Annotated in this window: 57 protein-coding genes and 1 pseudogene (1 of these 58 running past the window's edge); 30 read left to right on the top strand and 28 right to left on the bottom strand. The window is 69.5% G+C overall.

All coding sequences use genetic code 11. The features are described 5' to 3' along the window. Positions 1-417: 417 nt before the first annotated feature. Complete coding sequence (locus OP79_RS52275) at positions 418-639, top strand: hypothetical protein (RefSeq protein ID WP_211270886.1); 222 nt, start codon at positions 418-420, stop codon at positions 637-639. Here OP79_RS52275 and OP79_RS52270 read toward each other — a convergent pair. Beyond that, positions 604-777, bottom strand: a pseudogene (locus tag OP79_RS52270) (transposase); the annotation flags it as partial. The gene OP79_RS52275 and the pseudogene OP79_RS52270 sit on opposite strands and share 36 nt — an antisense overlap. A 118-nt stretch (positions 778-895) precedes the next feature. Here OP79_RS52270 and OP79_RS56110 point away from each other — a divergent pair. Continuing rightward, positions 896-1,054: a hypothetical protein gene (locus OP79_RS56110; RefSeq protein WP_169786225.1), complete on the top strand. Its 159-nt coding sequence runs from the start codon at positions 896-898 to the stop codon at positions 1,052-1,054. Positions 1,055-1,415: 361 nt separating this feature from the next. Here the strand turns inward: OP79_RS56110 and OP79_RS29455 are convergent, their stop codons facing one another. Then, on the bottom strand, positions 1,416-2,825 hold the full coding sequence (locus OP79_RS29455; protein WP_033324430.1) for a hypothetical protein: 1,410 nt from the start codon (positions 2,823-2,825) through the stop codon (positions 1,416-1,418). 165 nt (positions 2,826-2,990) lie between these two features. Between OP79_RS29455 and OP79_RS29450 the strand changes: the two genes are divergently transcribed. Next, positions 2,991-3,194: a hypothetical protein gene (locus OP79_RS29450; protein WP_245685492.1), complete on the top strand. Its 204-nt coding sequence runs from the start codon at positions 2,991-2,993 to the stop codon at positions 3,192-3,194. A 463-nt stretch (positions 3,195-3,657) separates the two neighbouring features. On the opposite strand, the gene OP79_RS29445 is transcribed toward OP79_RS29450, so the two are convergent. Together OP79_RS29445 and OP79_RS29440 are read right to left on the bottom strand one after the other, a co-directional pair. Continuing rightward, positions 3,658-4,227, bottom strand: coding sequence for a maleylpyruvate isomerase N-terminal domain-containing protein (locus tag OP79_RS29445; RefSeq protein WP_033324428.1), 570 nt, complete (start codon positions 4,225-4,227; stop codon positions 3,658-3,660). Positions 4,228-4,282: 55 nt separating this feature from the next. Beyond that, positions 4,283-5,413, bottom strand: a complete 1,131-nt coding sequence (locus OP79_RS29440) for an IS630 family transposase (RefSeq protein WP_342669561.1) — start codon at positions 5,411-5,413, stop codon at positions 4,283-4,285. Between the two features lie 117 nt (positions 5,414-5,530). Here OP79_RS29440 and OP79_RS56105 point away from each other — a divergent pair, with 117 nt between their 5' ends. Then, positions 5,531-5,707, top strand: a complete 177-nt coding sequence (locus OP79_RS56105; RefSeq protein ID WP_169786223.1) for a nuclear transport factor 2 family protein — start codon at positions 5,531-5,533, stop codon at positions 5,705-5,707. Positions 5,708-5,929: 222 nt separating this feature from the next. On the opposite strand, the gene OP79_RS29430 is transcribed toward OP79_RS56105, so the two are convergent. Next, a complete protein-coding gene (locus tag OP79_RS29430) occupies positions 5,930-6,877 on the bottom strand; it encodes a LysR family transcriptional regulator (RefSeq protein WP_033324426.1) in 948 nt (315 codons plus the stop codon). A gap of 198 nt (positions 6,878-7,075) precedes the next feature. Here OP79_RS29430 and OP79_RS29425 point away from each other — a divergent pair, with 198 nt between their 5' ends. Continuing rightward, the gene (locus tag OP79_RS29425; RefSeq protein ID WP_033324425.1) at positions 7,076-7,822 is read left to right on the top strand and encodes an SDR family oxidoreductase; all 747 of its coding nucleotides are present in this window, start codon (positions 7,076-7,078) and stop codon (positions 7,820-7,822) included. A gap of 463 nt (positions 7,823-8,285) precedes the next feature. Here the strand turns inward: OP79_RS29425 and OP79_RS29420 are convergent, their stop codons facing one another. Further along, complete coding sequence (locus OP79_RS29420; RefSeq protein ID WP_051745004.1) at positions 8,286-9,377, bottom strand: sensor histidine kinase; 1,092 nt, start codon at positions 9,375-9,377, stop codon at positions 8,286-8,288. Positions 9,378-9,387: 10 nt separating this feature from the next. Continuing rightward, on the bottom strand, positions 9,388-10,083 hold the full coding sequence (locus OP79_RS29415) for a response regulator transcription factor (RefSeq protein WP_033324424.1): 696 nt from the start codon (positions 10,081-10,083) through the stop codon (positions 9,388-9,390). Between the two features lie 87 nt (positions 10,084-10,170). On the opposite strand from OP79_RS29415, the gene OP79_RS29410 reads away from it, so the two are divergent. Both OP79_RS29410 and OP79_RS29405 read left to right on the top strand, forming a co-directional pair. Then, entirely contained in the window at positions 10,171-10,854 is a 684-nt protein-coding gene (locus OP79_RS29410) for a M15 family metallopeptidase (protein WP_033324422.1), read from the top strand. A 23-nt stretch (positions 10,855-10,877) separates the two neighbouring features. Next, the gene (locus OP79_RS29405; RefSeq protein WP_078492077.1) at positions 10,878-11,966 is read left to right on the top strand and encodes an endonuclease/exonuclease/phosphatase family protein; all 1,089 of its coding nucleotides are present in this window, start codon (positions 10,878-10,880) and stop codon (positions 11,964-11,966) included. Between the two features lie 133 nt (positions 11,967-12,099). On the opposite strand, the gene OP79_RS29400 is transcribed toward OP79_RS29405, so the two are convergent. After that, positions 12,100-12,495 (bottom strand): RidA family protein, encoded by a 396-nt coding sequence (locus OP79_RS29400; protein ID WP_033324421.1) that lies wholly within the window; start codon positions 12,493-12,495, stop codon positions 12,100-12,102. A gap of 145 nt (positions 12,496-12,640) precedes the next feature. Between OP79_RS29400 and OP79_RS29395 the strand changes: the two genes are divergently transcribed. Further along, on the top strand, positions 12,641-13,612 hold the full coding sequence (locus OP79_RS29395; RefSeq protein WP_033324420.1) for a helix-turn-helix transcriptional regulator: 972 nt from the start codon (positions 12,641-12,643) through the stop codon (positions 13,610-13,612). On the opposite strand, the gene OP79_RS50605 is transcribed toward OP79_RS29395, so the two are convergent. Then, on the bottom strand, positions 13,604-14,338 hold the full coding sequence (locus tag OP79_RS50605) for a glycosyltransferase family 32 protein (RefSeq protein ID WP_051745003.1): 735 nt from the start codon (positions 14,336-14,338) through the stop codon (positions 13,604-13,606). The genes OP79_RS29395 and OP79_RS50605 overlap by 9 nt on opposite strands. 8 nt (positions 14,339-14,346) lie before the next feature. Further along, complete coding sequence (locus OP79_RS29385; protein WP_157857382.1) at positions 14,347-14,562, bottom strand: hypothetical protein; 216 nt, start codon at positions 14,560-14,562, stop codon at positions 14,347-14,349. Positions 14,563-14,881: 319 nt separating this feature from the next. On the opposite strand from OP79_RS29385, the gene OP79_RS29380 reads away from it, so the two are divergent. Next, the gene (locus OP79_RS29380) at positions 14,882-15,640 is read left to right on the top strand and encodes a VOC family protein (RefSeq protein WP_245685491.1); all 759 of its coding nucleotides are present in this window, start codon (positions 14,882-14,884) and stop codon (positions 15,638-15,640) included. A gap of 244 nt (positions 15,641-15,884) precedes the next feature. Here the strand turns inward: OP79_RS29380 and OP79_RS55440 are convergent, their stop codons facing one another. Continuing rightward, positions 15,885-16,022 carry a hypothetical protein gene (locus OP79_RS55440; RefSeq protein ID WP_157857381.1) on the bottom strand — a complete coding sequence of 46 codons (138 nt, stop codon included), beginning with the start codon at positions 16,020-16,022 and terminating at the stop codon, positions 15,885-15,887. Then, the gene (locus OP79_RS29370; protein ID WP_033324417.1) at positions 16,012-17,082 is read right to left on the bottom strand and encodes a YihY/virulence factor BrkB family protein; all 1,071 of its coding nucleotides are present in this window, start codon (positions 17,080-17,082) and stop codon (positions 16,012-16,014) included. The genes OP79_RS55440 and OP79_RS29370 overlap by 11 nt, the downstream gene beginning before the upstream one ends. A 175-nt stretch (positions 17,083-17,257) precedes the next feature. On the opposite strand from OP79_RS29370, the gene OP79_RS29365 reads away from it, so the two are divergent. The 10 genes from OP79_RS29365 to OP79_RS29320 all read left to right on the top strand — a co-directional run bounded on the left by OP79_RS29365 (position 17,258) and on the right by OP79_RS29320 (position 26,136). Further along, positions 17,258-18,913, top strand: coding sequence for an FAD-dependent oxidoreductase (locus OP79_RS29365; protein ID WP_033324460.1), 1,656 nt, complete (start codon positions 17,258-17,260; stop codon positions 18,911-18,913). A 133-nt stretch (positions 18,914-19,046) separates the two neighbouring features. Beyond that, positions 19,047-19,574: a hypothetical protein gene (locus tag OP79_RS29360; RefSeq protein WP_033324416.1), complete on the top strand. Its 528-nt coding sequence runs from the start codon at positions 19,047-19,049 to the stop codon at positions 19,572-19,574. Positions 19,575-19,982: 408 nt separating this feature from the next. After that, complete coding sequence (locus tag OP79_RS29355; protein WP_033324415.1) at positions 19,983-20,606, top strand: class F sortase; 624 nt, start codon at positions 19,983-19,985, stop codon at positions 20,604-20,606. Between the two features lie 181 nt (positions 20,607-20,787). Then, positions 20,788-21,945, top strand: a complete 1,158-nt coding sequence (locus tag OP79_RS29350; RefSeq protein ID WP_033324414.1) for a SchA/CurD-like domain-containing protein — start codon at positions 20,788-20,790, stop codon at positions 21,943-21,945. A gap of 105 nt (positions 21,946-22,050) precedes the next feature. Further along, positions 22,051-22,503 (top strand): cupin domain-containing protein, encoded by a 453-nt coding sequence (locus OP79_RS29345; RefSeq protein WP_033324413.1) that lies wholly within the window; start codon positions 22,051-22,053, stop codon positions 22,501-22,503. Further along, entirely contained in the window at positions 22,500-23,768 is a 1,269-nt protein-coding gene (locus OP79_RS29340; RefSeq protein WP_033324412.1) for a beta-ketoacyl-[acyl-carrier-protein] synthase family protein, read from the top strand. Before OP79_RS29345 ends, OP79_RS29340 begins: the two co-directional genes overlap by 4 nt. Further along, positions 23,765-25,012 carry a ketosynthase chain-length factor gene (locus OP79_RS29335; protein WP_033324411.1) on the top strand — a complete coding sequence of 416 codons (1,248 nt, stop codon included), beginning with the start codon at positions 23,765-23,767 and terminating at the stop codon, positions 25,010-25,012. Before OP79_RS29340 ends, OP79_RS29335 begins: the two co-directional genes overlap by 4 nt. A gap of 20 nt (positions 25,013-25,032) precedes the next feature. Next, on the top strand, positions 25,033-25,290 hold the full coding sequence (locus OP79_RS29330; protein WP_033324410.1) for an acyl carrier protein: 258 nt from the start codon (positions 25,033-25,035) through the stop codon (positions 25,288-25,290). A gap of 1 nt (position 25,291) precedes the next feature. Next, positions 25,292-25,774: an SRPBCC family protein gene (locus tag OP79_RS29325; RefSeq protein ID WP_033324408.1), complete on the top strand. Its 483-nt coding sequence runs from the start codon at positions 25,292-25,294 to the stop codon at positions 25,772-25,774. 29 nt (positions 25,775-25,803) lie between these two features. Continuing rightward, positions 25,804-26,136, top strand: a complete 333-nt coding sequence (locus OP79_RS29320; RefSeq protein ID WP_033324459.1) for a TcmI family type II polyketide cyclase — start codon at positions 25,804-25,806, stop codon at positions 26,134-26,136. 77 nt (positions 26,137-26,213) lie between these two features. Here OP79_RS29320 and OP79_RS29315 read toward each other — a convergent pair whose 3' ends face one another. Next, positions 26,214-27,248, bottom strand: a complete 1,035-nt coding sequence (locus tag OP79_RS29315) for a methyltransferase (RefSeq protein ID WP_033324407.1) — start codon at positions 27,246-27,248, stop codon at positions 26,214-26,216. 94 nt (positions 27,249-27,342) lie between these two features. After that, complete coding sequence (locus OP79_RS29310; RefSeq protein ID WP_033324405.1) at positions 27,343-28,401, bottom strand: right-handed parallel beta-helix repeat-containing protein; 1,059 nt, start codon at positions 28,399-28,401, stop codon at positions 27,343-27,345. Positions 28,402-28,588: 187 nt separating this feature from the next. On the opposite strand from OP79_RS29310, the gene OP79_RS29305 reads away from it, so the two are divergent. From OP79_RS29305 to OP79_RS29295, 3 genes are all read left to right on the top strand, one after another. Further along, complete coding sequence (locus OP79_RS29305; protein WP_245685490.1) at positions 28,589-29,332, top strand: hypothetical protein; 744 nt, start codon at positions 28,589-28,591, stop codon at positions 29,330-29,332. 84 nt (positions 29,333-29,416) lie between these two features. Beyond that, positions 29,417-30,022, top strand: coding sequence for a sigma-70 family RNA polymerase sigma factor (locus OP79_RS29300; RefSeq protein ID WP_051745002.1), 606 nt, complete (start codon positions 29,417-29,419; stop codon positions 30,020-30,022). A 131-nt stretch (positions 30,023-30,153) separates the two neighbouring features. Next, positions 30,154-30,918 carry a DUF1775 domain-containing protein gene (locus OP79_RS29295; protein ID WP_051745001.1) on the top strand — a complete coding sequence of 255 codons (765 nt, stop codon included), beginning with the start codon at positions 30,154-30,156 and terminating at the stop codon, positions 30,916-30,918. A gap of 109 nt (positions 30,919-31,027) precedes the next feature. Here the strand turns inward: OP79_RS29295 and OP79_RS29290 are convergent, their stop codons facing one another. Continuing rightward, positions 31,028-31,816, bottom strand: coding sequence for a carbonic anhydrase (locus OP79_RS29290; RefSeq protein ID WP_211270884.1), 789 nt, complete (start codon positions 31,814-31,816; stop codon positions 31,028-31,030). A 224-nt stretch (positions 31,817-32,040) separates the two neighbouring features. Continuing rightward, the gene (locus OP79_RS29285; protein WP_106972505.1) at positions 32,041-32,742 is read right to left on the bottom strand and encodes an RsiG family protein; all 702 of its coding nucleotides are present in this window, start codon (positions 32,740-32,742) and stop codon (positions 32,041-32,043) included. Between the two features lie 178 nt (positions 32,743-32,920). On the opposite strand from OP79_RS29285, the gene dtd reads away from it, so the two are divergent. Beyond that, the gene (gene dtd, locus OP79_RS29280) at positions 32,921-33,346 is read left to right on the top strand and encodes a D-aminoacyl-tRNA deacylase (protein ID WP_033324450.1); all 426 of its coding nucleotides are present in this window, start codon (positions 32,921-32,923) and stop codon (positions 33,344-33,346) included. Between the two features lie 41 nt (positions 33,347-33,387). On the opposite strand, the gene ygfZ is transcribed toward dtd, so the two are convergent. Genes ygfZ through OP79_RS29265 form a run of 3 tightly spaced genes read right to left on the bottom strand, consistent with a single transcriptional unit; the run spans position 33,388 to position 35,447 of the window. After that, positions 33,388-34,353: a CAF17-like 4Fe-4S cluster assembly/insertion protein YgfZ gene (gene ygfZ, locus OP79_RS29275; protein ID WP_033324448.1), complete on the bottom strand. Its 966-nt coding sequence runs from the start codon at positions 34,351-34,353 to the stop codon at positions 33,388-33,390. 34 nt (positions 34,354-34,387) lie between these two features. Further along, a complete protein-coding gene (locus OP79_RS29270) occupies positions 34,388-34,855 on the bottom strand; it encodes a Fur family transcriptional regulator (RefSeq protein ID WP_245685489.1) in 468 nt (155 codons plus the stop codon). 16 nt (positions 34,856-34,871) lie between these two features. Then, positions 34,872-35,447 (bottom strand): heme-binding beta-barrel domain-containing protein, encoded by a 576-nt coding sequence (locus OP79_RS29265; protein ID WP_033324402.1) that lies wholly within the window; start codon positions 35,445-35,447, stop codon positions 34,872-34,874. Between the two features lie 270 nt (positions 35,448-35,717). Here OP79_RS29265 and OP79_RS29255 point away from each other — a divergent pair, with 270 nt between their 5' ends. Continuing rightward, on the top strand, positions 35,718-36,080 hold the full coding sequence (locus OP79_RS29255) for a DsrE family protein (protein WP_033324398.1): 363 nt from the start codon (positions 35,718-35,720) through the stop codon (positions 36,078-36,080). 6 nt (positions 36,081-36,086) lie between these two features. Here OP79_RS29255 and OP79_RS29250 read toward each other — a convergent pair whose 3' ends face one another. The 9 genes from OP79_RS29250 to OP79_RS29215 all read right to left on the bottom strand — a co-directional run bounded on the left by OP79_RS29250 (position 36,087) and on the right by OP79_RS29215 (position 42,094). Further along, positions 36,087-36,470, bottom strand: a complete 384-nt coding sequence (locus OP79_RS29250) for a VOC family protein (RefSeq protein ID WP_033324396.1) — start codon at positions 36,468-36,470, stop codon at positions 36,087-36,089. Positions 36,471-36,495: 25 nt separating this feature from the next. Beyond that, a complete protein-coding gene (locus tag OP79_RS29245; RefSeq protein WP_033324394.1) occupies positions 36,496-36,762 on the bottom strand; it encodes a DUF3099 domain-containing protein in 267 nt (88 codons plus the stop codon). A 135-nt stretch (positions 36,763-36,897) separates the two neighbouring features. Further along, positions 36,898-37,185, bottom strand: coding sequence for a DUF1416 domain-containing protein (locus OP79_RS29240; protein ID WP_033324392.1), 288 nt, complete (start codon positions 37,183-37,185; stop codon positions 36,898-36,900). Positions 37,186-37,222: 37 nt separating this feature from the next. Beyond that, positions 37,223-38,068 carry a sulfurtransferase gene (locus OP79_RS29235; RefSeq protein ID WP_033324390.1) on the bottom strand — a complete coding sequence of 282 codons (846 nt, stop codon included), beginning with the start codon at positions 38,066-38,068 and terminating at the stop codon, positions 37,223-37,225. Between the two features lie 155 nt (positions 38,069-38,223). After that, positions 38,224-38,307 carry a putative leader peptide gene (locus tag OP79_RS58620; protein ID WP_352376456.1) on the bottom strand — a complete coding sequence of 28 codons (84 nt, stop codon included), beginning with the start codon at positions 38,305-38,307 and terminating at the stop codon, positions 38,224-38,226. Positions 38,308-38,537: 230 nt separating this feature from the next. Next, positions 38,538-39,287 carry an LmeA family phospholipid-binding protein gene (locus OP79_RS29230; RefSeq protein WP_033324389.1) on the bottom strand — a complete coding sequence of 250 codons (750 nt, stop codon included), beginning with the start codon at positions 39,285-39,287 and terminating at the stop codon, positions 38,538-38,540. Positions 39,288-39,457: 170 nt separating this feature from the next. Beyond that, positions 39,458-40,714, bottom strand: a complete 1,257-nt coding sequence (locus OP79_RS50600; RefSeq protein ID WP_425428623.1) for a hypothetical protein — start codon at positions 40,712-40,714, stop codon at positions 39,458-39,460. A 188-nt stretch (positions 40,715-40,902) separates the two neighbouring features. Beyond that, positions 40,903-41,157 (bottom strand): MoaD/ThiS family protein, encoded by a 255-nt coding sequence (locus OP79_RS29220; RefSeq protein ID WP_033324387.1) that lies wholly within the window; start codon positions 41,155-41,157, stop codon positions 40,903-40,905. A 61-nt stretch (positions 41,158-41,218) separates the two neighbouring features. Beyond that, the gene (locus OP79_RS29215) at positions 41,219-42,094 is read right to left on the bottom strand and encodes an alpha/beta hydrolase (protein ID WP_033324386.1); all 876 of its coding nucleotides are present in this window, start codon (positions 42,092-42,094) and stop codon (positions 41,219-41,221) included. Between the two features lie 245 nt (positions 42,095-42,339). Between OP79_RS29215 and OP79_RS29210 the strand changes: the two genes are divergently transcribed. The 6 genes from OP79_RS29210 to OP79_RS29185 all read left to right on the top strand — a co-directional run. Next, the gene (locus tag OP79_RS29210; protein WP_033324384.1) at positions 42,340-43,158 is read left to right on the top strand and encodes a winged helix-turn-helix transcriptional regulator; all 819 of its coding nucleotides are present in this window, start codon (positions 42,340-42,342) and stop codon (positions 43,156-43,158) included. 23 nt (positions 43,159-43,181) lie between these two features. Further along, the gene (locus OP79_RS29205; RefSeq protein ID WP_078492074.1) at positions 43,182-44,201 is read left to right on the top strand and encodes a LacI family DNA-binding transcriptional regulator; all 1,020 of its coding nucleotides are present in this window, start codon (positions 43,182-43,184) and stop codon (positions 44,199-44,201) included. A 141-nt stretch (positions 44,202-44,342) separates the two neighbouring features. Next, positions 44,343-45,506 (top strand): S1C family serine protease, encoded by a 1,164-nt coding sequence (locus OP79_RS29200; protein WP_033324380.1) that lies wholly within the window; start codon positions 44,343-44,345, stop codon positions 45,504-45,506. A gap of 27 nt (positions 45,507-45,533) precedes the next feature. Next, positions 45,534-45,740, top strand: a complete 207-nt coding sequence (locus OP79_RS29195; RefSeq protein WP_033324378.1) for a hypothetical protein — start codon at positions 45,534-45,536, stop codon at positions 45,738-45,740. A 126-nt stretch (positions 45,741-45,866) separates the two neighbouring features. Continuing rightward, entirely contained in the window at positions 45,867-46,601 is a 735-nt protein-coding gene (locus OP79_RS29190; RefSeq protein ID WP_033324377.1) for a response regulator transcription factor, read from the top strand. Then, positions 46,598-46,683 carry the start of a sensor histidine kinase gene (locus tag OP79_RS29185; protein ID WP_033324375.1) on the top strand. It continues 1,384 nt past the right edge of the window, so the window shows 86 of its 1,470 coding nt (coding positions 1-86); its start codon is at positions 46,598-46,600; the stop codon falls past the right edge of the window. The genes OP79_RS29190 and OP79_RS29185 overlap by 4 nt, the downstream gene beginning before the upstream one ends.

The raw sequence follows: 46,683 nt of genomic DNA, 5'->3' as shown, positions 1-46,683 counted from the left end.
TTGGCCCGTCAGGGGCTGTCAGGAGGCGGTGTGGTGTGGCCCTGAAATGTTCGACATAGCGAACACGGGTCGAAATGTCGAGCAATTGGATAATAGGGTCCCGGTGATCAGCGTCAATACCTCGCGCAAAACTCGCGGGCAGAAACGTTCGCAGGCTGAAACCAGGCGGCTTCAAGTCCCGTGGTTGTACGGGTCTTTGGCGTGAGGGGCAGGTAGCGGTGCGGGCGGGCTTGGTGATCATTACGGACCCCGACCAGGTCGCTCACCTGAGCCTCTGGTTCGGCTCGGTGCCCAACCCGCGCTCGCGGCGGGGCCGGTGGCACTCACTGACGCCGGTCCGGTCTACGTGTGCCTGCGGCGGTCGTCTGCGGTGCGGGGAGCGTCGAGAACTCGCCGAGCGGGGTTCGAGGGCCTCGGGTGGGCCGTTCACGGGCCCTCGCTGTGGGCCGTCACCTGCTCGGGTGGCGGCGTACACCGTCGCCGGCGGCGATCGGGCGTGCGCCGGGGGCTGTTGACGGCGACGCCCCGGACCGGGCGGTGGCTGCCTACCTCGCCGACCGGCACCACGCCACCGACCAGCACCACGGGGGGATCGTCGGCGTCCGCACCCGCAGTGCTGGGCAGGTCGCGCCAGGGTGAGCAGGTGCGGTACTTCCACGCAATAGCCTTAAGGGTCCGGCGGTGGTCAGCCCACCGTCGCCCACGGGCCGGATCGGCCGGCATCAGCGGCTCGATCCGGTCCCACATCGCACCGGTGATCACTAATCGGACAGACACATCCGATCAACTGACCAACCCATCAAAGAGACACGCTCTAGCTGATGCGCTCGGCTCGCTCCAGCTCCTTGGAGTATCCGGGAAGCTCACTGCCGTCGATCCATACGGGGATACGTTGATGAACGAGCAGGAGTCCGCCGCCGCACTCCGGGAGATCCACGGTCTCAGGCAAAGGTGCGGTGAGGAGCATCAGCTCGCCGCACTCGACGACCTCGCGTCCATGCTGGAACAGTGCGCGGCCACCCCAGGCAGTTACTTGTGGTTCGCGGGCGACTGAAGCTCCCGCCACGCCTGCCGTGTGAGTGTCTAACTGCGTGACAACGCCTGCGCACACCGGCGGACAACCGCGCACACCTATGGACCATCGCAGCAGGTGAGAGGCACACCAGTCCAAGGTCGACCGCCCGCCCAAGTTGCTTCGGGACGAAGAGGTCGTGGGTTCAAATCCCGCCACCCCGACAGTGAAGTAACAGGTCAGAGCCAACCTGCTCTTGAGAGCAGGTTGGCTCTGACTCGTTTTGGGGCCTCTTTGGGAGAAATCTGGGAGAAGATCTTGGAATTCCTCTCCCAGACCGTCAGTGACCACCACTACTGTCGTTGAAGATCGTCACGGCAGGAAATGACGCGGACCGGCCCCCCTAGTCGTCCAGGGTGATGGTGGTCAGGGCGCGGAAGGCCGCGACGGGGAGGAGCAGGCCTGCCCGCTTGTCGGTGCTACGGGCCGCGACCAGGCCCGTCAGCGCGCCCGTGCTGGAGAACGCCGGGGCGCCGAACAGGCCGTCGACGAGTTCGCCGGAAACGCGCAGCCAGTCTCCCGAGCGGCCCTTGACGTCGAGGAGGCATGAGTACCGCCCCTGCATGGCATGCGCGCTCACCAAGCTCTGCCTCCCGGGCGTATGACGCCAGTCGAAGACCAGCACCTGGTCAGGGAAGGCGATGGGCTCGGCCAGGCGCAGCACCGCGAGGGACGGGCGAACCCCCAAACCATGTGATCCGAATCCGGGGAGGTCACAGATCTCGACCTGCTCGGCCCGGACCCTGCGCTCACCGATGACGACTTCCATCACGCGCCCCGATGCGCTCGTCCCCAGGGCATGCTCCAGCAGCATGCCCGTCGTAATCACCGTCTCGGCGTCGAAGAGCAGGCCGTTGCCCACGTGCTCGTCCCCCGCGCACAACCGGACGCTCACCGAGGCGACGAACTCCTCGTCCACCTGCCAGGTGTCGGTAACGACACTGACGTCGCCGTGGACGTGCCCGAACTGGTACACCGAGTTCAGAGGTGGTGCGCCGGGGGTGTTCACGACCTCGTTCCGTACGTCGGCAGCGGAGCGGAAGGCCGCACCGGACCCGTCGGGGACGGGCGGCAGAAGCTCCGGCAGCAGAGCGGCCTCGCCCTCCCGCTGTGCCGTCTCCTCCGCGCTGGCGAGCTGGCGCTCTAGCTGCTCGCAGCGCTCCTCCGCCTGCCGGTGGAGGGCCCGTACGCGTTCCAGCTCTGCCTGCAGTTCACGGATCTCCGCGCTCAGCCGGGCGTGTTCGTCGGCCGCATCACCGGACGGGGCACCGGTCACCGGCTCTGTCAGCGGGGACGCCGTCATCGCCTGCAGCTCGCGAAAGCGCATCTGAAGGTCACGGATGCGGTGTTCGCGATCCTGGAGGGTGTCCTCCAGCCAGCGTTCCCGCACGGTGGCCCGCCGTGCCTCCTGATCGGCTTCCGCGAGCTTCCGTTCCAGCAACTGCACCTTGTGGACCGGGCCGTTGCCGGCCTGCACCGCGGCGGTGTGCAGCGCGCGGAGCATGCCGATGGTTTCCTCGGTCGGTACGGTGCCCCGTTCCTCGGCGACGTCGTGCAGGAGGTTGAGGACGAACTCCCACGGCGGCAGGCGGCGTCCGCCGAGAAAGCGGGACACGGTGGAGGAGTCGTACGTGCGACGGGCCGCGTAGCGGCGGGTCGAGATACCCAGGCCCGCGAAGAGATCCCGCAACGCCTGGGCGAGAGCGACCACTTCCGGCGGCAGGCCGTCGTCGACCGGCTTCAGTTCGCTCATCGTGCTCGGCCGCCCCGTTCCCGAACTCGTATCTCGTGCCCGTACCCGTACCCGAGTGTGCTGCCGGTCGTCCGGCAGCACTGCTGCATCTGCCGCAGCGCCCCGCCCCTCCGTGAGGGTGGACGTCCATCGTCACAGATGCGATCCGCCGGACAGGCCCTCACCATGAACGGGGAATTACCCATGCCGCAGCGCACCAAGCGAATTCAGGATTTCGTCGTCTTCCTCGCTGTACTCGGCGTCGGCACGCTGCTCGTGCTGCGCGGCGTGCCAGCGGAGTCGCTGGCGACGATCGCCGTCGCCGTATCCGGCCTGTACGCCGCCTGGCGCGGCCACGGCGGCCCTCCGCAGCCGCCGGCCTCCCGGTGACATCCCCGACCCGACCCCGAGACGTCCCCATCTCTCCCCGAGTCTTCCAGACCATCGCCTCGACGCGCCCACACCAACTCGCTCACACCACGTCCAGACCGCTGCTGGACGCACCCCTCTGTCAGTGACCCCCACTACTGTCGTTGAAGATCGTCACGGCAGCGGGGCTAGGGGAAGAGGCGACTGCGGGCGGGGAGCTGCGTGTGGGACAGGTGTATCGCTACGCGAGTGGCAAGGACCCGAAGCCACCAACGCTGGACAGCTTCCCGAACTTCCACCACGTGACTCACTCTCCGGGCCACAAGCGAGCCTTGCTGGAAGCTGGCATCAATGGCATGGCTAAGGTGGGCACAGCCGACGTGACGCGACGTCCGGCGATCCTCATTCGGTCGAGCCCGTGGAAAGCGGGCACCGAACAGACGCCTAGTGCTGTGACCGGGAACGTTCGCCGGGGTCAGCTCGATCAGTCCGATCGTGCTGCTTCCCACCTCCATGATGTTTGGCGAGGGAGGCCGTCGAGTTCTCCGCGGCCGGTGCACCAGAGGAGTACCTGGGTGGGGTCTCCGGGCGGGGCGGCCGGGAAGAGCCGGTTGAGTACTGCTGCGCTCAGCGGTGCTGGTGGCAGCCAGTTCACGGACAGTCCCTGCGTGATGTCGTAGGTGTGCAGCAGGGTTTCGGCGACGCCCATCGCCGCGAACCCTTCGGGGTCGCACGGGCCCCAGTGCCAGGCCCGCAGGGTCGGGTTGGCTGTGGCCAGGGCGCTGCTGAGCAGTCCGCCGCAGGCGGTGACGGCCTGGAGTACTTCGACCGGCGAGGCAGTGGGGCGAACGTTCAGGTCGATGGGAAGGTAGGCGTCCGCGGGCTGTGCTGCCAGCTGCCCTGCGTAGGCCAGCAGGTCGTGGCCGATGTGGGCTGCTGTTTGCCAGCAGGTCCATTCGAGCGGCCCCGCCGGCACCGTCCAGTCCTCGGCGGTATGGGGGCCAAGCACTCGCAGCATCTCTGCCACGGCGGCGTCGACGTCCTGATGGTCCATGCAGAGCTCCTCGCGGTCCGTGTTGTGGGAGTGGGCTGTGCCGGTTGTCGATCCTTCACACCGCCGGGCATCTGGCACGTCCGCCCCAGCGGATGCCTTTCTCGCTGCGGATGCGGGCACGCTCTCGGCGTTGTGCGGCGAGTACGTCGGGGTGGCGGGCGTTGGCGTTGCGCCAGCGCAGGTAGCGGTGCAGGGCCCGGGTCTGCGCGGGATGGCTGCGATGGCTGCGATGGCGGGAGTTGGCCAGGGTGAACTGCCGCAGCGGTCCGAAGTGGGCCTCGATCGGGTTGGCCCAGGAGGCGCAGGTGGGGGTGAAGCACAGCTCGACCTTGTTCTTCTTCGCCCAGCGGCGGATGTCCGCGCCGGTGTGGGCGGAGAGGTTGTCCAAGATGATGTAGATCGGGGCGCCGTCGGGTCGGGCGGCGCGGATCGACTTCAGCGCCGCCAGGGTGTTGGCGGTGCCTTTGCGGCGGCGGTTGACGCCCCACAGACGGTCGTCGCCGACGGAGTAGCAGCCGTGGAAGTAGGTGACGCCGTGGGTGCGGCGGTAGGTCGCCGGCAGCCGGTCGGGCTTGCCCTGTTTCGCCCAGCAAGAGCCCGCGGTGGGCCGGATCCCCAGCGGCCCGAACTCGTCGAAGGCGAACACCCGGTCAGGGAAGCGCCCCAGCACCTGCTCGATCCGGTCGAGTTTGGCGTCGCGGTCGGGATCTGGGGACTCCTTCCAGGTCTTGGTGCGCTGGAAGGTGATGCCGCGGCGCGACAGCAGGCACCGTAAGGCTTCCCGGCCGATGCGGATGATGCGTCCGTGGACTCGGCGCAGGTAGGCGGCGAGTTCGCGGATCGACCAGTGGGTGAAGGGCTGGCCGAGTTTGTTGGGGCGGGTGGTGGCCGTCTGGACGACGAAGTCCTCGTCGTCAGGGGTGAGCAGGCGGGGACGGCCTCCCGCCCATCGAGGGTCCAGACAGGCCAGGCCGACCTCGTTGAACCGGTGGATCACATGCCGGACGGTGTCCTCGTCGGCCTGGACCAGCTGGGCGATCACCGGGACGCGGTTTCCGCCGGCGGACGCCAGCAACATCATCGCCCGCCGGTAGCGCACCGAGCTGGTACTTCCCCGGCGCACGATCTGCTGCAGCTTCTGCCCTTCCTGATCGGTCAGTCTGCGCACCCGCACAGGCTCAGCCACCACACCTCCAGCGGTCGGAACCGACGTCACCGCCCATCCAACCGCCCCAACCACCAACCCGGCGAACCTTCCCGGTCACAGCACTACCACCGGGTCCAGCAGTTCTACGCCGATCAGATGCAGCTCCTCGACGCCGGTGAGGTCGACGCCTGGGCCGAGACCTTCACCCCGGACGCGGTCTTCGACAGCAACAGCCGGCCCCGGCCCTCGGTCGGCCGGGAGACCATCCGCGCGAACACGGCGCGGGCGGTCGCGGCCTGCGTGCATCAGGGTGTGACGTGCAGCAGGGTGTGATCCGCCGGCACTGGCTCGGCATGGTGTCCGTGATCCCACGGGAGGACGGCACGGTGGCGGCCCGCTGCTACGCGCTGATCATCTCGACGCTGCGCGGCGGCCCCGCGACGATCCACCTCAGCACCCGGTGCGAGGACGTCCTGGTGCCGCAGGGCGAGGGCTGGCTGGTCCGCTCGCGGTACGTCAGCCACGACGACCCGACTGACCGCCGAGGCAACGGAGTCACAGGACCCGGCTCAGCCGCCGCTCCGGTTCGGCCGAGACCACGGCGAGCGCCGACCGTACGAACGCGGCCACCGCCCGGTCCCGGGATCCCGCGGGCCAGGCCACGGCCACCGTGCTCGGGCTGAGGTCGCTCACCGGGCGGTACACGACGTCGGAACGGCTGTAGCGCTCGGTGAGGGAGGCGGGCAGGAAGGCCACCGCCTGGCCGAGCGCCACCACCTCCAGCAGCTGCGTGATGTCCTGCACCTGCGGCCCCTCGGGCGCGGTGGCCGGGTCCGACAGATCGGGCCACTCGGTGGCCAGCGACTCCGGGTCGAGGCCGTGCCAGTAGGCGTTGGTCACCGGATCGGCGCCCGCCCAGCAGGGTTTGGGGTCGTCCGCCAGGTCGGCCCGGCGCAACCGGGTGCGGGAGGCCAGGGGATGGTCCGCGGCCAGTACGGCGTAGCGGGGTTCGGTGCTGAGCGGCTCCAGTTCCAGGCCCCGGCCGTCGAAGGGCGTCCGGATCAGGGCGGTGTCCGCTTTCCCGTTGCGCAGCAGCGCGGCGGGGCCGCCCCAGCCACTCACCACGACCTTGGCCGGGGGGACGCCGGTGCCTTCGCGGTACACCCCGAGGATCCGTTTGAGCAGGTCGACGCCGGAGCCCGCCTTCACCGCGACGACGAGTTCGATCTGCTCCATGCCCGCCCGCACGGCCCGCTGCGCGGCCGCGCTGATCGCCTCCAGTGCGCTCTGGCCGTGCCGCAGCAGGACCGTGCCGGCGGGGGTGAGGGCGACTCTGCGCGTAGTGCGCTCCAGCAGCCGCACCCCGAGCTTCTCCTCCAGTCGGCGCACCGCCTTGGACAACGGCGGTTGGGCGATGCCGAGCCGATCCGCCGCGCGGCTGAAGTTCAGCTCCTCGGCGACCGCGACGAAGTAGCGCAGCTCCCGTGCCTCGATGTCACTCACCCCTCCACGATACGGTTTTATCTCCATTGCATATGAATGCAAGGGCAAAGGCAGGGAAAAGCCGTTCCCAGCAGATGATTCCCGACCGATTCATACCCTGTGGATATGGAAACGGATCCGACGGGTATTTCAACTCGGCCCCCGGAGCTGGTGGACTCGGTCACGCAGGCAGACCCGACACCACCGGAGGCAGCACCCATGGCCACGCAGCCGAACGCCGCCGACACGAAGGTCGCCCTCGTCACCGGCGCCAACAAGGGAATCGGCCGGGAGATCGCCCGGGGCCTGGGACGACTGGGCTACGTCGTCCTGGCAGGCGCCCGGGACGAGGCGCGGGGCCGGACGTCGGCCGCCGAACTGGCCGCCGAGGAGGCCGACATCCGCTACCTGCCGCTCGACGTCACCGTCGACGAGACGGTGCGGGCGGCCGCCAAGTACGTGGAGGAGGAGTTCGGCCGACTCGACGTCCTGGTGAACAACGCCGGCATCAGCGTCGAGGGGCAACGCCCGCCGCACGAGATCACCGCGGAGGAGGTGCGCCGCACGATGGAGACCAACGTGATCGGCGTGGTGGCCGTCATCCACGCGATGCTGCCGCTGCTCCGCCGCTCGGCCGCCGCCCGAGTGGTGAACCTGTCAACGGGCCTCGGCTCACTCGGCCTGCTGTCCGACCCGGACGCCCCGCCCATGGGCGCCCAACTGCTCGGCTACGGCTCCTCGAAGGCCGCGCTCAACGCCATCACCATCATGTACGCCAAGGACCTCGCCGACGACGGGATCAAGGTCAACTCGGTGTCGCCGGGGTACTGCGCGACGGACTTCACCGGCAACAGGGGCTACCGCACGGCCCAGCAGGGCGCCGCCGTCGCCGTCGAGCTCGCCACTGTCGGCGACGAGGGCCCCACCGGCGCGTTCCTCAACGATGACGGCCCCATGCCCTGGTGACGACGGGAGTCCACAGGACGGTACGGCGGGGCCACGACGATGTCTGGCCCCGCCCCCGCTTTCCTCCTTTCCGGCCCGACCGCACGCTCCCGGAGGCTTTTGATGCCCGCGCCCTCAGGCCGAACGTCCCGCTCTGCCTCTTCGTGATCGCGATGGCGCACCGGCTGCCCGCTCCCCGAACCCAACAAGCCGACGGGGCACGGGGGTTCGATGTGACCGAGGCGGTGGCGGTCACCGTGGTCGTGTTCGGCCTCAACACCGCCTTCACCCTCGGCCCGCACACCGGCTGGAGCGGTCCCGCTGTGCTCGGCGCGGGCGCGGGCGCGGGCGCAGTCGGCGTGGCGGGAGTCTTCGTCGCGCGGTCGGCGTGGCGGGAGTCTTCGTCGCGCCGTGGCGTCGTGGGGATGGCGCGACGTCGGCCCCTCTGTGATCACCGGACGGAGCTGCTTCCGGTAGAGATTCTTCACCTGTCGGTGTGCGGGGCTGTCGCGGGTAGTTCCACGGTGATGCGGATCCCGCCGGCAGAGCGCGGGGTGAGGGTGAGTGTTCCGTCGTGTGCCTGGGTGATGGTTTTGACGATTGCCAGGCCGAGGCCGACGCCTGCGTGGTCGGTGTGTATGCGCTCGCTGCTGCGCTGGAATGGCTCGGTGAGTGTCGAGACCAGCCGTGGGGAGATGTTCTCGCCGGTGTTTTCGACAGTGAGCACCGCCGTCTTGGGGCGGACGCTGGTATTCACCCACACGGTGCCCTGTTCAGGCAGGTTGTGGACGATCGCGTTCTGCACGAGGTTCATGGTCAGCTGCAGCAGGAGCGCTTGTGATCCGATTGTGGGGGTGATGTCGCCGGAGGTCTCGAGGGTGACCTCATGCTTTTCCGCGAGGGGGAAGAGTGTTTCGGTGGCTTCTTCCGCTATGAGGGACAGGTCGACGTGTTCTCGGGTGAAGGACCGCTGGTTGGCGCGGCTGAGCAGGAGCAATGCTTCAGTTAGGTCGATCGCCCGGGTGTTGATGGCGTGGAGGCGGTCGATGACTTCGCCGGTGTCGTGGTTCGGATCGGTGCGGGCCACGTCGAGGAGTGTCTTCGAGACCGCGAGCGGGGTGCGCAACTCGTGGGAGGCGTTGGCTGCGAATCTCTGCTGTTCGGCGACGTGTGCTTCGAGCTGCACGAGCATGGTGTCGAAGGCGTCGGCGAGTTCGCGGAACTCGTCCTTGCGGCCCGGTAGCCGGATTCGGTGGGAGAGCGATCCCTTCGTGGCCAGGCGGGTGGCGTGTGTGATGCGGGTCAGTGGGGCGAGCATGCGACCGGCGAGGAACCACCCTCCCACGAGGCCGAAGACCAGCAGGAGGGCCATCACTGCGGCTGCTCTCGGAGCGAAGATTCGCAGGAGTTCGGACCGGACGGGAAAAACACCAGTGGGGATGTCCTCGGCGTTGGTGAGCAGCGCACGGTCGGGGACATAACGCAGGAGAAACACCCACACCGCCGCCATCAGCAGGGCACCGGCCAGCATGAGGAACCCGGCGTAGCTGAGGGTGAGTTTGACCCGAACACTCAAACCAGGCTGCCTATCCACGGTCTCGTCCCTCACGTCCGGTGCCGGGTGCTGTGTCCATGCGGTAGCCGACGCCTGGCACGGTGGCGATGATCCAGGGTTCGCCGAGGCGTTTGCGCAGCGCCGAGACGGTGATCCGCACGGCGTTGGTGAACGGGTCGGCGTTCTCGTCCCAGGCCCGTTCCAGTAGTTCTTCGGCGCTGACGACACCGCCTTCGGCGGCGACGAGAACTTCGAGCACGGCGAACTGCTTACGGGTCAGCGCGACGTAGCGGCCGTCGCGGTAGACCTCGCGGCGGAACGGATCCAGGCGCAGGCCTGCGATCTCTCGTACGGGCGGTCTGTTGTGGGCGCGCCTGCGGTCGAGCGCCCTGAGCCGCATGACGAGCTCCCGGAGCTCGAACGGTTTGGTGAGGTAGTCGTCGGCGCCGAGTTCGAACCCGGTGGCCTTGTCGTCGAGCCGGTCGGCAGCGGTGAGCATGAGAATCGGCATGCCGCTGCCGGAGGTGACGATGCGTTTGGCGATCTCGTCGCCGGAGGGGCCGGGGATGTCCCGGTCGAGGACGGCGGTGTCGTAGGCGTTGGTGCTCAGCAGTTCCAGAGCGGTGTCGCCGTCACCTGCGATGTCTGCGGCGATCGCTTCCAGGCGTAGGCCATCGCGGATGGCTTCTGCCAGATAGGGCTCGTCCTCGACGATCAACACACGCATGTCATTGAGGCTACGAGCCGTCACATATCGCCGGCGTATCGAAAACCGCATACGGGCCGGCAACACCGCGCTGCCTTGACTGGCGGCATGACTGGAATCCCACCATCAGCACGAACAACGAGCCGCCGGATTCGCCGGCTCCTTGTCGTCGGCCTGACAGTCGTCGTAGCAGGGATCACCGCAGCCCTCGGCTGTCAGTCGCAGAATTCCTCGCCCTCCTCGACCACACCACCCGCGTCTTCCCTGGCAGCATCACCCCCTCCTTCCACGGCCGCACCACCCCCGAAGGCTCCTCACAGTGAGCGCCGTGGTGCGCTGGGCGAGGCTGACGGTGCCGTCCCCGACGACGTGACGGTCTTCGATGACGCGGTTCCGGCTGTGGCCCACCTCGATCCAGGGCTGCTCAAGGCCCTCCGTCAGGCTGCGACGGCTGCCGCGGACGACGGAGTCGAGTTCTACGTCAACAGCGGCTGGCGTTCCCCGGAGCACCAGAATCAGCTTCTTCGTGAGGCGGTCTCCAAGTACGGGTCCGAAGACGAGGCCGCCCGATGGGTGGCCACCGCGGCGACGTCTCCTCACGTGTCGGGGGACGCGGTCGACATCGGACGCTCGGATGCGACGGCGTGGCTGTCCGAACATGGTGCCGAGTACGGACTGTGCCAGATCTACCGGAACGAACCCTGGCACTACGAACTGCGCACCACCGCGATCGATCGTGGTTGCCCGCGCATGTATGCCGACCCCACCCAGGACCCGAGGATGCAGCAGTGACCGGCAGTGAGCGAGGATCGACGATGGCGCAGGCGGACACGGAGGACACGGAGGAGACCGGACACGGCGGCGCCGGCCGCCGGGACACCGGCTCCGGTACCTGGCGCGCGGGCATCCGCCGGGCGATCCGCATCGGCTCCCGGCCGGGGCCCTGGAAGCGCGGCCCGGTGCTCGCGGCGCTGGCGCTGCTGCTGGGCCTGTTCATGCTGCTGCACGCGAAGATGCCTAACCGGATCGGGGGCCTCGGCAGCCTGGTGGAGACCTTCCTGCCGTGGTTCGGCCTGTGCATCCCGGTGCTGCTTGCCGGGGCGCTGTGGCGCCGCTCCGCCTCCGCGGTGGTCGCGCTGCTGCTGCCGGTCATGGTGTGGCTGCACCTCTTCGGCGGGGTGCTCGGCGACAAGTCCCAGCCGGGCGGCGACCTCACGGTGGCCGGCCACAACGTCGGCGCCGACAACCCCGACCCGGCCGGCACCGCCCGCGACCTGGCCGCCTCCGGCGCGGACGTGCTGGCCCTGCAGGAGCTGACCGAGCAGGCCAGGGGCACGTACGAGAAGGAGCTGGCGAAGGCGTACCCGTACCACACGGTGCAGGGCACGGTCGGGCTGTGGAGCAAGCTGCCGCTGTCGGACACCCAGCCGGTCGACATCAAGCAGGACGTCGGGCCGCTGGGGGACACGAAGCCGGCCGAGGTCAAGATGGCCTACAACCGGGCGCTGCGCACCACGGTGGCCACGGACCAGGGGCCGCTGGCGGTGTACGTGGCCCATCTGGGGTCGGTACGGGTGAATCCCAGGGCGGGCTTCTGGACGGACTCGCGGGACCGCAACGCGCAGGCGCTCGGCGAGGCCCTCGCCGCCGAGCAGAACGAGCGGGTGGTGCTGCTCGGCGACCTGAACGGCACCATGGACGACCGCGCGTTCGCCGGCCTCACCTCACAGCTGCGCTCGGCCCAGAACGCGGCCGGGGACGGCTTCGGCTTCACCTGGCCGGCGTCCTTCCCGGTGGCGCGGATCGACCAGATCCTGGTCCGCGGCGTGGAGCCGGAGAGCTCGTGGGTGTTGCCCGCCACCGGCAGCGACCACCTGCCGGTGGCGGCCGGAATCAGCTGGTGAACACGCGTAAAGCCGCCGGCTCCCGCACCTTCTGCAGGATCTGCTGTCCCGGATCAAGGCGCGTCCCGGCACCGTCAGCCCGAACTCGCCGCTGGACGAGATCGCCGAAGGCAAGGCCGTGGGCGAGGTCGCCTCACGCGACGGCGGTCCCCTCGAGCTCGACCATCAGGGTGGGGATCGCCAGCCGCGTCACCCCGAGCATCGTGGTGGTCGGCGCCACCGCGGCGGCGCCCAACCGCGCCGCCAGTACGCCGTAGTGCTGGAAAAGCAGATCGACGTCGGTCGTGTAGACGTTGAGCCGGACGAGGTTGGCGAGAGACATGCCGGCCTCGGCGAGCACGGCCTGCAGGTTGTCGATGCTCAGCGCCAACTGCGCCGCCATGTCACCGTCATGCTGGGGCTTGCCGTCGCCGCTCATCGCGGTCTGCCCCGAGATGTACAGGGTCCGGGTCTGCCCGGAGACGACCTCCCCTTGGTTGAATCCCATCTCCACCGACCACGTCACCGGGTTGACCGCCGTTCGTTCCACTGCCACGTCAGCTCCATTCGATTCATGCGATTCATGGGGAGTACGTACGTCCAAAGGCTCGGTAGCCACCGCCCTTGGCGTCGCGTCGGTAAGCCTCGCAACAAATCACGACATCCTTGGTCATGTATTTCGATAAAGTTCTCGCATGCGCGCCGACCGGTTGGTCTCACTGGTGCTGCTGCTGCGTCAGCGCGGTCGGCTGACCGCGGACACGCTGGCCCGGGAGCTGGAGGTATCCACCCGCACCGTGCTGCGCGACATCGAGGCGCTGTCCGCGGCCGGCGTCCCGGTCTACGCCGAACGCGGCCGGCACGGCGGTTTCGCGTTGTCGCCCGGTTTCCGGACCGAGCTCACCGGTCTGAACCACGACGAGGCCCTTGCCCTGCTGACCGCCGGATCGGGGCGCGGCGAGCTGGTGTTCGGCCTCGGCTCGGCGCTCGCTTCGGCCATGCGCAAGGTGGTCGACGCGCTGCCCGAAGGCCACCGGGCCACCGCGAGCGACGCGGCCCAGCGATTTCTCGTCGACCCGGAGACCGACCTGCTCTCCCGCCGGCTGGTCACTGAGGAAGTACCCGACACCACAATGATCGAGGTCCGGCGCGCGGTGCTCGCCGGACACAAGCTGCGCATCCACTACGCGGCCACGGACCAGACACCACAGTGGCGCACGGTGGACCCGATCGGCCTGGTCACCGTACGAGACCGGGGCTACTTGCTGGCCACGCGATCCGGCGCGGACCGCACCTACCGGCTGTCGCGGGTGCTGGCCGCCGAGGAACTCCCCGAACCGGCACAGCGACCGAACCGGGTCGATCTGGACCGGATCTGGCGGGAACGCTCCGCGCGGTTTCTCTCCGACGGCCACATCACCGTGCGGGTACGGGTGAACCCGGCGCGGCGGGAGGACCTGCTGGACACCGCGCTGGCGGTCCGCGCCGAGGAACCCGACGCAGACGGCTGGCTGCGGCTGGAGGTGACCTTCCAGGATGCACGCCACGCCGAATGGGCGCTGTGGCAGCTCAGCACGGACGCGGAAGCCCTGGCCCCGCAGTCGTTGCGCACCTCCCTGCGCAACCGCGCCGCCGCGGTTGCCACCCGCTACGGAGACTCAGCCTGACTGCCTTTCGGGGCAGGCCGGTGTGAGTGTGAGCCGGTTGTCGCTGTCCGGCTTTTTCCACGTGGTGGCGTTGGCGTGGACGATGTATGCCTCGTTGATCTTGTCCAGGCCCTCGACGACTATCAGGCGGCGGCTTCCCTTGACCGCACCTCGGTCGATCTGGGTGAAGTCAGGGAAGGAACGCAGTACGGGGGTGATGTAGCGGGTGCCGAAGATGTCGAAGACCTCGTACTTCTCGGTCGTGTTGCGCTTTTGGTAGGCCAGGCGGAGATAGCGCGCTCCGGCGCCTTCGACCATCAGGCGGTAGGCGGGGTGGTCCCGGACGGTGCCGAGGGTGGCGTTCTGGACGTTGCCCTTGTTGCCGGTCATGCCGAACAGGGGCAGGCCGTCGATCAGGGGATCGATGGGCTGGGTGCACCAGGAGTCGGCGTCGGTGTAGATGCCGCCGTATTGGGCGAGGAGTTCGAGGCGGAGAAGGTCGGCCCGTAGGGCAAGCGGCTGGTCGGCCAGGGCGTCGTAGATCCACTGGTTGTGCAGTACGGGGAGGTTCTTGTCGGTCCAGAGCTGGATCTGGTAGTCGGGGTTGTGCTTCTTCCATGTGCGGAAGTTGTCCTGGTAGGGGAAGTCCTTCTCGCCGATCCAGATGATGTGGATCAACTTGGGGACGCCTGCCTGCGTGGCATCTGCGGCGTTGACAGTGGGCTTACGGAATCTGTTGCGGATCACGGTGCCTCTCAGCGGACCATGGTGATGAGGAAGTGGAAGTCGGCCGTCTGTGCGCGGCGGCGGGCTCGGTGCATCGGCCTGCGCTCAGGCCGGTTCGGCGACCTCGCGTGGGCGGTGTCCGCGTCGGAGCCCGAGTCCGCGCTACGGGCGTCCACCCCGACGATGAGCCTCGGCGCGGACGCCACCGCCTCTGCGGCTCCGTCCCTGCGACGCACAGCCCTCATCCCCACTCCCAGCTCCGCCCGCCCCCCGACGCGCGTAGAGATGGATTATAGGACCGCCCCGCAGGTCGGGGCAGAGCTTCACGTGTTGCTTTTGGGTTCCATCGATGTGACATGAGCAGCGTGAAACCACGTGGGGGTGACGGGAGTCGGGCAAAGACAGCTCGGCGACCGCCAGGACACGTTCACCCGGTACGCGGGCTGGATCGATCTGCGACTGGCCTGAGACACCTTGAGATGTCGCTTCGTATAGGACAGGTATTGGCCTAGACGGCTCCTACTGTCAGAGGCAGATTCTCGGTTGTCCGACATCAGGGAGCGCATGATGAGCTACGTCAGCAGCATCCAGCCGGACGGTACGCCCACGTGGATCGACCTCCGGGTGCCCGACCGGGAGCGCGCGCTGGAGTTCTACGGTGCGCTCTTCGGCTGGGAGTACGACGGGAGGGCCGCGGAGACCGGCCTCGGCACGGTATGCCTGCTGCACGGCCGGCCCGTCGCGGCCATCGCGCAGGCCCCGGCCACCACGGGCTTCGGCTGGAACATGTACTTCGCCACCGCGGACTGCGCCGGCACCGCCAAGCGCATCGTCGAGGCGGGTGGTTCCCTGCTCAAGGCTCCGACGGACGTCGGGGATCAGGGCCGCACGGTCATCGCCGAGGACCCGGTCGGCGCCCGCTTCGGTCTCTGGGAGGGGCGGGCGCACCTCGGCTGCGAGGTCGTGAACGAGCCCGGCTCGCTCGTACGGAACGACCTGGTCACCCCGGACCCCGAACCCGCCCGAGCTTTCTACACGGCCGTCTTCGACTACACCCTGGACCTCAACGAGACCCTCCCGGACCTCGACTTCACCTTCCTGCGCCGCAGGGACGGCCACGAGATCGGCGGCATCTTCGGTTTCCCGACCGCCCCCAAGTCCGCCTGGGCCACCACGTTCGAGGTGGCCGACACGGACGCGGTGGTGCGGCGCGCCATCACGGCGGGCGCCACCGCCGACGCCCCCGAGGACACCCCTTACGGCCGGAGCGCCACCATCACGGACCCCTTCGGGGTGGAGTTCTCAGTCATCACGAGACTCTGACATCACGAGACTCTGACTAGCCGCCCCGCCCGATACAACGGTGCGGGGCGGCCGCCTCAGAAGTTCTCCACGAGCAGGGTCGCCAGCCACAGCAGCACCGCCAGCGTGGCGAGCAGGCCGATCGCCTGGGCGGCCCAGCGAGGAATCCCTCGCATCTCATCCCTCCTCACCTCGGGTCCTGCCCAGGGTCCTACCCGTCGCCGGATCAAATCAGCGCGCTGACGCGCCACGCCGGCCCGTCGAATCAGACGTGACCGCCCGCCGCCGCTGCCATGAGCGGTTCCACGGCCTTCTCGGTCGTGTCCGGAGGGACGACGAGCAGGTCCCGGCACTCCCGGCCGGGGGCGAGCATGACGACGGTGGTCTCGGCCTCAGGATTCAAGACGGCGGCGGTCCTCCTCGTCCCACTTCCGGGTGTCGCGCGGCTGCACATACGGCTCCTTCTCGGCCGGGTAGCCGCCCGCGACGGCGCGCTGCCGGGACAGCTCCGCGTCGAACTCCAGGCCGAGCAGGATCGCCAGGTTCGCGATCCACAGCCACACCAGGAAAATGATCACGCCGGCGAGCGTGCCGTAGGTCTTGTTGTACGAGCCGAAGTTCGCCACGTACAGCGCGAACCCCGCCGAGGCGATCATCCAGACCACCAGCGCCAGGAAACTCCCCGGCGTGATCCAGCGGAAGCCGCGGACCCGCGCGTTCGGCGTCGCCCAGTACAGGATCGCGATCATGACCGTGACCAGGAACAGCAGTACCGGCCACTTCGCGTACGACCACACCGTCAGTGCCGTGTCACCGACCCCCAGCGTGGTGCCGACCTGCCGGGCCAGAGCGCCGGTGAACACGACGATCAGCGCACTGGCCACAGCCATGATCATCAGCACCACGGTCACTCCGACCCGCACCGGCAGTACCTTCCACACCGGCCGGCCCTCGGGGACGTCGTAGACCGCGTTCGCGCTCCTGATGAACCCGGCGACATAGCCGGAGGCCGACCACACCGCGAGCACCAGACCCACGATCGCCATGACCGAGCCGATGCCGGCGTTGCCCTGCAACTGCCGCACCGCGTTGCTCAGAATGTCCCGCGCCGCTCCCGGGGCGAGGTTCTGGATGTTGTCCAGCACCTGCCGCGTCGCCGACGCTCCGGCGATCCCGACCAGCGAGATCAACGCCAGCAGCGCCGGGAACAGCGCCAGAATCCCGTAGTACGTCAGCGCCGCGGCCCGGTCGGTCAGCTCGTCCTTCTTGAACTCCTTGAAGGTGCCTTTCAGTACCGCTCCCCAGGAGCGCTTGGGCAGGTCCGTCGGAGTGTCCGGCGCCTGCCGCTCCACCTGTTCGTCCGGCCCGGCCTCCGGTGCCTCCGGCGCCCGCACGGTCTCGGCCTTCCGGTCGGCCACACCGTGCCCGCCGTGCCTTCCATGCCGTTTCAACGTCCGTACCATCCCGCACGAGTATCCGGCCGAGCAGCACTTATCCATGCTTTGCGGCATTCGGGGATTGCCGAGAAGCGGTTTACGTGGGTGAAGCGTGAGCCGCCGTCCGCCTCGCGGGGCATGCATGGAGATCCCGGCCGTATGTGGATGAGCCGGGACAGACGCGACATCCTGGAGGCGAATGATGAACGCAAGAGCCGATCGAGCAGATCCGACGGTCCACGAGGTCCCGGTCCTCATTGTCGGCGGTTCCCTGGTCGGCCTGTCGACCTCGCTGTTCCTCGGCCGACTGGGGGTGCGGCACACGCTGGTGGAGCGCCATGCCGGCACGTCCATCCACCCCCGTGGCCGTGGCAACAACGTCCGTACGATGGAGCTGTTCCGGGTGGCCGGCGTGGAGCCGGCCATCCGTGAGGCTGCGGCCACCCTCGCCGACAACCACGGCATCCTGCAGACGCCCACTCTGGTCGGCGACACGGGCGAGTGGCTGTTCAAGGAGATCGACCCGGGCGGCGGGCTGGCCCGCTTCAGCCCGAGTTCCTGGTGCCTGTGCAGCCAGGACGACCTGGAGCCGGTCCTGCTCGACCATGCCGCCTCACTCGGCGGCGACCTGCGCTACTCCACCGAACTGATGTCGTTCGACACCGACTCCACCGGCGTCAGCGCGGTGGTCAAGAGCCGGCAGACGGGCGAACACACCACGATCCGCGCGGACTACCTCGTCGCCGCCGACGGCCCCCGCAGCCCCGTACGGGAACAGCTCGGCATCGGCCAGAGCGGCCCCGGCGACCTGTTCCACAACATCAGCGTGACCTTCCGTTCCGAGCGCCTCGCCGAGGTGGTGGGCGACCGACGCTTCATCGTCTGCTACCTGACCAGCCCGGACGCCGACGGCGCCCTGCTGCCGGTGGACAACCACAGGAACTGGGTCTTTCACGCCCCCTGGCACCCCGAACTCGGCGAAACGCTCGAGGATTTCACCGACGAGCGCTGTGCCGACCACATCCGCCGCGCGGTCGGGGACGCGGGCCTCGACGTCCGGATCACCGGCAAGGCGCCCTGGCACGCCGCCCAGCGCGTGGCTCGCGGCTACCGGTCGGGACGGGTCTTCCTGGCCGGCGACTCGGCGCATGAGATGTCCCCCACCGGAGCCTTCGGCTCCAACACCGGTATCCAGGACGCCCACAACCTCGCCTGGAAACTGGCCGCGGTATTCGGCGGCTGGGCAGGGGAAGCACTGCTGGACACCTACGACTCCGAGCGCCGTCCGGTGGCGGAGGTGACCAGCGCCCGCGCGGCGGCCCGGTCTGCCGAGCACAGCCACCCCGGCTTCGCCCCGCCGCCCGGCGCCGGGGGTGGGCCGCGGAGCGGCATCCTCAACATGGTCCTCGGCCACCGCTATCCGCACGGCGCTGTCGTCGGCGCCGATCCCACGGTCCCGGTCGTCCCGGAGAAACTCACCCTGATGGGGGAGCCAGGCAGCCGCGCACCCCACCTGTGGGTACGGCACCAGGGCCGACGCGTCTCCACCCTGGACCTCTACGAACGGTCCATGGTTCTGCTCAGCGACGCCGACGACGCGAGCGAATGGCACAAGGCGGCCCTCCGCCTTGCCGAGCAGTTGCCCGTCCCTCTCACCTCGTACAGGCTGGGCACCGGACCCGACAGCGAGCTGACGCCCGAGGGCGACGTGGACTGGGCGGAGCGCCATGGCACGACACGTGCAGGCGCCGTACTCGTACGGCCCGACGGGTTCGTCGCCTGGCGATCGTCAGGTCCGGTCCTCGATGCGGAATTGACGCTGCGTCAAGTCCTGGGCACGGTCCTGGCACTGAGCTGATCGGTGCGGCGTCACCCGGCTGAGCGCCCCGAGTGGTGGGGAGCGGAGACCTGACTGACGGTGGTTCACATCGAGGTCGGGTCACTCAGCTGACGAAGTGCCAGCTGCCCGGCCACGGCGGAAGGATCGTCAGATGCGCTCTGCTCGATTGCTCCTGGCCACCGCGGCGGCTTCGGCCGTCCTCGCTCTCGGCGCTCCCGGCGCCTACGCGGGTGACGGGAGCCAACAGGACTCTTCCTCCAAGGGCGAGAACTCTTCCTCCTACGGCAAGGACTACGGCAAGGAGCACCACAAGGAAGGCAAGCACGGCAAGCACGAGTGGCCGCAGGGCGGCGTGCACACCGGCGGTGGCGCGCTGACCGACGTCGCCGAGCCAGGCAGCGAGGACCGCTCGGGAAGCTACAAGGAGCACGGGGGCAAGGGATACGGCAAGGAGGAGTCCTGGAAGGGCGAGTACGGCAAGGAGGAGTCCTGGAAGGGTGAGCACGGCAAGGGCGAGTACGGCAAGGGCGAGTACGAGAAGCCCCATGGCGGAGTGCACACCGGCGGCGGCGGGCTCGCCGAACCGACGGTGACCGCGGGCGGGCTGGCCGTCCTGGCCGTCGCCGGCGCCGGCCTGTACGCGGCGCGCCGCAAGAAGACCGGCGCAAGCGCGGCCTGACCCACGCCACCTGACCCACGCCGTACGACACAGCCGCCGCCGCAGCCGCCACGCGCACGCCGTGTGGCGGCCCGGCGGCCCAGCCGCTCCGCGGGGGGTGCGTGATTCGTCTGCGGGTTCGTTGTGGCTGGTCGCGCAGTTCCCCGCGCCCCTAAGAGGCCTGCGGCCTCCTTAGGGGCGCGGTACAGCACCGGACTTTGCTGGACCCGCTTAGCCCTCCGCGAGCCCCCTCCCCCGCTGCCGCGTCCTAGCGAGGTGGTCCCGATGGCAGCTCCCCCTGTCCCTCCCCGTCCCCCCTATCCCCCGTATCCGGCCTCTCGCCCCTCTCCTCCCTCTCCTCCCTCTGTCGACAACTCCCCTTCCGGAGGCGACGCCCCGGCCGGGCACCGATGCCGTACGAGCCTGACCATGGTGTGCGCCGCGGCCCTCATGATCCTGGCAGCCGTCCTGTACGGCGGCAGGGAGTCGTCCTCCGGCACCTCCCAGAGCTCCCTGCATCCGCCGTCCGCCCAGCAGGCCCCGCCCGTCGAGCCGCAGGCGGAGAAGGACCCGCCCCGGGCGGAGAAGGCGGGGAAGGAGCTGCCGCGCTCGCAGCCGACGCGTCTGCTCATCCCGAAGATCTCGGTCGACGCCCCCTTCATGCCTCTCGCCCTCGACCCCAAGGGACAGCTCGAAGCCCCGCCTGCCGACAACGTCAACCTCGTCGGCTGGTACGCCGAGGGAGCCTCCCCCGGCGAGGCGGGCACGTCGATCATCGCCGGGCACGTGGACACCCGGACGTCCCCGGCCGTGTTCGCGGGTCTCGGCGAACTGAAGAAGGGCGATGTCTTCCACGTCGTACGGGCCGACGGGCGCAAGGCCTCCTTCGCCGTCGACAGTGCGGAGACCTTCAAGAAGGACGACTTCCCTGACGAGCGTGTGTACGCCGACACCTCCCGACCCGAGGTCCGGCTCATCACCTGTGCGGGTGCCTACGACCGCTCGGCCATGGACTACACGGAGAACCTGGTGGTCTTCGCCCACCTCGTCTGAACCCCGGCAGCGAAGCCCCGGCCGCCTCCTCGCAGTTGGATGCCGGGGTTCCCGCGTGGCCCATCACCCGCGTAGTCCATACGAGTCGCGCGCTTCCGGGGACGGGCACAAGATCGAACCACGCCGAACTCGCAGTACCACGACCGACGTCCACCCCTGCCCCCCGAAGGAGATGAGCAGGATGACGACCACGTCCGCCCCTGCCTCAAAGCCGCCGACACATCAGCCGACATATCAGGTGTCGTCACGTGTCTCCCAGTCCGTGTTCGACGGCTCCCGGCTCCGTGTCGTCCTGCTGGTGGACGTCCACGACGGAGCCCAGCAGCAGTTCCTGGAGGCGTACGAGCAACTGTGCAACCAGGTCGCGTCCGTTCCCGGGCATGTCAGCGACCAGCTGTGCCAGTCGATCGAGAATCCCTCCCAGTGGCTGATCACCAGTGAGTGGGAGAGCGCCCCGCCGTTCCTCGCCTGGGTGAACAGTGAGGAGCACGTCCAGATGGTGGAGCCGCTGCACAGCTGCGTACGGGACACCAGGTCGCTTCGCTTCCACGTCGTCCGCGAGACCGGCGGCCCGGCGGAAGCCACCCCCGCGAAGCGCCGTCTTCAGGCCTCGCCCCGGATCGGTGACGGCGTGATCCGCCACGCCCTCACCTTCACGGTCAAGCCGGGCAGTGAGGCGGCCGTCGCCCGGATCCTCGCCGACTACGCCTCGCCCGAACCGCAGGTCGACGACACCACCCGGCTGTGCCGTACGTCCCTGTTCATGCACGGCAACCGGGTGGTGCGGACCATCGAGGTGCGGGGCGACCTGCTCGCAGCGCTGCGCCACGTGGCCCGGCAGCCCGAGGTACGGGCCGTGGAAGAGGCCATCAATCCTCATCTGGAGCAGAGCCGGGACCTCGACGACCCCGAGTCCGCCCGGGTCTTCTTCACACGGGCCGCGCTGCCCGCCGTACACCATGTGACGGCGGAGCAGGAGGACCCGCGGGCGGAGCGGCATGCCCTGTACTACCCGGCCCGGCCCCGCTGCGGCATGCGGCTGGCCGAACTGCTGGCCCGGCAGGACGAAGCGGCGGCGGGCAGTCCGTACAGCCCCGTTCTGCGCAGCACGATCTTCCAGCGCGACGACGTGGTGGTCCGGCTGATCGATGTGCTCGGCGGTCTCGACGCCGCCGACCCGGCGTTGGCCCTCGGCCTCCCGGACACCGGACCCGTGGCCGAGCTGACGACGCTCCTGGACGACGTCGGTACGAACGCCGGGGCGGACACCCCCCTCACCCGCCTCCTCGGCCTGGTCCGGATGGAGTTCGTCACCGACCGCCGCTCACCCGAAGCCTGACTCACTCACCCGAAGCCTGATCCGTCCACCACACGGGTCGCGGCGACCACGGCCCTCATGTCGACCGGCTCTCATGTCGACACAGCACACGATCGGAGCAACGTCGTGATCAAACCCCGTCCCAGAATCGTGGATCTCAACGAGGTTGAGCCCAACACCCGGCGCGGCGGCGATCTGCGCGCCATACTCACCCCCGCCACGGTCGGCTCCACCAGCGGTTTCATGGGCGTGGCCATCGTGCAGCCCGGCGAGCGCATCGGTGAGCACTACCACCCGTACTCCGAGGAGTTCGTGTACGTCCTGTGCGGGCAGCTGGAGGTCGACCTGGACGGCGACCCGCACCCGCTGCGGCCCGAACAGGGGCTCATGATCCCCGCTTACATGCGGCACCGTTTCCGCAACGTCGGCGATGTGGAGGCGCGCCTCGTCTTCCACCTCGGTCCGCTGGCGCCGAGCCCGCCGCTCGGTCACGTGGACACCGAGGGGACGGAAGCCGGCGCGGACGGGGCCGACGCGAGTGAGGGCCGGACGATCGACCGAAACAAGGTCGGTTCATGACCAGGCGCGTGGCGGTCACCGGCATAGGCGTCGTCGCCCCGGGCGGCATCGGTGTACCGGCGTTCTGGGATCTCCTGGCAGGCGGGCGCACCGCGACACGGGGCATCACCTTCTTCGACCCGACAGGCCTGCGCTCGCGGATAGCCGCCGAGTGCGACTTCGATCCGGCGGCCCACGGGCTGGACGCGGAGCAGGTCGCACGCTCCGACCGGTACGTCCAGTTCGCCTTGGTCGCCGCTCAGGAAGCGATACGGAACGCCGGCCTGGACCTCGGCCAGGAGGACCCCTGGCGGGTCGGGGTCTCGCTCGGGACCGCGGTGGGTGGCACCACCCGCCTGGAACACGACTACGTACTGGTCAGCCATCAAGGACAGCGCTGGGACGTGGACCACCGGGAGGCAGGGCCGCATCTGCACCGCGCGTTCTCGCCGAGCACGCTCGCCTCGGCGGTGGCGGAGCGGTTCGGAGCGCGGGGGCCGGTGCAGACCGTCTCCACGGGCTGCACCTCGGGCCTCGACGCGGTCGGCTACGCCTTCCACACCATCGAGGAGGGCCGGGCGGATGTCTGCATAGCCGGCGCCTCGGACTCACCGATATCGCCGATCACCATGGCCTGCTTCGACGCGATCAAGGCCACGTCCGCGAACAACGACGACCCCGCCCATGCCTCCCGCCCCTTCGACGCCAACCGTGACGGGTTCGTCATGGGCGAGGGCAGTGCCGTACTCGTCCTGGAGAACCTCGAACACGCCCTGGCCCGCGGCACCCACGTGTACTGCGAGCTCAGCGGCTACGCCACCTTCGGCAACGCCTACCACATGACCGGCCTGACCAAGGAGGGCCTGGAGATGGCCCGAGCGATCGAGTCCGCCCTCGGCCACGCCGGGCTCGCCGGCACAGCGATCGACTACGTCAACGCGCACGGCTCGGGCACCCAGCAGAACGACCGGCACGAGACCGCCGCCGTGAAACGAGCTCTGGGACAGCACGCCTACGACATCCCCATGAGCTCCATCAAGTCCATGGTGGGCCACTCCCTCGGCGCGATCGGCGCGATCGAACTCGTCGCCTGTGTGCTGGCCCTGACCCACCAGGTGGTACCGCCCACCGCGAACTACGAGACCCCGGACCCCGAGTGCGACCTGGACTACGTCCCGCGCGTCGCTCGCGAGCGGCGACTGAACAACGTGCTCTCCGTGGGCAGCGGGTTCGGCGGCTTCCAGTCCGCGGTGGTCCTGACCCGGCCAAGGGAGGCGACGCTATGAGCGAACCGTATCCGCGGCGTGCCGCCGTCACCGGAATCGGTGTGATCGCGCCCAACGGAACCAGCACCGAGTCCTTCTGGAAGTCCACCCAGGAGGGCATCAGCGTCCTGGACCGGGTCACCCGCGAGGGCTGTGAGCACCTGCCCCTGCGGGTGGCCGGTGAAGTCCGGGGCTTCGAGCCGTCGGAGGCGGTCGAGGAACGCCACCTCGTCCAGACCGACCGGTTCACGCACTTCGCGCTGGCCGCGTCCGACCTCGCGCTGGACGATGCCCGCCTCGGCCAGGCCGACACCGGTCAGGCGCCGTTCTCCGTGGGCGTGGTCACCGCGGCGGGTTCCGGCGGCGGTGAGTTCGGGCAGCGCGAGTTGCAGGAGCTGTGGGGGAAGGGCAGCCGGTACGTCGGCCCGTACCAGTCCATCGCCTGGTTCTACGCCGCCAGCACCGGCCAGATCTCCATCCGGCGCGGCTTCAAGGGCCCCTGCTCGGTCGTCGCCGCCGACGAGGCCGGCGGTCTGGACGCCCTCGCCCACGCGGCGCGCGCCGCGCGACGCGGCACCGATGTGATCGTGGCCGGCGCGACCGAGGCACCGCTGGCCCCCTATTCGGTGGTCTGCCAACTCGGCTACCAGGAACTGAGCACGGCTCAGGACCCGGCGCACGCCTACCGCCCGTTCACCGCCGAGGCCTGTGGATTCGTGCCCGCCGAGGGTGGCGCCATGCTCGTCGTGGAGAACGAGCGCGCGGCCCGGGAGCGGGGCGCGACCGTACGGGCCACCGTCGCCGGACACGCGGCCACGTTCACCGGCGCCTCCCGCTGGGCGGAGTCCAGGCAAGGGCTCGCCCGTGCCATCAGCGGTGCGCTGGAGGAAGCCGGTTGTGCCCCCGGGGAGATCGACGTGGTCTTCGCCGACGCCCTCGGCGTACCGGAGGCGGACCGTGCCGAGGCGCTGGCGATCGCGGACGCCCTCGGCGCGCATGGCGGGCGCGTACCCGTGACCGCACCCAAGACCGGTATCGGCCGCGGCTACTGCGCGGCGTCCGTGCTGGACGCCACGGCGGCCGTGCTCGCGATGGAGCACGGCCTGATCCCCCCGACCCCCAACGTCTCCGACATCTGCCATGACCTCGACCTCGTGACCGGCCGGGCCCGTGCCGCCGAGCTGCGCACTGCGCTGGTCCTCAGCCGGGGGCTCATGGGATCGAACTCGGCGCTGGTGCTACGGCGCGGCGCCGACGCCTCGTAAAAGCAAAGGAGAGGAACCGTATGAGTGAGCAAATCACCGTAGAAGAGCTGTCCGAACTCATGAAGAAGGCGGCCGGAGTCACCGTCGCCCCCGGCGAACTGCAGGAGCGCAGCGACTCCGGCTTCGACGCCCTCGGCATCGACTCGCTCGGTCTGCTCGGCGTCGTGGGCGAGTTGGAGAAGCGGTACGGCACCCCGCTGCCTCCCGACGCGGAACGCTGCAAGACCCCGCGGCAGTTCCTCGACCTCGTCAACGGTGCCCTCGTGGCAGGAGCGTGACATGACCGGACACACGGAGAACGACATCACCATCGCCGCACCGCTGGACCTGGTCTGGGACATGACCAACGACGTGGCCAACTGGCCTCAGCTGTTCAGCGAGTACGCCTCGGCCGAGATCCTCTCCCAGGAGGGGAACAAGACCACCTTCCGGCTGACCATGAAGCCCGACGAGAACGGCACCGTCTGGAGCTGGGTCTCGGAGCGGGAGACGGACCGCGACGCGCTCAGCGTGCGTGCCCGCCGCGTCGAGACGGGGCCCTTCGCGTACATGAACATCCGCTGGCAGTACGAGAAGGTGCCGGAGGGCACCCGGATGGTGTGGACGCAGGACTTCGCGATGAAGCCGGACGCACCGGTCGACGACGCCTGGATGACGGACAACATCAACAAGAACTCCAAGGTCCAGCTGGCCCTGATCCGGGACCGCATCGAACAGGCCGCCGCTCAGCGCCGACCCGTGTCGTCGTCCCTGACCGACTGAGCCGGACGGAGGACAACTCGATGAGTTCGATGCACCAGACCCTGATCGTCGCCCGCATGGCTCCGGGGTCGGCCCCCGACATCGCCAAGGTGTTCGAGGAGTCCGACCGGGGCGAGCTGCCGCATCTCGTGGGAGTCGCCCGACGCAGCCTCTTCCAGTTCGGCGAGGTGTACCTGCACCTCATCGAGGCGGAACAGGACCCCGGTCCTGCCATCGCCAAGATGGCCGGACACCCCGAGTTCCGGGACATCAGCGAGCGGCTGTCGGCGTACGTCAGCGCGTACGACCCCGCGACCTGGCGCTCCCCGAAGGACGCGATGGCCCACCGCTTCTACCGCTGGGAGCGGGGCTCCACCGCCTGAACCTCAGCACTACGCCAAAGGCCGCCGGGCCCGCGACAGTCAGTCGCGGGCCCGGCGGCCTTCGGTCTGCGGCATGCCTATCCGTGGTCGGGCACGGTGCAGTCGAAGGCGTGCAGATACGGGTTGACCGGCCGGACGTCGTCGATGACCAGTCCCGCATCGGTCAGCCGGCGGGTCATGCTCTCGGTGGTGTGCTTCGCCCCGCCGACGTTGAGGAGCAGCAGCAGGTCCATGGCGGTGCTGAACCGCATCGACGGGGTGTCGTCGACGAGGTTCTCGATGACCACTACCCGTGCCCCGGGTCCGCCCGCCTCGATGACGTTGCGCAGGGTCCGGGCGGTGCTGTCGTCGTCCCACTCCAGGATGTTCTTGATGACGTACACGTCCGCCCGGACCGGGACGGCCACCCGGACGTCGCCTGCCACGATGCGCACCCGGTCCGCGAGCGCGCCTGACGTACGCAGCCGTGGATCGGCGTTCTCCACGACGCGCGGCAGGTCGAGCAGCGCGCCACGCATCGACGGATACTTCTCCAGCAGGCTCGCCACCACGTGCCCCTGGCCGCCCCCGATGTCGGCGACCGACGAACTCCCTGACAGATCAAGGAAGTTGGCGACGTCCCGTGCGGACTGCACGCTGGAGGTCGTCATGGCGCGGTTGAAGACGTCGGCCGATTCCGGGGCGTCCTCGTTGAGGTAGGTGAAGAACTCCTTTCCGTACAGGTCCTCGACGACGTTCCGGCCTGTGCGTACCGCCTCGTCCAGCCTGGGCCACGCGTCCCAGGTCCATGGCTCGGTGCACCACAGCGAGATGTGGCGCAGGCTGTGCGGGTCGTCCTCGCGCAGCAGCCGGGACATGTCGGTGTGCGCGAACGTCCCGTCCGGCCGCTCGGCGAAGACGCCGTAGCAGGACAGGGCCCGCAGCAGCCGTCGCAGCGGCCGGGGTTCGGTCTTCACCGCGGCCGCGAGGTCCTCCACAGGCTGGGGACTGTCGCCGAGAGCGTCGGCGACCCCCAGCCGGGCGGCTGCGCGGAGGGCGGCGGCACATGCCGCGCCGAACACGAGTTCCCTCAGCCTCATGGACGGCGGTGGGGCGGTCTGTGCGGTCGTCATGTGCCGCGTTCCTTCCTTCACTTCACTGCCCCGCGGATGGATACCGGGGGATGGACACCGGGTGGATGGACACCGGGTGGATACGGCCGGCCGGTCAGCACAGTCCCGCGGGCCTGGACATACGGCAGGAGTTGCCTTCGAAGGTGTTGCCCTTGCCGGTGTCCGTGTTGACGAGGTCGGCCGGGGCGTTGCCCGCCAGCCGGTTGCCGCTGATCCGGTTCTGCTCGCTGGTGACGCCCACCATGCTCTTGAACAGGACGATGCCGCCCGACAACGGCGAGGTGCCGACGTTGTCCGTGATCTCGTTCCCGGTCACGAGGGTCTTCTCGGCGCCGGTCAGGACGATGCCGGAGCCCTGCAGGAAGGGCAGCCGTTCGGTCTTCGGGCAGAACTTGTTGTTCCGCGTGATGTGGTTGTCGCGTACGGCCAGGTCGCCGGCCCTCGGCTTGTTCTCGTCACCGACGACGAAGACTCCCGCGCAGTTGCCGGTGACGTCGTTGCCCGCGACGCTGAGGTTCCGCAGTCGCCGGACGGTGACGCCGATGCGGTTGCCCTCCAGCCGGTTGTGCTCCACCACCGTGCCCCGGGCGTTCGTGGCGCCCTCCTCGGCCGTGATCGTGTTGGCGAGGAACAGGCCCGCGTCGCCGTTGTCCCGGGCGGTGTTCCACCGGAACACGCCGCGGACGGAAGCCTCTTGGGCGACGCCCCACACCCCGTTCTTCACCGCGGTCACGTTCCGCACGGTCAGCCTGTCGGTGGCCGTGCTGTAGATCCCGTTCTTGGCGAAGCCGGTCACCTTCAGGGCGGCGATGGTGACGTCCTTGACGTTACGGTTCTTCGTCCCCACCACACAGATGCCGTTGCCGCCCTCGGCACAACTGTTGGCGGCCCTCTTCGCGGCGGGTCTGATCACGGTGCCGCCGCCCATGCCGCGCAGCGTGAGCCCGGGTGTGCTCACCTCGACGCTCTCGCGGTAGGTGCCGCGGTGCAGGAGAACGGTGTCGCCGGGTTCGGCGGCGTCCACCGCCCGTTGGATCGACTCTCCGGGACGGACCACGTGGGTCGTATGGGCGGCGGTCGACGGGGCGGCCCCGAGCCCCGTCCCGATGACCGCCGCGGCGCATGCCAGGTAGGCGATATGTTGTTTCATCATATTCCGCACGCTATGCCCCAATTTTTCCCCGGCAAGGCCGAATAGGCCATCTGGCGGCATGCCCTCCGCCTTGCCGTGGCTCGCGTTGCCGTGGCCTGGATCACACGGGCCGGATTGAGTGGCGCACCCGGTGGTTGTCCGTATTGGGCTGTGACGGCCCAATGCCGGTGCAAGGATGAAGCCCGCCATGAGTGCTGGACGGAGTGTTCGTACGCTGAGGGCCGCGATGTTCGCGGTCGTCTGCGTGCTGTTCGCTGTCCAGGGACACGTGATGACGTCCGGTGTCGCGGTGCCCGTCTGGGCACTGGCCGCCGGAGTCGTCGCGACGGGCGGCATGGCGTGGGGTCTGGCGGGCCGGGAACGCGGACTCTTCGTGGTCGGTTCCCTCGCGGTCGCCACCCAGGTGGTTCTCCACGCGTTGTTCTCGCTCGCGCAGGCGGTCGTACGGCCGGAGCCGGCCCATGGGGCGTCCTTCGCCCAGCGGTGGGCGCGCCATCTGCTGTGCACGCCGCCGGGAAGCGGCCCGCGCTCCCCCGACGCGGCGACGACCGCGCACTCCATGAGCCACGACATGGCGGGGACGGCAGGCATGTCGTCCTCCATGGACTCCGCAGCGTCCACGGCATCCACGGCCCACACGGGTCATCTCATGGACGGCATGTCCCCCACCGGCATGCTCGCCGCTCACCTGGCCGCCGCCCTGCTGTGCGGCCTGTGGCTCGCCCACGGTGAGCGCGCCGCCTTCCGTATCCTGCGGGTTCTCGCCGGGTGGCTCGTCGCGCCGCTGCGCCTGCCGCTCCGGCTGCCCTCGCCGCCGTACCGCCCGCGCGTCCGCGCCCTCCGGGACGGCTCGGGTCACGCGTTGCGGCAGCTCCTCCTCGTATACGCGATCACTTCTCGGGGCCCGCCTGTCCGGCCCGCTGTCCTCTGACGACAGCCGGAGCCACCAACAGTCACCGGAACCGCCGAGCCCTCTTCTGCTGGGCCTGGTTCCCGGACCCCGAGAAGGACACAGGTGTTCACTCCTGCCCTGCACAGCTCGCCCTGCCCGCACGACGAGTCGATAACGTCCTGGGCGCTCGCCGCCCGCGGCGGTGACCTGGACGCCGTCGAGAAGTTCGTCCGCGCCCTCCACCGGGACGTCAGCCGCTACGTGACCTACCTCGGCGCCGACCCGCAAGCCGCCGACGACCTGACCCAGGACACCTTCCTGCGGGCCCTCGGCAGCCTGCACCGTTTCGAAGGCCGTTCCTCGGCGCGCAGTTGGCTGCTGGCCATCGCGCGCCGCGCGGTCATCGACAACCTCCGGTACTCCTCCGCCCGGCCCCGCCTGTCGGACCGGGACAACTGGCAGTCGGCGGCCGAACGCGCCCAGCCACGCGGCCTGCCGGGCTTCGACGACGGCATCGCCCTCGCGGAACTGCTGACCGCACTGCCCGACGACCGCCGCGAGGCCTTCGTACTGACCCAGATGCTGGGCCTGTCGTACGAGGAGGCAGCGCGGGCCGGCGGCTGCCCGGTCGGCACCGTGCGCTCGCGTGTGGCCCGCGCCCGCAACTCACTGATCGAGTCCCTGTACGAGGCCGAAGGCCATCGGCCGCTGGCCGCGGCGGCTGCCTGATATCCCGTACGGCCCGTACCTCATATCCCGTACGCCCGTACGTCGCCTGCCGCCGCCCGGCTCATGGGCCGGGCGGCGGCGCCCCGAAGACCCGAACCAAGCCCGCTACACCACCGCTACTAGGAGCCCCCGTGCAGCACCCGACCCTTGCCCTTCCCCGCAGCCTGCGCCGTGTCGGCGCCCTCGGCGGTCTCACGGCAGCCGTGTTCGCGGTCGCCGTCGCCACCGCGGGACCGGCCGCCGCCCATGCGGACGTCGAGGCCGAGGGCGCCCGGGCCCTCGACCAGAACGTGGCGCTGACCTTCTCCGCGGAGTCGGAGTCCGCCTCGGCCGGCATCAGCAAGCTGGAGGTGATCCTGCCCAAGGGCATCGCGCCCGGCGACATCACCTACAAGGAAGGCCCGGACGGCTGGAAACTCACCCCTACCGACCGGGGTTACACCGTCTCAGGACCGAAACTCGACGTTGGGGAGGACGCCGAACACGTCGTCACCGTACGACAGTTGCCAGACGCCAAATCCCTGGCCTTCAAGACGGTACAGAGCTACAGCGACGGCAAGGTGGACCGCTGGATCGAACTGGACGAGGAGGAAACCTCAGACGGCCACGGTCACGGCCACCCCGCCCCCCGCCTGGACCTGAAGCCGGCCGCCCCCGGCGCCAAGCCTGTGGCCCCGACCCCCACGGAGGAGCCCACGCTGTCCGCCCCGCCGTCCGACACGGCAGCGGGCGAACCGAAGACGGGCGCGTCGACACCGGCGGCGGAGCCCGCGGCGAACGACGCGGAGGGCGACGACGGCATGCCCATCGGCGTACCGATCGGCATCGCCGCGTCCGTCCTCGTACTCGGCGGCGGGGCATGGTGGCTCCGCAGCCGCCGCAGCGGATCCGCCTGAGGCCGAAGGCCTCAAGGGCCGACGGAGTCGACCCGGCCGTGACGCGGCCAGGCCCGGCATACCCACGTGGGTATGCCGGGCCTTCCTGTTGTGTGCCTGCTGCGCTCCGTCAGGCGGTCGGCGCCCCCGTCAGGACCTCCACCCGCCCCGTGTCCAGCGAGTAGTACGCGCTGACCACCGCCAGGTCCCCCTTCTTCACCAGCGGACCCAGATCCTTGTTGGACCGCAGATCGGCGGAGGTCTGCTTGACGTGCACACGGGTCATGGCGTCGACCGGGTCTGCGTGCTTCTCCTTGGCGATCACGTCGTACGCCGGGCGCAGGGCCTCGGCGATCGACTGCAGGTTGCCGGGCAGCGGCTTGCCGTCCTTCAGCGCCTTGTGCGCCGCCTTGACCGCGCCGCAGCGCTGGTGCCCGAGCACCACGATCAGCGGAGTTCCGGAGGTCATGGGCCCGTACTCGACGGAACCGGTGACCACGTCGCCGACCACCTGACCGCCGGTACGCATCACGAACAGGTCCCCGAGCCCGGTGTCGAACAGCAGCTCCGGCGGCACCCTTGAGTCGATGCAGGAGAGGATCACACCGAACGGGTCCTGCTCCTCGGCGACGAACTCACGTCGGCGAGGATCCCGGTCGGGGTGCTGAAGCTTCCCGTCCACCCAGCGCTCGTTGCCCTCCATCAGCCTCGCGAACGCCGTCCACGGCGAGTCCGGCCGCTCGCCCGCGGCCGGTGGCGACGTGGAGGGAGTCTTCTTCACCGCGCCCGCGGGCGATGCGGAGTCCGTCGCCGCCCCGCCGTCCGTCTTCGACGAACAGCCGGTGAGGAAGGCCGCGGTGGCCGCCGCCAGCCCTCCGGTGAGAATGGCCCTGCGCTGTGGTCGCACAGCATTACCCATGTGTTTTCCCTTCCAGTGTGGTGCGGGTACGCCACTCTGGCGGGCCGTCGGTTAGCGTCCGTACAGCTCTGGTACAGGGCGGAAAAAGTGCTCACCCAACTCACCCGGCGTCACATCAGGTAACGCCGGGTAACCCAGGCCGAGCAGGGCCGAGCCAGGACGATAATCCTCACTCGTACGGGCGGCGCGACTCAGAAGGCTCAGAAGGGTCGGAAGACCCAGCCTCAGATCAGCAGGTCGTCCACGCGTGCCTCGCCCTCGCGGTACCTGCGCGCGATCTCCGCGCTGCAGTCGTCGGCCGTCCGCTGCAACTGCCGGCGCCGGCGCGAGACCTGCTGCTCGTACCGCAGGAGCCGCCCCATCGCGGTGTTCAGCTCCAGATCCGTACGAGCCTCGAGGTCGGACAGCTCCACCTCCGCGAGCATGTCCGCGGCCTGCCGCCGGAACTCCTCGCTGTGCGGGGTGCCGAGCGTGACATGCCGGGCCGACGAGCGCTGCCGTGCGGGCGCGTCCGTCAGGATCTCCGACAGCCGCTGCACGACGGACGAGATCGACGAGCCGGAGGAGCCGAAGGAGCCGGAAGATGCCTCTTCGGCGAGCGGTGCCGTCGCGGACGAGCGGGCGGGATCGGCCCGTCGTCCGAGTTCCGCACGCAGGATGTCGATCCGCCCCTGGACGAGTCGCCGTACATAGCTGAGGTCCGCCTCGTCCCGCTGGGCTCCGCGCCGCATCGTCCGCAGCTCGGGCAGCCGCAGCCCGGACAGATCGCGTTCGACCGGCGGGCTGTCCGTCCGCTGCACGGGCGGACGCACCCCCACCGGAGGTGCCGTGATCGGATGGCCCGTAGCCGAATTCCCTGCTCCCCCAACTCCCGCGATGCCCCCCGTGACCGCAGGTGGCGACTGCCCCATACCCGATGTGCTCATGCTGCTCATATGCCTCAACCGTCCCCTCGACCGGCGTGTGGATGCATCGTGCCACCCCTGTTGGCTGCTATGAGCCGGAGTGCACCCGATACGCCCCAGATGGAGGCTTAAGGAGTGATAAGAAGACCTAAGAAGATCCCCTACGGAGGTCAAGCCGACGCACGGCATGATGGTCCGTATGCGTGCAGTGGTACAGAGAGTTGACGGCGCGAGCGTCGTCGTCGACGGCGAGACGGTCGGCGAGATCGACGGCGAGGGGTTGTGCGTCCTGGTGGGCGTCACCCACGAGGACACCAAGGAGAAGGCGGCCCAACTGGCCCGCAAACTCTGGTCGATCCGGATGCTGGACGACGAGAAGTCGTGCAGCGACATCGACGCGCCGCTGCTCGTCATCAGCCAGTTCACGCTCTACGGCGACGCCCGCAAGGGCCGCCGCCCCACCTGGAACGCCGCCGCCCCCGGCGACGTCGCCGAACCCCTCGTGGACGAGGTCGTCGCCCAACTCCGTTCCCTGGGCGCGACGGTGGCGACGGGCCGCTTCGGCGCCAAGATGCGCGTATCGCTGACGAACGACGGCCCGTTCACGGTCCTGCTCGAGATGTAGCCCCGCGATGTAGCCCGCGCGCCCTTTCGACAGACCGCGCCCTACACCTCGACCACGGCCTCCTGCGACGCAGCCGTCGCGTCGGCCATCAGCGGTGCGTCAAGGGGCACGTTCCGCTTCACCAGTGCCAGGGCGATCGGGCCGAGCTCGTGATGCCGTACGGCCGTCGTGATGAAACCGATCTTGCGCCCCTCCGGGCCCTCCGCCGCGAGCCGGAGCTCGGCACCGTGCGGCGGCAGGTGCACCTCGCTGCCGTCCAGGTGCAGGAAGACGAGCCGCCGCGGCGGCTTGCCCAGGTTCTGGACGCGGGCGACGGTCTCCTGGCCCCGGTAGCAGCCCTTCTGCAGATGCACCGCCGTGCCGATCCAGCCCAGCTCGTGCGGAATCGTCCGGTGGTCGGTCTCGAAGCCGAGCCGCGGCCGGTGGTTCTCGACGCGCAGGGCCTCGTACGCCAGGATCCCGGCGACCGGCCCGCTCCTGGCCGCGTACGACTCCAGGTCGCCGCGCGGCAGGAACAGATCACGCCCGTACGACATCTCGCGTACGACAACGCCCTCGGGCACCTCGGCGATGGAACCGGCCGGCAGATGCACGACCGCGAACTCGCTTGTCCGGTCCGCGACTTCGACCCGGTAGAAGAACTTCATCGACTCCAGGTACGCGATCAGCGCCTCCTGCGTATCCGGCTCCACGTGAGCCCACGTGGTCGTCCCGTCGTCGACGAGATACAGCGCGTGCTCGATATGGCCGTGCGCGGAGAGGACCAGCGCCTCGGTGGCGTGGCCGGGCGGGAGGTCGGAGACGTGCTGGGTGAGCAGGAGGTGCAGCCAGCTGAGCCGGTCCTCGCCGGAGACGGCGACGACGCCGCGGTGCGAGAGGTCGACGAAACCCGTGCCGTCGGCGAGGGCACGCTGTTCGCGGAACAGGTCGCCGTAGTGCGCGGCGACGCCTTCGTCCACACCCTCGGCGGGCACGGCACCGGGCAGGGACAACAGAGGGCTCTTCATGGGCATACACCCTACGACCGAGTAGTTGCGCCTTTTATTTCCTGCTCGCGCTCTTGCCCGCGCAGTCCTTGCACCGGCCGAAGATCGCGAAGTGCTTCATATCGGTGTCGAACCCGAAGCTCTCCCGCAGCTTCGCCGTGAAATCGGCGGCGACCGACACATCCGCCTCGATCACGTTCCGGCAGTCCCGGCACACCAGGTGGAGATGGTGATGACGGTCCGCGAGATGGTACGTGGGCGCGCCATGCCCGAGGTGGGCGTGCGAGACCAGCCCGAGCTCCTCCAGGAGCTCCAGCGTCCGGTACACGGTGGAGATGTTGACCCCCGACGCCGTCTTCCTCACTTCCACGAGGATGTCGTCGGGCGTCGCATGCTCAAGCGTGTCCACAGCCTCGAGCACAAGCTGCCGCTGCGGCGTCAGCCGATACCCGCGCTGCCGCAGATCACTCTTCCAGTCAGTGCCTTCGGCGCTGCTTCCGGTGCTGCTTCGAGTGCTCACCACACCTGAAAGTCTAGAGCTACTTGAAGAAGGCGATCCCGTCGTCCGGCATGTCGTCCGGGAGGGCTCTGGCCCAGCGTTCGACGTCCTCAGGGGACACGACCTTCTTGAGCTGGGCGGACATGTAGGGGCGGAGCGGCACCTCGGGGGTCTGCTTCTCGCCGACCCACATGAGGTCGCTCTTGACGTAGCCGTAAAGGCGCTTGCCGCCGCTGTACGGGCCCGAGGCCGCCGTGCGCGCGACCGCGTCCGTCGCCAGGTCGATCTGGGGCTTCTTGTCGGCCAGCTCGCCGTACCAGACCTCGACGACGCCGTCGTCGCGGACCATCACGACCTCGACCTTGCGGTCGGAGTCGATGCGCCAGTAGCCGGTCTCGGTCTCCAGCGGCTTCACCTTGTTGCCCTCGGAGTCCAGGACCCAGGTGCGCGAGTGGTACTCGAGGAAGTCCCGCCCGTCGTGGCTGAAGCTGACTTCCTGGCCGAAGTTGCACTTCTCGGCACCGGGGAAGTCATGGACACCCGCGCCGGTCCAGCTGCCGAGCAGGAAGGCCAGGGGGACCAGGTCCTTGTGGAGGTCGGACGGGATCTCGATCATGATCAGCTCAGAAGTCTCGTACGTGGGTGATGGGGGGCGTCCGTGACAGCGCTCAGCGCTGGCCCTGGTACAGCTTCTTCACGGTCAGCCCGGCGAAGGCGAGAACGCCGACGCAGACCAGCACGAGCAGAGCTTCGAAGAAGATCGTAAGCACGGGGTGCTCCTTGGATGAGCGAGGTTGGGCGGTGGGGCCGTACACAGAGCCGGGCTCCAGCTTACGCGGCCACGGTCCGGGGCTCGGTGGGAGGTGGCGCGACTAGGCTTCGTCCCATGGCGAAGAAGCTCGTGATCAAGGTGACGGCCGGGGCCGATGCTCCCGAGCGGTGCTCGCAGGCGTTCACGGTGGCGGCGGTCGCCGTGGCCAGTGGGGTGGACGTCTCCCTCTGGCTGACCGGCGAGTCGGCGTGGTTCGCGCTGCCGGGCAAGGCCGCCGAGTTCGAGCTGCCGCACGCGGCTCCGCTCCCCGATCTGCTCGAGTCGGTGCTGGCCGGCGGCCGTCTCACGCTGTGCACCCAGTGCGCGGCCCGGCGCGACATCACGGAGAAGGACGTGATCGAGGGCGTACGGATCGCGGGGGCGCAGGTCTTCGTACAGGAGGCGCTGGCGGACGACACCCAGGCGCTCGTGTACTGAGACGCCCTACTCCGGCGTCTCCACCCAGAGGCAGAAGGGGTGCCCCGACGGGTCCAGCAGCACCCGTACGTCGTCCTGTGGCTGATAGTCGGCGAGCGTGGCGCCCTCGGCGACGGCCCGCGCCGTCTCGCCTTCCAGGTCGTCGACCTCGATGTCGAGGTGCAGCATCATCTGCTGGTCGCCGGGTTTGCGGGTGGGCCGGACGGGCTGGACGTACTCGGGCTCGGTCTCGAAGGCGAGCGAGACACCATCCCCGTCCGTGGGCCCGATGAGTACCCAGTGAGGCTCGTCCGCGCATACCTCGTACCCGAGCAACCGCACGTAAAAATCGGCCAGTTGATGCGCGTCGTGCGCATCGAGCACCACGGTGGACACCTTCGTACGAGTCATGGGCCTGTTCTAGCGGCGGCGCTGCTTACCGTCCAGGCCGTCGCTTCTTGCCGTCCAGCTCGTCCCACCACTCGTCGGACTTCGGGTCCCCGGAGGGGTCGTCCCACCAGCGGTCGTCCGGGCCGCGCCGGTTGGCCACCATGGCCGCGAGCGGCGGAATCACCATCGCCACGACGCACATGCCGATGGCCACGGGCATCGACCAGAGCCGCACGACTCCCCAGGCGAGGACGAAGAGGCCGATGCACGTGCCCATCATCGCGAAGTAGGCGTGACGCCGTCGTGCGTACATACATCCAGCGTAGGTCCGGAGATGCGGGCAAGCCGAAGGGCCGCACCCCGATCAAAAGTGGTGGCGTCCAACCCCCAGGGGTGCGGCCCTTCAGCCGTTCATACGGTGTGTGCCGTCAGACCGTTCAAACGGCGATCAGACGGCGATCGCGACCTCGGCAAGACCGCCCGTCTGGGCCACGACCGTGCGGTCCGCCGTGCCGCCCGGGACGAGGGCGCGTACGGTCCACGTGCCCTCGGCCGCGTAGAAGCGGAACTGTCCGGTCGCCGAGGTCGGGACCTCGGCGGTGAACTCGCCGGTCGAGTCCAGCAGGCGGACGTAGCCGACCACGGGCTCGCCGTCCTTGGTCACCTGGCCCTGGATGGTGGTCTCACCGGGCTTGATCGTCGAGGCGTCCGGGCCGCCGGCCTTCGCTCCACACATGTGCTGCTCCTGAAGAGGTAGTTGAAAGGTCGGGGGCTTACTTGTTGGCGCCGAGCTCGATCGGCACGCCGACGAGGGAGCCGTACTCGGTCCAGGAACCGTCGTAGTTCTTGACGTTCTCGACGCCGAGCAGCTCGTGCAGGACGAACCAGGTCAGGGCCGAGCGCTCACCGATGCGGCAGTACGCGATGGTGTCCTTGGCGAGGTCGACCTGCTCCTCGGCGTAGAGCTCCTTGAGCTCGTCGTCCGACTTGAAGGTGCCGTCGTCGTTGGCGTTCTTGGACCACGGGATGTTGCGGGCGCTCGGCACGTGGCCGGGGCGCTGCGACTGCTCCTGCGGCAGGTGGGCCGGGGCGAGCAGCTTGCCGCTGAACTCGTCGGGCGAGCGGACGTCGACCAGGTTCTGCGCGCCGATCGCGGCGACGACGTCGTCACGGAACGCGCGGATCGAGGTGTCCTGCGGCTTGGCCTTGTACTCGGTCTTCGGGCGGTTCGGCACCTGGGCACCGTCGACGAGGTCGCGGGAGTCCAGCTCCCACTTCTTGCGGCCGCCGTCGAGGAGCTTGACGTTCTCGTGGCCGTACAGCTTGAAGTACCAGTAGGCGTACGAGGCGAACCAGTTGTTGTTGCCGCCGTAGAGGACGACCAGCGTGTCGTTCGCGATGCCCTTCTCCGACAGGAGCTTCTCGAAGCCCTCCTGGTCGACGAAGTCACGGCGCACCGGGTCCTGGAGGTCCTTGGTCCAGTCGATCCGGATCGCGTTCTTGATGTGGTTCTTCTCGTACGCGGAGGTGTCCTCGTCGACCTCGACGATGGCGACCTTCGGGTCGTCCAGGTGGTCCTGGACCCAGTCTGCGTCTACCAGGACGTCGCTGCGGCTCATGCTCTTTCTCCTCCGGGGCAGTTGCGGCGGGGCGGTGCGTCGATGAGGGGGTGCGGTACGCGCATGACAGCGGAGGCGTACGTGGCGCACGGGGGTGGCCCTGACGTGGTGAGAGCGTCAAAGAGCCCGGGGATCGCGGAAGTCGGCGCTTCCGCTCAGAAGGTGCGACAGAGCATGGCGGCGACACGGCACAGGTCTACTGCCCGCCGCTTCGTCAGATCCGCCTGCTGTCGCTTCATGGGGTCGATCGTAGGGAGGGTGGGGGTGGCATGTCACCGGCGTGTCGGATGGTGAGACGCGATTGTCCGCGATACGGGATGACGGAGCGGCAGGAGTCGTGTTCGTGCGGCCGTTGCGGGCTCGTCACCTTCAGCACATCTGTTTCGCGGACGGGGGCGTCTCGCCTTTCGGACAACAGGTCCGTCCGTACGGGTTGCCCTCGTACGGCCCGTCGTACTCCCCTGCCGTACTACCCGACGAGCGAGACGTCCGAACCCCGCACCGTGATGTCGACGCCGTTCGGGGCCGCCTCGACCTTGTCGAGCTTGATGCCGCCGGGGAGGCCGTCGATGCGCTGCTGGAAGTCGGTGACCGTGCGGGCCTTGTCCTCGGCGAGCTGGACGCCGAGGTTGGGGAGCGCGTCGGCGCGTGCCGTGACGGTGTCGCCCTTGACGCCGATCGTGCTCAGTACGGAGACCGGCTGGGGGAGCTTGGCGCCGAGCACGGTGGCCTCGACCTCGACCTTGATCTTGCCGTTGCCGCCGTCGGAGAGGCCGACGACCTCGGCGGTGACTCCGTTCGTGAGCTGTACGGGTTCGGACTTGGCGGCCTTGAGGAGTTCGTCGTACGAGATCGTGGCCGTGCCGGTGGCCGAGGCCGCGGTGGCGGAGCTGTAGTTGCTTGAGAAGGCGACACCGCGCATCTGGGCGGTGAGGTCGTCGATACGGATCTTGTCGGGGCCGGTGTTCTGCGCGGTGCCGCCGGTGTCCGCCTCGAGGTTCTGGATGCCGACCTCGACCTCGTCGAGTTCGCCGCCGACGACCTGGGTGAGGAAGGGGAAGCCCTTGATCGACACGCTGGGTGTGCCGGCCAGGCCTTCGCTGGTCCGCAGCTTGTCCGCCGCCTCGTCCTCGGCGAAGCCGACGGCCACGCGGTCGGCGATGACGAAGAGTCCGCCCAGGATGACGGTGACGATCAGAAGTATTCGCAGTGCGCGCATGTCTTGGTGTTCCCCCACCTCGGCATCGACGGCCTCCGGTGGCCGTCGAGCGAGGGTAACTCGGGTGGGGGGCCGGTCGTCGCGGACGAGGTGAGTTGTCGATCACCTGTGACAGGTGGGGAGTTGGGGGACCTGGAGGTTTTCGCCCCGCCTCGGCCCGGCGCTCCGCCTCAGCCCAGCGCCCTGCCCAGCAGATAGACCGCCGGAGCCGCTGCCGCGAGCGGAAGGGCGACTCCCGCCGTGAAGTGGACGAAGCGGGACGGGTAGTCGTAGCTGGCGACTCTGTGGCCGATCAGGGCCGAGGCGCCGGCCGCGGCACCGAGGAGGGCGCCGCCCGTGCCCAGGTCCGTCAGGGCGCCCAGTCCCAGGCCCATGCCCGCCGCCGCCAGCAGGGCGGCCAGCAGTGACGCCGGTGTCGGGAGGGGAAGCGCGCGGGCCAGGATCGCCGCCGCCACCGCCGCCCCGCCCACGGTCACCGCGTCCGCAGCCGCCGCGAGATGCCCCGTCGCGACGATGGCCAGCGCCGCGGAGGCGACCGTGGCCATCAGGCCGTACATGCGCTCGTCGGGTTCGGCGTGGCTGCGGAGTTGGAGGACCAGGGCGAGCAGGACCCAGACGCCGAGGGTGCCGAGGATGGCGGCGGGGGCGTTCTCGCGGCCGGCCGTGAGCAGTACGGCGTCCGCCGTGAGCGCGCCCGCGAAGGCCACCGCGATGCCCTGCCGGGCGGGCCACATGCCGTTCAGCCGGAACCAGCCCGCCGCGGTCACCGCCTGCAGGATCACGAGCGGGACGAGGAGTGCGTACTCGCCGATCGCCGCCGTTCCCGCGAGCAGCGCCCCGAGCACCGCCGTCAGTACGGCCGGCTGCCCGCCCGGTTCGATGATCGGCGAACGCCCTTCGGCGCGGGCGCGCTGGGCGTCGGTGACCCGGGGGTTGCCGGTGACGGTGGGCGGTCCGTACGCGGGGGCGGGGTCGGGGGCCGGGGCAGCCTGATCGCCAGCTGTCGCCGACGGGGGTGCAGTTGGGGGCATGGGTGCAGGTGCGGATGTGGGCGCGAAGTCCCCGTACGCGGGCCCCTGCACAGGCCCGTGCCCGTGCCCGTACCCCTGGCCCTGACTCTGGCCCTGGTTCGCGTGGTTCCAAGCCGGAGCCGGAGGCTGGGCTCCGTACCCCTGAGACCGCTGGTCAGGCGCCGGAACCTGAGCCGCATACCCCTGAGCCCCGTACCCCTGGGACGGCTGGTCCGACGCCGGAGCCGGAGCCCCGTACCCGGACGCCGGTCCCTGAGCCCCGTACCCCGACGCCTGGACCCCGTACCCATGCCCCGTCCCGTACACCGGCTCTGCCGGAGCCTGACTCGGAGCCGGAGCCGGCGTCGGACCCGCAGCCGGAGCCCCGGCCGGAGGAGCAGCCGCCGCAGGACGCACATGCGTCTGCGTCTCCCAGGTCTGCCCCTCCCACTGCTGGGTCTGGTGCTGCGCGTCCTCGTCGGACTGCTGCTGCCCGGGCCAGCGGGGCTGCTGCTGAGGTGAGCCGTGCCCTTCGTGCGGCCCTCCCCCACTCTCGGCCTCGCTCGAGCGGGGGGACCCCCACTGCTGGTTGCTCATGATGCCCGTCACCCTCCTGCGAACGGCGGGAGCACCTCGACCGTGCCGCCCTCGGCCAGCCGTACCGTCTCATGTCCGCGGGTGCCCACGGGGTCACCGTCGATGAGGAACGAGCATCGCCGCAGGACGCGGACGAGTTCGCCGGGGTGTCGCTCGCGTGCCGCGTCGAGCGCCTCGGCGAGGGTCTCCGCCTCGTACGGCTCCTCGGCGACGCCGGCGGCGGCCTTGGCGGCGGCCCAGTAACGCACCGTGCCCTGTGCCATCACGTTCCTCGATCGGTGAGTCAGCGGGTGTCGGTCCATGGTGACGGTCGACACGGACAGGCTAGTCCGACGCGGATGCCGCCCACGCACCGATCCGCCCCAGCAGCGCATCGTCGGCCGCGTGCTCCGCGTGCCCCATGCCCGCCTCCAGCCACAGCTCGGCGTGGCCCTCGCCCGCGGCGGCCAGCATCCGGGGGTGGTCCAGCGGGAAGTAGCCGTCCAGTTCGCCGTGGACGATCAGCAGGGGTGTGGGGGCGATCAGCGGGACCGACTCGACCGGGGAGAGCGGGACCGGGTCCCAGTCGCGGTGGTGGATCCGGGTGCGCAGGCCGTAGCGGCTGATCGTGCGGCCCAGCGGGCGGGTCACCACCCAGTGCAGTCGCCGCATGGGTGCCGTACCCCGGTAGTACCAGCGCGCCGGGGCGCTCACCGACACCACCGCGTCCGTATACGCTCCCGTGCGCCCCACCTGCCCCTGCTGCTCCTGCCCCGGCCCCCGGCGGTGCATCGCCGCGTGCCGCAGCACCACGGATCCGCCCATCGAGAAGCCGACCGTGACGACGCGGGTGTGGCCCAGCTCTCGTGCCCAGGCGACCGCCGCCGCCAGGTCGAGCACCTCGCGGTCGCCCACCGTGGAACGCCCGCCGGAGGCTCCGTGCCCCCGGAAGGAGAATGTGACGACGGCCGCGTGCTGCGCGAGGACGCCTGCCACCCGGCGTACGTGCGGCCGGTCGAGATCCCCGGTGAAACCGTGCGCGACGACGATCGCGAGCTCGTCGGAAAAGGAGGCCGACGTGCGCTTTCCGGGCTCGTAAGAGGCGTCGATCGTGACCCCGTCGACCGTGCGCAGAAACCTTCGCCGCTCGGCTCGCCGGGCTGTCTCAAGTAGTGGACGATTAAAAGATCGCGTCACATGACCTGCCGGACCTTGGTTCATGTGGGCTATTCTGCTGGGTATGAGGACTCGGGCAGCGTAGCCCCCGAGTCCTTTTGCGCTTTCTGGAGCGCTGTATACGAACGCTGTATACGGCGGGAAAACGCAGCCGCGGCGCCCAGGGGCGCGGGAGCCGCAACAGTACGGAAGCAGTGCCGCAAACGTCCTCGCAGGGACCGAGGAGGAACCAGACGTATGGGCGAGCGAATCAAGCACGACCGCAAGACGAACCGGGTAGGTGGGACACGATGAGCTCTCTGCTGCTCCTGACCAATGCCCTTCAGCCGTCGACGGAGGTGCTTCCCGCTCTCGGCCTGCTTCTGCACAACGTGCGAGTGGCTCCGGCGGAAGGCCCCGCTCTCGTCGACACCCCTGGTGCCGACATCATCCTGATCGACGGCCGCCGTGATCTGCCGCAGGTGCGCAGCCTGTGCCAGTTGCTGCGGTCGACCGGTCCCGGCTGTCCGCTGATCCTCGTCGTGACGGAGGGCGGCCTCGCGGCCGTCACCGCCGACTGGGGCATCGACGACGTGCTGCTCGACACCGCCGGTCCGGCGGAGGTCGAGGCGCGGCTGCGGCTGGCCATGGGCCGCCAGCAGATCGTCAACGACGACTCCCCGATGGAGATCCGCAACGGCGATCTGTCGGTGGACGAGGCGACGTACAGCGCCAAGCTCAAGGGCCGGGTCCTGGACCTGACCTTCAAGGAGTTCGAGCTGCTGAAGTATCTGGCCCAGCACCCTGGTCGCGTTTTCACCCGCGCCCAGCTCCTCCAGGAGGTCTGGGGCTACGACTACTTCGGCGGTACGCGCACGGTCGACGTCCACGTACGGCGGCTGCGCGCGAAGCTCGGTCCGGAGCACGAGTCGCTGATCGGAACCGTCCGGAACGTCGGTTATCGATTCGTTACGCCGGAGAAGCTGGACCGCACCGCGACCGAGCCGAAGGCCCCGGCAACCCAGCCAAAGCCGGAGGATACGGACGAGACGGCGCATCTGGACGCCACCTCGGACGCCGAGCTCACGGCGGAGGACGAGGAAGCCGCCGTACGCCCTGCCCAGAGGTAGGTCCATCCGCGTAGACTCCGCGCGTGGCAAAGGTGACTCGGGATGATGTGGCGCGACTGGCGGGTACTTCCACCGCCGTCGTCAGCTACGTCATCAACAACGGACCCCGGCCGGTCGCCCCGGCCACGCGCGAGCGTGTACTCGCCGCGATCAAGGAGCTGGGGTACCGGCCCGACCGGGTCGCCCAGGCCATGGCCTCGCGGCGGACGGACCTCATAGGCCTGATCGTGCCGGACGCGCGCCAGCCGTTCTTCGGCGAGATGGCGCACGCGGTCGAACAGGCCGCCTCCGAGCGCGGAAAAATGGTGCTCGTCGGCAACTCCGACTATGTCGGCGAGCGCGAGGTCCACTATCTGCGGGCCTTCCTCGGGATGCGGGTCTCCGGGCTGATCCTCGTCAGCCACGCCCTGAACGATCTGGCCGCCGCCGAGATCGAGGCCTGGGACGCCCGGGTGGTGCTGCTGCACGAGCGCCCCGAGGCGATCGACGAGGCCGGGGTCGTGACGGACGACATAGGCGGTGCCCAGCTCGCCACCAGCCATCTCCTGGAGCACGGTTACGAGTACGTGGCCTGTCTGGGCGGCGTCGCGGAGACCCCCACCGTCGGTGACCCGGTCTCCGACCACGTCGAGGGCTGGCGGCGCGCGATGCACGAGGCCGGGAAGTCCACGGAGGGTCGCCTCTTCGAGGCGCTCTACAACCGCTACGACGCCTACCAGGTCGGCCTGAAGCTGCTGGCCGGGCCGAACCGCCCGCCCGCGATCTTCTGCTCCACCGACGACCAGGCGGTCGGCATCATGCGGGCGGCGCGCGAGTTGCGTATCGACGTGCCGGGCGATCTGGCCGTCGCCGGCTTCGACGACATCAAGGAAGCCGCGCTCACCGACCCACCGATGACGACGGTCGCCTCGGACCGCTCGGCCATGGCCCGCGCGGCGGTCGACCTGGTCCTCGATGACGGCCAGCGGATCGGCTCCCGGCGGGAGCGGTTGAAGCTGTTTCCGTCGCGGCTGGTGGTACGACGGTCCTGCGGTTGTGACTGAGGCCGCCAGGACCGGCGTACGACGTCCGCCAGAACCCCTGTTTCACCGGCCGGGCGGCTTTATATCGGACAAACGCGGTTCTGGCGGACTTCTCAGGTAGCCCTCAGGGACCTCTCATGCTTGCGCGCCAAGCTCTGAGTCATGACCGAGAGCTTCCGCCGCAACGGCGAGTACCCCCAGGGCGAACAGCAGCAGCACCAGTCCGCGTACTCCCAGCAGGAGCACGCCACCTCACAGCAGGAGTCCTCCGCGTTCGCGGGACCCTCCGCGGGCACCCCCGTGAATCCGGAGTGGCCGCCTCCGCCGGCGTACGAGCCGCCGTACACCCCCGGCCCGACGCACAGCCCGGGCCCGGCGCACGACCCGTCGCAGCACGCTGCCGCCCCGACCGCGCTCCTCACCGAGCCGGTCTCCCCCGCCGCCTCCCGCCGCAGGCGCGCCCGGGGTCCGCTGGCGCTGCTGGCCGCCGTGGCGATAGCCGCCGCTGCCGTGGGCGGCGGCACCGCGTACGCCTTCCAGGAGCTGACCGGTGGCAACGACGTCGCCGCGACCAGCACCACCACGAACGTCGTGCCCACCGCCCAGAAGGGCACCGTCGCCGGGGTCGCCCAGGCGGTCAGCCCGAGCATCGTCGAGATCAACGCGACCTCGTCGGTGGGCGAGTCCACCGGGTCCGGCGTGATCATCACCAGCGACGGCGAGATCATCACCAACAACCACGTCGTCTCCGGCGCCGACTCGATCAAGGTGAGGACGAGCGACGGCAAGTCGTACTCCGCCGAGGTCGTCGGCACCGACAGCAAGAAGGACCTCGCGCTGATCAAGCTGCAGGACGCCTCCGGGATGAAGACCGCGACGCTCGGCAACTCCGACGGCGTCAAGGTCGGCGACGAGGTCGTGGCGATCGGCTCCCCCGAGGGCCTGACCGGCACGGTGACCAGCGGCATCGTCTCCGCGCTCAACCGTGACGTCACCGTCTCCACGGAAGAGGACCAGGGCCAGGGCCAGGGCGGCGGCAGCGGCCAGTGGCCGTTCGGTTTCGGCGGCCAGGAGTTCAACGGCGACACCGGTTCGTCGACGACGACGTACAAGGCGCTCCAGACGGACGCCTCCCTCAACCCCGGCAACTCCGGCGGCGCCCTGATCGACATGAACGGCAACATCATCGGCATCAACTCCGCGATGTACTCGCCGGCTTCGGCCACCTCGTCGAGCGCGGGCAGCGCCGGCCTCGGCTTCGCCATCCCGATCAACACCGTCAAGTCCGACCTGAGCACGCTGCGGGCCGGCGGCTCCGACAGCTGAACCCCCTCCGACCGGTAGGAGTACGTCATGATCAAGCAGGTTTCGCACACGGCGACCGGCACCGACCCGGCCGGGTTCGCCCTGGCCCTTGAGGTGGCGTACGCACTGCACGCGCCGCAGACGCGGGCGCCGGAGGTGTCTGTGGCCCCCCAGATGATGGGCCTGCGCGTCACTGCCGCCCGCCCGCACCGCCGCAAGGTGCCGCTGAACCGGCTCACGACGCTGCGCGGCTGATCCCGCCCGGCTCCTCCCACCCTTTACGCGCCCACCGGGAACCATGCGAGGCTGACAGCGTTCAACACCTTCAGTCGTCCCATGTCATCCCATGTCGTCCCACCGCATCCGAGGAACCCGAAGCCCATGAGCCCCGCCGAAGGCGACCGTGACATCCAGCGCATCCTGATCGTCGACGACGAGCCGGCGGTGCGTGAAGCACTCCAGCGCAGCCTCGCTTTCGAGGGATACGACACGGAGGTCGCGGTCGACGGCGCGGACGCCCTGGAGAAGGCGACCGCGTACCAGCCCGACCTGGTCGTCCTCGACATCCAGATGCCCCGCATGGACGGCCTGACCGCCGCCCGCCGGATGCGCGGCGCCGGCACCACTACGCCCATCCTCATGCTCACCGCCCGCGACACGGTCGGCGACCGCGTGACCGGGCTCGATGCCGGCGCCGACGACTACCTGGTCAAGCCCTTCGAACTCGACGAACTCTTCGCCCGTATCCGCGCCCTGCTGCGCCGCAGCTCGTACGCGGCGTCCATCGCGGGCGCCACCCAGGACGACGAGGCCATGACCTTTGCCGACCTCCGCATGGACCTCGCCACGCGCGAGGTCACGCGGGGCGGGCGGCAGGTGGAGCTCACCCGCACGGAGTTCACGCTCCTGGAGATGTTCATGGCGCACCCGCGCCAGGTCCTCACCCGCGAGCAGATCCTGAAGGCGGTCTGGGGCTTCGACTTCGAGCCCTCCTCCAACTCCCTTGACGTGTACGTCATGTACCTGCGCCGCAAGACCGAGGCGGGCGGCGAGCCGCGCCTCGTGCACACGGTGCGGGGTGTCGGATACGTGCTGCGATCGGGTGGCGCGGAGTGAAGGGAGCCCCGAAGGTCGTACGGCGCCTGCGGTCGCTGCCGATTCGCTCGCGCTTGGCGTTGCTGGTGGCGGCGGCGGTGGC

Origin of the sequence: Streptomyces yerevanensis, from assembly GCF_000716805.1 — a bacterium.
GTDB classification, from domain to species: domain Bacteria; phylum Actinomycetota; class Actinomycetes; order Streptomycetales; family Streptomycetaceae; genus Streptomyces; species Streptomyces flaveus.
The sequence above is the reverse complement of the archived record's forward strand: the minus strand, read 5'-3'. Positions and strand labels throughout refer to the sequence as shown.

Bases quoted from the DNA above. Each gene is read 5' to 3' on its own strand.
- OP79_RS56110 (WP_169786225.1), top strand. From the start codon at position 896: ATGAACGAGCAGGAGTCCGCCGCCGCACTCCGGGAGATCCACGGTCTC.
- OP79_RS29455 (WP_033324430.1), bottom strand. From the start codon at position 2,825: ATGAGCGAACTGAAGCCGGTCGACGACGGCCTGCCGCCGGAAGTGGTC.
- OP79_RS29450 (WP_245685492.1), top strand. From the start codon at position 2,991: ATGAACGGGGAATTACCCATGCCGCAGCGCACCAAGCGAATTCAGGAT.
- OP79_RS29445 (WP_033324428.1), bottom strand. From the start codon at position 4,227: ATGGACCATCAGGACGTCGACGCCGCCGTGGCAGAGATGCTGCGAGTG.
- OP79_RS56105 (WP_169786223.1), top strand. From the start codon at position 5,531: ATGCAGCTCCTCGACGCCGGTGAGGTCGACGCCTGGGCCGAGACCTTC.
- OP79_RS29425 (WP_033324425.1), top strand. From the start codon at position 7,076: ATGGCCACGCAGCCGAACGCCGCCGACACGAAGGTCGCCCTCGTCACC.
- OP79_RS29415 (WP_033324424.1), bottom strand. From the start codon at position 10,083: ATGCGTGTGTTGATCGTCGAGGACGAGCCCTATCTGGCAGAAGCCATC.
- OP79_RS29410 (WP_033324422.1), top strand. From the start codon at position 10,171: ATGACTGGAATCCCACCATCAGCACGAACAACGAGCCGCCGGATTCGC.
- OP79_RS29405 (WP_078492077.1), top strand. From the start codon at position 10,878: ATGGCGCAGGCGGACACGGAGGACACGGAGGAGACCGGACACGGCGGC.
- OP79_RS29395 (WP_033324420.1), top strand. From the start codon at position 12,641: ATGCGCGCCGACCGGTTGGTCTCACTGGTGCTGCTGCTGCGTCAGCGC.
- OP79_RS29385 (WP_157857382.1), bottom strand. From the start codon at position 14,562: ATGAGGGCTGTGCGTCGCAGGGACGGAGCCGCAGAGGCGGTGGCGTCC.
- OP79_RS29380 (WP_245685491.1), top strand. From the start codon at position 14,882: ATGATGAGCTACGTCAGCAGCATCCAGCCGGACGGTACGCCCACGTGG.
- OP79_RS29370 (WP_033324417.1), bottom strand. From the start codon at position 17,082: ATGGTACGGACGTTGAAACGGCATGGAAGGCACGGCGGGCACGGTGTG.
- OP79_RS29365 (WP_033324460.1), top strand. From the start codon at position 17,258: ATGAACGCAAGAGCCGATCGAGCAGATCCGACGGTCCACGAGGTCCCG.
- OP79_RS29360 (WP_033324416.1), top strand. From the start codon at position 19,047: ATGCGCTCTGCTCGATTGCTCCTGGCCACCGCGGCGGCTTCGGCCGTC.
- OP79_RS29355 (WP_033324415.1), top strand. From the start codon at position 19,983: ATGGTGTGCGCCGCGGCCCTCATGATCCTGGCAGCCGTCCTGTACGGC.
- OP79_RS29350 (WP_033324414.1), top strand. From the start codon at position 20,788: ATGACGACCACGTCCGCCCCTGCCTCAAAGCCGCCGACACATCAGCCG.
- OP79_RS29340 (WP_033324412.1), top strand. From the start codon at position 22,500: ATGACCAGGCGCGTGGCGGTCACCGGCATAGGCGTCGTCGCCCCGGGC.
- OP79_RS29335 (WP_033324411.1), top strand. From the start codon at position 23,765: ATGAGCGAACCGTATCCGCGGCGTGCCGCCGTCACCGGAATCGGTGTG.
- OP79_RS29330 (WP_033324410.1), top strand. From the start codon at position 25,033: ATGAGTGAGCAAATCACCGTAGAAGAGCTGTCCGAACTCATGAAGAAG.
- OP79_RS29325 (WP_033324408.1), top strand. From the start codon at position 25,292: ATGACCGGACACACGGAGAACGACATCACCATCGCCGCACCGCTGGAC.
- OP79_RS29320 (WP_033324459.1), top strand. From the start codon at position 25,804: ATGCACCAGACCCTGATCGTCGCCCGCATGGCTCCGGGGTCGGCCCCC.
- OP79_RS29315 (WP_033324407.1), bottom strand. From the start codon at position 27,248: ATGACGACCGCACAGACCGCCCCACCGCCGTCCATGAGGCTGAGGGAA.
- OP79_RS29310 (WP_033324405.1), bottom strand. From the start codon at position 28,401: ATGATGAAACAACATATCGCCTACCTGGCATGCGCCGCGGCGGTCATC.
- OP79_RS29305 (WP_245685490.1), top strand. From the start codon at position 28,589: ATGAGTGCTGGACGGAGTGTTCGTACGCTGAGGGCCGCGATGTTCGCG.
- OP79_RS29290 (WP_211270884.1), bottom strand. From the start codon at position 31,816: ATGGGTAATGCTGTGCGACCACAGCGCAGGGCCATTCTCACCGGAGGG.
- OP79_RS29285 (WP_106972505.1), bottom strand. From the start codon at position 32,742: ATGAGCACATCGGGTATGGGGCAGTCGCCACCTGCGGTCACGGGGGGC.
- dtd (WP_033324450.1), top strand. From the start codon at position 32,921: ATGCGTGCAGTGGTACAGAGAGTTGACGGCGCGAGCGTCGTCGTCGAC.
- ygfZ (WP_033324448.1), bottom strand. From the start codon at position 34,353: ATGAAGAGCCCTCTGTTGTCCCTGCCCGGTGCCGTGCCCGCCGAGGGT.
- OP79_RS29265 (WP_033324402.1), bottom strand. From the start codon at position 35,447: ATGATCGAGATCCCGTCCGACCTCCACAAGGACCTGGTCCCCCTGGCC.
- OP79_RS29255 (WP_033324398.1), top strand. From the start codon at position 35,718: ATGGCGAAGAAGCTCGTGATCAAGGTGACGGCCGGGGCCGATGCTCCC.
- OP79_RS29250 (WP_033324396.1), bottom strand. From the start codon at position 36,470: ATGACTCGTACGAAGGTGTCCACCGTGGTGCTCGATGCGCACGACGCG.
- OP79_RS29245 (WP_033324394.1), bottom strand. From the start codon at position 36,762: ATGTACGCACGACGGCGTCACGCCTACTTCGCGATGATGGGCACGTGC.
- OP79_RS29240 (WP_033324392.1), bottom strand. From the start codon at position 37,185: ATGTGTGGAGCGAAGGCCGGCGGCCCGGACGCCTCGACGATCAAGCCC.
- OP79_RS29235 (WP_033324390.1), bottom strand. From the start codon at position 38,068: ATGAGCCGCAGCGACGTCCTGGTAGACGCAGACTGGGTCCAGGACCAC.
- OP79_RS58620 (WP_352376456.1), bottom strand. From the start codon at position 38,307: ATGAAGCGACAGCAGGCGGATCTGACGAAGCGGCGGGCAGTAGACCTG.
- OP79_RS29230 (WP_033324389.1), bottom strand. From the start codon at position 39,287: ATGCGCGCACTGCGAATACTTCTGATCGTCACCGTCATCCTGGGCGGA.
- OP79_RS29220 (WP_033324387.1), bottom strand. From the start codon at position 41,157: ATGGCACAGGGCACGGTGCGTTACTGGGCCGCCGCCAAGGCCGCCGCC.
- OP79_RS29215 (WP_033324386.1), bottom strand. From the start codon at position 42,094: ATGAACCAAGGTCCGGCAGGTCATGTGACGCGATCTTTTAATCGTCCA.
- OP79_RS29210 (WP_033324384.1), top strand. From the start codon at position 42,340: ATGAGCTCTCTGCTGCTCCTGACCAATGCCCTTCAGCCGTCGACGGAG.
- OP79_RS29200 (WP_033324380.1), top strand. From the start codon at position 44,343: ATGACCGAGAGCTTCCGCCGCAACGGCGAGTACCCCCAGGGCGAACAG.
- OP79_RS29195 (WP_033324378.1), top strand. From the start codon at position 45,534: ATGATCAAGCAGGTTTCGCACACGGCGACCGGCACCGACCCGGCCGGG.
- OP79_RS29190 (WP_033324377.1), top strand. From the start codon at position 45,867: ATGAGCCCCGCCGAAGGCGACCGTGACATCCAGCGCATCCTGATCGTC.